This is a genomic window from Aliiglaciecola sp. 3_MG-2023 (assembly GCF_030548205.1).
In the GTDB taxonomy this organism is placed as follows: domain Bacteria; phylum Pseudomonadota; class Gammaproteobacteria; order Enterobacterales; family Alteromonadaceae; genus Aliiglaciecola.
On record NZ_JAUORV010000023.1, the window covers coordinates 1 to 50343 of the forward strand.

General features: G+C 40.0%; 46 protein-coding genes. 22 read left to right on the top strand and 24 right to left on the bottom strand.

The genetic code is table 11. The features are described 5' to 3' along the window. The first annotated feature begins 710 nt into the window (after positions 1-710). A complete protein-coding gene (locus Q4574_RS19980) occupies positions 711-1250 on the top strand; it encodes a gamma carbonic anhydrase family protein (RefSeq protein WP_303477066.1) in 540 nt (179 codons plus the stop codon). A gap of 37 nt (positions 1251-1287) precedes the next feature. Here the strand turns inward: Q4574_RS19980 and Q4574_RS19985 are convergent, their stop codons facing one another. From Q4574_RS19985 to Q4574_RS20020, 8 genes are all read right to left on the bottom strand, one after another. Next, the gene (locus Q4574_RS19985) at positions 1288-1536 is read right to left on the bottom strand and encodes a hypothetical protein (protein WP_303477069.1); all 249 of its coding nucleotides are present in this window, start codon (positions 1534-1536) and stop codon (positions 1288-1290) included. Beyond that, a complete protein-coding gene (gene aroE / locus Q4574_RS19990) occupies positions 1533-2363 on the bottom strand; it encodes a shikimate dehydrogenase (protein WP_303477072.1) in 831 nt (276 codons plus the stop codon). The genes Q4574_RS19985 and aroE overlap by 4 nt, the downstream gene beginning before the upstream one ends. A 3-nt stretch (positions 2364-2366) precedes the next feature. After that, a complete protein-coding gene (gene hemF / locus Q4574_RS19995) occupies positions 2367-3308 on the bottom strand; it encodes an oxygen-dependent coproporphyrinogen oxidase (RefSeq protein ID WP_303477075.1) in 942 nt (313 codons plus the stop codon). Positions 3309-3310: 2 nt separating this feature from the next. Continuing rightward, complete coding sequence (locus Q4574_RS20000) at positions 3311-3874, bottom strand: Sua5/YciO/YrdC/YwlC family protein (protein ID WP_303477077.1); 564 nt, start codon at positions 3872-3874, stop codon at positions 3311-3313. A gap of 80 nt (positions 3875-3954) precedes the next feature. Beyond that, a complete protein-coding gene (locus tag Q4574_RS20005; protein WP_303477079.1) occupies positions 3955-4524 on the bottom strand; it encodes a type I DNA topoisomerase in 570 nt (189 codons plus the stop codon). A 64-nt stretch (positions 4525-4588) separates the two neighbouring features. After that, entirely contained in the window at positions 4589-5065 is a 477-nt protein-coding gene (locus Q4574_RS20010; RefSeq protein ID WP_303477080.1) for a DUF494 family protein, read from the bottom strand. A gap of 1 nt (position 5066) precedes the next feature. Next, positions 5067-6236, bottom strand: coding sequence for a DNA-processing protein DprA (gene dprA, locus Q4574_RS20015; RefSeq protein WP_303477082.1), 1170 nt, complete (start codon positions 6234-6236; stop codon positions 5067-5069). Positions 6237-6256: 20 nt separating this feature from the next. Further along, positions 6257-7318 (bottom strand): LysM peptidoglycan-binding domain-containing protein, encoded by a 1062-nt coding sequence (locus tag Q4574_RS20020; RefSeq protein ID WP_303477084.1) that lies wholly within the window; start codon positions 7316-7318, stop codon positions 6257-6259. Positions 7319-7544: 226 nt separating this feature from the next. Here Q4574_RS20020 and def point away from each other — a divergent pair, with 226 nt between their 5' ends. The 5 genes from def (at position 7545) to Q4574_RS20045 (ending at position 12419) form a co-directional block, all read left to right on the top strand. After that, the gene (gene def / locus Q4574_RS20025) at positions 7545-8057 is read left to right on the top strand and encodes a peptide deformylase (RefSeq protein WP_303477087.1); all 513 of its coding nucleotides are present in this window, start codon (positions 7545-7547) and stop codon (positions 8055-8057) included. A 16-nt stretch (positions 8058-8073) separates the two neighbouring features. After that, positions 8074-9039 (top strand): methionyl-tRNA formyltransferase, encoded by a 966-nt coding sequence (gene fmt / locus Q4574_RS20030; RefSeq protein ID WP_303477089.1) that lies wholly within the window; start codon positions 8074-8076, stop codon positions 9037-9039. A 23-nt stretch (positions 9040-9062) separates the two neighbouring features. Beyond that, positions 9063-10376 carry a 16S rRNA (cytosine(967)-C(5))-methyltransferase RsmB gene (rsmB, locus tag Q4574_RS20035; RefSeq protein WP_303477170.1) on the top strand — a complete coding sequence of 438 codons (1314 nt, stop codon included), beginning with the start codon at positions 9063-9065 and terminating at the stop codon, positions 10374-10376. Between the two features lie 22 nt (positions 10377-10398). Next, positions 10399-11778 carry a Trk system potassium transporter TrkA gene (gene trkA / locus Q4574_RS20040; RefSeq protein WP_303477091.1) on the top strand — a complete coding sequence of 460 codons (1380 nt, stop codon included), beginning with the start codon at positions 10399-10401 and terminating at the stop codon, positions 11776-11778. 104 nt (positions 11779-11882) lie between these two features. Continuing rightward, positions 11883-12419 (top strand): DUF2780 domain-containing protein, encoded by a 537-nt coding sequence (locus tag Q4574_RS20045; RefSeq protein ID WP_303477094.1) that lies wholly within the window; start codon positions 11883-11885, stop codon positions 12417-12419. A gap of 43 nt (positions 12420-12462) precedes the next feature. Here the strand turns inward: Q4574_RS20045 and Q4574_RS20050 are convergent, their stop codons facing one another. After that, complete coding sequence (locus tag Q4574_RS20050; RefSeq protein ID WP_303477172.1) at positions 12463-13914, bottom strand: TrkH family potassium uptake protein; 1452 nt, start codon at positions 13912-13914, stop codon at positions 12463-12465. A gap of 949 nt (positions 13915-14863) precedes the next feature. Here Q4574_RS20050 and polA point away from each other — a divergent pair. Continuing rightward, positions 14864-17644: a DNA polymerase I gene (gene polA, locus Q4574_RS20055; protein ID WP_303477096.1), complete on the top strand. Its 2781-nt coding sequence runs from the start codon at positions 14864-14866 to the stop codon at positions 17642-17644. Positions 17645-18163: 519 nt separating this feature from the next. Here polA and yihA read toward each other — a convergent pair. Further along, positions 18164-18781, bottom strand: coding sequence for a ribosome biogenesis GTP-binding protein YihA/YsxC (gene yihA / locus Q4574_RS20060; RefSeq protein WP_303477097.1), 618 nt, complete (start codon positions 18779-18781; stop codon positions 18164-18166). A gap of 187 nt (positions 18782-18968) precedes the next feature. Between yihA and Q4574_RS20065 the strand changes: the two genes are divergently transcribed. The 3 genes from Q4574_RS20065 (at position 18969) to Q4574_RS20075 (ending at position 21190) form a co-directional block, all read left to right on the top strand. Beyond that, positions 18969-19598, top strand: coding sequence for a cytochrome c (locus Q4574_RS20065; protein WP_303477099.1), 630 nt, complete (start codon positions 18969-18971; stop codon positions 19596-19598). A 600-nt stretch (positions 19599-20198) separates the two neighbouring features. Beyond that, the gene (gene yihI, locus Q4574_RS20070; protein ID WP_303477102.1) at positions 20199-20726 is read left to right on the top strand and encodes a Der GTPase-activating protein YihI; all 528 of its coding nucleotides are present in this window, start codon (positions 20199-20201) and stop codon (positions 20724-20726) included. Positions 20727-20737: 11 nt separating this feature from the next. Next, entirely contained in the window at positions 20738-21190 is a 453-nt protein-coding gene (locus tag Q4574_RS20075; protein ID WP_303477105.1) for a DUF2489 domain-containing protein, read from the top strand. 364 nt (positions 21191-21554) lie between these two features. On the opposite strand, the gene Q4574_RS20080 is transcribed toward Q4574_RS20075, so the two are convergent. Beyond that, a complete protein-coding gene (locus Q4574_RS20080; RefSeq protein ID WP_303477108.1) occupies positions 21555-22118 on the bottom strand; it encodes a DNA-3-methyladenine glycosylase I in 564 nt (187 codons plus the stop codon). 150 nt (positions 22119-22268) lie between these two features. On the opposite strand from Q4574_RS20080, the gene glyQ reads away from it, so the two are divergent. From glyQ to Q4574_RS20095, 3 genes are read left to right on the top strand one after another with little or no spacing between them, the layout of a single operon-like run. Further along, on the top strand, positions 22269-23198 hold the full coding sequence (glyQ, locus tag Q4574_RS20085) for a glycine--tRNA ligase subunit alpha (protein WP_303477111.1): 930 nt from the start codon (positions 22269-22271) through the stop codon (positions 23196-23198). After that, positions 23191-25263: a glycine--tRNA ligase subunit beta gene (glyS, locus tag Q4574_RS20090; RefSeq protein ID WP_303477113.1), complete on the top strand. Its 2073-nt coding sequence runs from the start codon at positions 23191-23193 to the stop codon at positions 25261-25263. The genes glyQ and glyS overlap by 8 nt, the downstream gene beginning before the upstream one ends. 28 nt (positions 25264-25291) lie before the next feature. Further along, positions 25292-25726 (top strand): hypothetical protein, encoded by a 435-nt coding sequence (locus Q4574_RS20095; protein WP_303477115.1) that lies wholly within the window; start codon positions 25292-25294, stop codon positions 25724-25726. A 245-nt stretch (positions 25727-25971) separates the two neighbouring features. Here Q4574_RS20095 and Q4574_RS20100 read toward each other — a convergent pair whose 3' ends face one another. From Q4574_RS20100 to dnaA, 5 genes are all read right to left on the bottom strand, one after another. Further along, positions 25972-26610 carry a PEP-CTERM sorting domain-containing protein gene (locus Q4574_RS20100; protein ID WP_303477118.1) on the bottom strand — a complete coding sequence of 213 codons (639 nt, stop codon included), beginning with the start codon at positions 26608-26610 and terminating at the stop codon, positions 25972-25974. A gap of 765 nt (positions 26611-27375) precedes the next feature. After that, complete coding sequence (gyrB, locus tag Q4574_RS20105) at positions 27376-29796, bottom strand: DNA topoisomerase (ATP-hydrolyzing) subunit B (RefSeq protein ID WP_303477120.1); 2421 nt, start codon at positions 29794-29796, stop codon at positions 27376-27378. Between the two features lie 4 nt (positions 29797-29800). Continuing rightward, a complete protein-coding gene (gene recF, locus Q4574_RS20110; RefSeq protein WP_303477122.1) occupies positions 29801-30901 on the bottom strand; it encodes a DNA replication/repair protein RecF in 1101 nt (366 codons plus the stop codon). A gap of 24 nt (positions 30902-30925) precedes the next feature. Then, the gene (dnaN, locus tag Q4574_RS20115) at positions 30926-32032 is read right to left on the bottom strand and encodes a DNA polymerase III subunit beta (protein ID WP_303477123.1); all 1107 of its coding nucleotides are present in this window, start codon (positions 32030-32032) and stop codon (positions 30926-30928) included. Positions 32033-32052: 20 nt separating this feature from the next. Then, positions 32053-33492 carry a chromosomal replication initiator protein DnaA gene (gene dnaA / locus Q4574_RS20120; protein WP_303477126.1) on the bottom strand — a complete coding sequence of 480 codons (1440 nt, stop codon included), beginning with the start codon at positions 33490-33492 and terminating at the stop codon, positions 32053-32055. A 545-nt stretch (positions 33493-34037) separates the two neighbouring features. On the opposite strand from dnaA, the gene rpmH reads away from it, so the two are divergent. The 9 genes from rpmH to Q4574_RS20165 all read left to right on the top strand — a co-directional run bounded on the left by rpmH (position 34038) and on the right by Q4574_RS20165 (position 40488). Then, positions 34038-34172: a 50S ribosomal protein L34 gene (gene rpmH / locus Q4574_RS20125; RefSeq protein ID WP_008842504.1), complete on the top strand. Its 135-nt coding sequence runs from the start codon at positions 34038-34040 to the stop codon at positions 34170-34172. Positions 34173-34181: 9 nt separating this feature from the next. Beyond that, entirely contained in the window at positions 34182-34550 is a 369-nt protein-coding gene (gene rnpA, locus Q4574_RS20130; protein WP_303477132.1) for a ribonuclease P protein component, read from the top strand. After that, positions 34505-34759: a membrane protein insertion efficiency factor YidD gene (yidD, locus tag Q4574_RS20135; RefSeq protein ID WP_303477135.1), complete on the top strand. Its 255-nt coding sequence runs from the start codon at positions 34505-34507 to the stop codon at positions 34757-34759. Before rnpA ends, yidD begins: the two co-directional genes overlap by 46 nt. A 151-nt stretch (positions 34760-34910) precedes the next feature. Further along, the gene (gene yidC, locus Q4574_RS20140; RefSeq protein ID WP_303477137.1) at positions 34911-36569 is read left to right on the top strand and encodes a membrane protein insertase YidC; all 1659 of its coding nucleotides are present in this window, start codon (positions 34911-34913) and stop codon (positions 36567-36569) included. Positions 36570-36671: 102 nt separating this feature from the next. Further along, entirely contained in the window at positions 36672-37154 is a 483-nt protein-coding gene (locus Q4574_RS20145) for a YajQ family cyclic di-GMP-binding protein (RefSeq protein ID WP_303477139.1), read from the top strand. 15 nt (positions 37155-37169) lie between these two features. After that, positions 37170-38537 carry a tRNA uridine-5-carboxymethylaminomethyl(34) synthesis GTPase MnmE gene (gene mnmE, locus Q4574_RS20150; RefSeq protein ID WP_303477140.1) on the top strand — a complete coding sequence of 456 codons (1368 nt, stop codon included), beginning with the start codon at positions 37170-37172 and terminating at the stop codon, positions 38535-38537. Between the two features lie 11 nt (positions 38538-38548). Further along, positions 38549-38983, top strand: coding sequence for an FMN-binding protein MioC (mioC, locus tag Q4574_RS20155; protein ID WP_303477143.1), 435 nt, complete (start codon positions 38549-38551; stop codon positions 38981-38983). A gap of 10 nt (positions 38984-38993) precedes the next feature. Further along, positions 38994-39635, top strand: coding sequence for a DnaT-like ssDNA-binding domain-containing protein (locus tag Q4574_RS20160; RefSeq protein ID WP_303477146.1), 642 nt, complete (start codon positions 38994-38996; stop codon positions 39633-39635). 34 nt (positions 39636-39669) lie between these two features. Further along, positions 39670-40488, top strand: a complete 819-nt coding sequence (locus Q4574_RS20165) for an ATP-binding protein (RefSeq protein ID WP_303477150.1) — start codon at positions 39670-39672, stop codon at positions 40486-40488. A gap of 123 nt (positions 40489-40611) precedes the next feature. On the opposite strand, the gene Q4574_RS20170 is transcribed toward Q4574_RS20165, so the two are convergent. The 8 genes from Q4574_RS20170 to Q4574_RS20205 form a co-directional block, all read right to left on the bottom strand. Continuing rightward, complete coding sequence (locus tag Q4574_RS20170; protein WP_303477151.1) at positions 40612-41565, bottom strand: sugar-binding transcriptional regulator; 954 nt, start codon at positions 41563-41565, stop codon at positions 40612-40614. Between the two features lie 11 nt (positions 41566-41576). Further along, positions 41577-42290 (bottom strand): HAD family phosphatase, encoded by a 714-nt coding sequence (locus Q4574_RS20175; RefSeq protein WP_303477153.1) that lies wholly within the window; start codon positions 42288-42290, stop codon positions 41577-41579. Between the two features lie 23 nt (positions 42291-42313). Further along, a complete protein-coding gene (locus tag Q4574_RS20180; protein WP_303477155.1) occupies positions 42314-43780 on the bottom strand; it encodes a mannitol dehydrogenase family protein in 1467 nt (488 codons plus the stop codon). 62 nt (positions 43781-43842) lie between these two features. Continuing rightward, on the bottom strand, positions 43843-44880 hold the full coding sequence (locus Q4574_RS20185; protein ID WP_303477157.1) for an ABC transporter ATP-binding protein: 1038 nt from the start codon (positions 44878-44880) through the stop codon (positions 43843-43845). A gap of 11 nt (positions 44881-44891) precedes the next feature. After that, on the bottom strand, positions 44892-45722 hold the full coding sequence (locus tag Q4574_RS20190) for a carbohydrate ABC transporter permease (protein ID WP_303477161.1): 831 nt from the start codon (positions 45720-45722) through the stop codon (positions 44892-44894). Positions 45723-45725: 3 nt separating this feature from the next. After that, positions 45726-46598 (bottom strand): carbohydrate ABC transporter permease, encoded by an 873-nt coding sequence (locus Q4574_RS20195; protein WP_303477164.1) that lies wholly within the window; start codon positions 46596-46598, stop codon positions 45726-45728. 68 nt (positions 46599-46666) lie between these two features. Then, the gene (locus Q4574_RS20200; protein ID WP_303477167.1) at positions 46667-47974 is read right to left on the bottom strand and encodes a sugar ABC transporter substrate-binding protein; all 1308 of its coding nucleotides are present in this window, start codon (positions 47972-47974) and stop codon (positions 46667-46669) included. Between the two features lie 98 nt (positions 47975-48072). Further along, positions 48073-49380, bottom strand: coding sequence for a hypothetical protein (locus Q4574_RS20205; RefSeq protein ID WP_303477174.1), 1308 nt, complete (start codon positions 49378-49380; stop codon positions 48073-48075). Between the last annotated feature and the right edge of the window lie 963 nt (positions 49381-50343).

Genomic DNA, 50343 nt, shown 5'->3' on the forward strand with positions numbered 1-50343 from the left:
CTTGTCTGCTTAGTGAGTCCGTTAGGTCTCTCTCAAGCGGGAGGCGTATTCTACACTTCCGTTATTTGATGTCAACATTTTTATTTAGTTTTTTTGAATTTATTTCAAATCGCTAAATTGTCTCCATCCCGCTCCACACTTGCCTTACGGCGTGCTCTTAACTTCCTTATAAAGGTGATTAAGAAGAGACATTCTTTAAAGTTTGTCCCGAAGCGAGGCGCGCATTCTACAGACCATAATCGGAAGATCAAGCGCTATTTTAAAATAAATTGAAAAATCCGTTTGATTGCTGGTTTTTACGCCAAATATGGCACTTTTGCGGGATAAATAAACAATAAATAAGATGTAAGAAAGAGCCACTTATATTAGTAGCTAGAAAGCATTCGTATGTTGTCCATTACTTTCTACTAGTATGCCTTACTGAATGACCTTATTTAAATGACTTAAAACCAAGGGCTTTCAAATCATGCTTTGTTTTTTAGTTCCTACACTACTTATTATCTAGACAACGCCAAACATTAATATCAAAGATTCAATAAGAATCTAATTTGGAAAGCTCTGTAACTTTCACCTGTGTTTACATTATTTATTGAGCTTTAAGGAAATAAAGCCTTTCGAACAAAGTTATGTAAAAACACCTAAAAGTCGATTTTGAAAAACAATGGTAGTATTGTTTATTAAAGAAGAGCAGTTCATAAAGGTAGCAAAACATGCAAAAACCCATTTCGTCCTTTAAAGGCACAACTCCACAATTCGGAAATAAATGTTATGTAGATAATTCCAGTATCATAGTGGGTGATGTAATTTGTGGAGATGAGGTCAGTATATGGCCATTAGTTGCTGCTAGAGGAGATGTAAATACTATCCGAATAGGTAACAGAACAAATGTTCAAGATGGTACCGTACTACATGTCACTCGCTCTAGTGTTAATAATCCACAGGGATATCCGTTGATTATTGGTGACGATGTAACTATTGGTCACAAATGCATGCTCCATGGTTGTACATTGGGAAACCGTATATTAGTTGGTATGGGTGCAATTATAATGGATGGCGTAGTAGTTGAAGACGATGTATTTGTAGGAGCCGGTTGTTTAGTCCCACCGAATAAAACCCTTGAAAGCGGTTATTTATATGTTGGCAGTCCAGCAAAGCAAGCACGAAAACTTAATGATTCAGAGTTAGCATTCTTAAAAATATCGGCTGACAACTACTTAGTCACTAAAGACGAATATTTAGCAGAAGTATAAAGGTCTACCTTTAAGTTACTGTTGATTGTAATAGTGTCTATCCAAGCAGCTCAGATTTAGAAAGCACAATATCGCCATTATGATTAAAACGTTCTTGCTCAATTAAAGAACTCAAATGCTCTTCAGCATCAAATTGATGAAGAGCATAAAACCCTTCCGCTTCATCTTGATTCACTTCAGTAATATAACAATTAATTAGCGCCCCGCTATTGATAGCGAGAATTTTGAGCCCTTCATATTGCAGGTCATATTCAAAACCATCAATTATTTGAATAGCCTGATTCATAACATACGTCTTATCTGTTGCATTACAGGTTCGATGTCTGGCATGTAGCCGCGCCACAATTTGAAACTATGGGCAGCCTGACCAATCAGCATACCTAACCCGTCACTGGTATTGGCAACACCTAAGGTTTTAGCTAGTTGTACAAAAACTGTTGGTTCAGAAAGGTAAACCATATCGTAGACCATATTTGCTCTAGATAAGACATACTCAGATATATCGGGGACTTGGCCGCTTAAACTCGCCGAGGTGCAGTTCACGATTAAGTCAAAAGGTTGTGACAAGCTGGCATTTACTTCAGCAAAATCTGCAGCGCAAACCTGATCATTGGCGAACCAATTAGCGAGTTCAGTGGCTTTCTGTTTAGTACGATTTACAATCGTAATATCTTTAACGCCTTGTTCTAATATGGGAAGAATCACTCCCCTTGCCGCGCCACCAACACCAATCAATAAAATTCTCGCATTCTCAAAATTGAAATTCTGATGTTTTAAATCTAACACCAAACCTGGTCCGTCAGTAGTTTCGCCTCTAAAGCGGTTTTCATCCAAACGAATAATAGTATTGATAGCACCCGCTTTCACCGCTGCGGGAGAAAGCTCGGTAACCCATTTAACGCCATCCTGTTTAAACGGACTAGTTATATTACAACCCTTGGCATTGGGATCGGCGAAAAATTCATCTAGGTTGGCTGAAAAATTACCTTTTTGACCTAAAATCTTTTGGTAATCAATGGTTTCCTGTCGTTGTTTTGCAAATGTTTGATGAATAAGTGGCGAACGACTTTGCTCTATAGGATTACCAAACACAGCATATTTATCGATATTCAAAATCTATAATTTCCCTTTGTCCTGCTCATTTAGCCAATCTCTTGGTTTCAAAAATTCTTCAGTCAGTCGAGCTTCTGGTGTATTTGATTTTGCTTGAAAGTTATATTCCCAGCGCGCTAAAGGAGGCATGGACATCAAAATCGATTCTGTTCTTCCACCAGTTTGCAGACCAAACAACGTCCCTCGGTCATATACCAAATTAAATTCAACATAGCGGCCGCGACGATATAATTGAAATTCTCTTTCACGTTCCGAATAGGAGGTCTCTTTGCGTCGCTCAACGATTGGGATATAGGCATCTAGAAAACCATTACCAATGGATTTCATAAATTCAAACGATTGCTCAAATCCTAACTCGTTAAGATCATCGAAAAACAGACCACCAACCCCTCTAGTTTCATCACGGTGTTTAATATAAAAATATTTGTCACACCAGTCTTTATACTTTTCATACATACCTTCGCCGAATGGCAGGCATGCTTGCTTGGCAACACTATGCCAATGTTGTACATCTTCCATATAAGGATAAAAAGGGGTTAAGTCAAAACCACCACCAAACCACCAAACCGGATCTTCCCCTTCTTTCTCGGCTAAAAAGAATCGAACGTTAGCGTGAGAGGTGGGAACGTACGGATTTTTGGGGTGAATGACTAGGGACACACCCATTGCTTGGAAACTACGACCAACTAATTCAGGTCTGGCTGCAGTAGCGGAATCGGGTAATTGAGTGCCGAACACGTGGGAAAAGTTAACCCCTCCCTGCTCAATGACATGGCCATTGGTTAACACTCGAGTGCGACCACCACCACCCTCTTCACGCTGCCAATTATCCTGTTTAAACTGCTTTTTGCCATCCACCAACTCCAGTGTATGACAAATATCGTCTTGTAATTTTAGTAAAAATTGCTTTACCAAATCTATGTCGGGAGTACTAACTGAGTTCATATTTAACTTGCTCTTACGGTTTCACCGGTTATGCCATTGCGAATTTGACTCGGATTCTTTTGATTACCTAAAGCTCCATCTAAACACAAAAATGTTTTGCCAAATTGCCCGTAAACTTGTTCACTTGTTTTAGCCGGCTGCTCACCATTTAAATTAGCACTTGTTGAGACGATTGCACTGTCGACTAGTTCACACATTTTATTCACCAAAGGATGGTCACTTACCCGAACCGCAACTAAATCTGAACCACCCGTAATAAAATCAGGTGTTCCTGACTTTTTAGGCAGCAACCAAGTGTTTGGTCCTGGCCAAGAATCATCGACTTCAGAAAGTATCATAGGCTCAATTGCAGAAAAGTTTACAAATTTAGCTAGTTGCTGTTTATTACTGGCAATTAAAATCAGACCTTTTTCCATAGGCCTATTTTTTAGCGCCAACAACTTCATTACAGCAGCTTCATTAGTTGGGTCACAACCTAAGCCAAAAACGGCTTCAGTGGGATACGCAAAAATAGCGCCGCCCAAAAATTGTTGATTAAAATAGTGTGGGTTTTGACTTATGTCCATTTGATTAGGAATACTTAAAATTGAGACGTGGAGTGTAATGCAAATGGGGTAATGAAGAAAGTCGTCAGATAGAAATGAAGTTAATTGCTTTCAGCTGCAACCTTAGTACCACATTCTTTTTGCGGACATTGGTAATAAACCTTACCATCCCCTTTCTTTTCTATTAATACCGACCAATGACATTTAGGACAGGCTTTATCTACAGGCTGCGAATTTAAAATATATTTACACTTTGGGTAGCCATCACAGGCATAAAAACTTTTACCATATTTATTCGTACGTTTGATTAGTTTGCCTGTTTTACACGATGGACAGGCGATGTGGATGTCCTTTTGCTGTTTGACAGCTTCGATATGGTGGCAATCGGGATATCCGGTACAACCAATAAATAAACCAAATCGGCCTTTTTTAATCGCTAACGTTAAGCCACATTCAGGACATTCAGATCCATCAATTTGTTTGAGTTCGACGGTACTGTTGTCATGTAAGGGTTTGGCAAAATCACAGGATGGGTACTGACTACACCCCAGAAAAGCGCCGTTTTTACCTCGTTTAATTTGAAGTTTTGCGCCGCAGTCTGGACACACACCAAAGTCTCCATCGAGTGCGTGTTCATGAGCGGCAAAAAGAGTGTGATCGATTTTAGACATAATTGATCATGCCATTTGCTTCTCTTCGCAGTGGCCTATCGCCACAAATTTGACTACCTGAAATTTAATGCAAGGGGCCTTCTGGCTCTTCAAATAAAAGATCTTCCATTTGTGCATAGGCATTTTCTTTACCAGGCACATTAAACAGCACCATGAGCACAACCCACTTCAGATCTTCGAGACAAAATTCTTTAGAATCTATCTCCATCACTCTATCAACAACCATTTCTCTTGTTACTGAGTCTAAAACATTAATTTGCTCTAGAAACATCAAGAAACCACGGCATTGCACATCCAAACGCATTTCTTCTTCTTGCGTATAAATGCGGTTGACTAAAGCTCCACCAGACTTCACAAAATACGGATTAATGTCCGTTTCTTGCAAAGCAGCTAACTTTTCTAACCACGACAACGCTTTATAGATTTCATCATGATGAAATCCAGCGCGCACAAGTTCGTCTGTCAATTCATCTTGATCAACACGAATTTCAGTTTCGCTATGAATGAAATTTTCAAACAGATACATGAGGATATCGAACATATTATTTACCCCTCAATTTGATGTAGCCCCCAGATACAGAGGCTACTAAACCACGCAACTCATATTCTAATAATTGCGCCAATACGACTTTAATCGGCATATCGCTACGTTGTACAACGACGTCTAACGCAGTAACGTCATAGTCTACACTATCTAACAATTTGTCGGTTGCCAAGCTTTCAATTGGACTTTTTTTGCTGTTTTTCGAATAATCCTTTAGAACACAAGAATTAAGGTTCTGAAACTCCTCTATAATGTCTTCTATGCTTGATACGAGTTTAGCGCCTTCTTTGATCAATAAATGAGCACCCTCACTGAGCGGGTTATTTATATTACCGGGTATAGCAAAAACGTCACGGTTTTGTTCAATAGCATATTTTGCAGTAATGAGAGAGCCGCTGCGAATAGCAGCTTCGATAACCAATACACCCAGAGATAGTCCACTGACGATCCGATTTCTGCGGGGAAAGTTATGGGGCGTAGGTTTAGTATTCGCCCTAAACTCCGACAAAATCAACCCTCGATTCTCAACGATTTCTTCTGCTAGGCGAACATTTCGTTTAGGGTAAAGGTTATCTATCCCACTTCCTAACACTGCCAAAGTATTGCCGCCAACGCTCAATGCCCCTTGATGCGCGCAGGTATCAATCCCCATCGCCAAGCCACTGGTTACAGTAAACCCTTGTTGCGCGAGCCCTTGGGCAAAATCAAATCCACAACCTTTGCCATAGTGACTCGGATTGCGGCTTCCCACCATAGCAACCTGATTAGAATCGAGTAGCTTTTTGTTTCCCCAACCAAAAAGTACGAAAGGGGGACGAGGAGTTTCAGCCAACAATTTTGGATAATCAGGGTGATTAGGATGAACAGCAAATCGCCAGGGATCTGCTGCAAGCCAATTGAGCTCTCTATCAATTGCTCGCCAGTCGGGAGAGCTAATAGCCTTTGCTTGTGCAGCATTAAAACCCAATTCAGTGAGTTGAGAGGATGAATACGCCAGCAAAGAATGAGCTGGTAATTTGTAGACGCTCTGAAACTTTTTTAACTTCCCCATACCAAAATGAGGAATCTGGTCCAAAGCCAACCAACAACGTAGTGCTTCTTCGGGATTGTGTGGCCCTGTTAATTGAGTATGCTTTTTTTGTTCACTTTGACGCACTTCCTGTGCCATGAGCTGTCCTTTGAATTATTTTATGGTTTCGCGACTATTGCTCCTTCACGAATAATTTTAGTGGAACGGGTAACCAATGCATAACTTGCTTTTTGGAATACTTTGAACACCACAACCTCCCCGACTTTTATTGCAGGTTGTTGCAACTCATCACTTCCATCAAAAAGGTTATCAACAAAATTACTTTCACCATCGTACTTGGGATTACTGCTTACTTGAATATTAGGCCCTTGAACATACACACCTAACACCGTCCCTGGTTTTACCTTACGGCGCCCTAAATCAAGAATCACCACATCATATTTACCCAGCAACTTATGCTGTTCTAAACTACTTATTATTTGCCCTTTTTGCCTGGTTGCAGCCTTTAACTTCATACTACCAACTTGCATTCGTGCGCGAGGAAGTAACTTGTCTCCTCGTCGAGCTTCGAAATTTGCATCTTCTACAGTAACTAGATGTTGGCCAGCCACTTCACTTTCTAATGGGGTTGCATCTGCAACATGACGAATTTGAAACCCCAGTAGGTTGCCATATTGGTCACGGAGTTCATTTTGTTTTCTCACCACATTGTATTGTTCAGGGGTATCGGAGTCGGCTTTACTTAACACTAAGTCTCCAGACGCAAATGCCGTATTGCCATCTTGGTTACCTAACAAATATGGAAGCTGTTCGTACTCGTCTTCTTCCATAATAGTACTACTTTCGATATAGGGTTGAATAATCGTCCAAGGCAAAACATTAATTGGATGGACTGATTTTAATTCTTTGAGTCCCTCAGGCGAGAGCTTGATTTGCGGCTTAGGATCATCGCGAACGAGATCCAAAATAGGTTCACCTTGATCGTTATATCTTAGCCTTAGTTCGTCTCCAGGATAGATTAAATGGGGGTTATTAATATGTACATTATTGCGCCATAACTCTGGCCACAACCAAGGCTTGCTTAAGTACATATTGGAGATGTCCCAAAGGGTATCCCCTTTTTTAACCACATAAACTTGTGGAGCAGTTTGTTTAATATTAATTACGTCTGCAATTGTCGCCAATGGTAAAAACAATAGAATTACCAGAAGTTTACTCAATCTTTTGCCCATACCAACCTCATAATGCAGCGAACCTTGTTGTTAAGTATCGACCTAAACACTGATTTGCTTGATCGAACTTTCATTCTTTTTAGGCTAGAATAGCGCCTTAAATGATTCAATAGTGTATTTTATTGAACCGTATAGTAATTAATACTGACCCTGGGTACAGTTTTACAAAAAATGTACCTTAATTCACCAAAGTATAGTGTAGCTGAAGATCAAGATGGCCATTTTAAATGTATTAAAATTTCCCGACGAAAGGCTCAGAACAGTCGCTAAGCCTGTAGAGAAAGTCGACGGAGAAATTACAAAGTTAGTTGAAGACATGTTCGAAACCATGCGCGAAGAAAATGGTATTGGACTTGCTGCAACCCAGGTAAATGTGCATAAACGTGTTGTTGTTATGGACATTTCTGAAGACCAAAATACGCCTCGCGTATTTATTAATCCAGAAATTATAGAAATGGATGGTGAAGCTATCAGTGAAGAAGGCTGTCTATCTGTTCCTAACAATTACGCAAAAGTAGAACGTGCAGAACATGTTATTGTTAAAGCGCTCGATGCTGAAGGAAAAGAATTCACATTGGAAGCAGACGGCTTATTAGCTATCTGTATACAACATGAACTCGATCACCTGAAAGGCAAGTTATTTGTGGATTACCTGTCTCCCCTCAAGCGCAAACGTATCCGCAGTAAACTAGAGAAAGAAGCGCGCCTCGCCGCCCGAGCATCTTAATGTCTGGAGTGATACATTGAGCAAAAAATTGAATATCGTGTTTGCCGGTACACCGGACTTTGCAGCACAACATCTACAAGCACTGATTGAATCTGAACATAATATTATCGCAGTATACAGTCAACCAGATCGCCCTGCGGGACGGGGGAAAAAGCTACAAGCCAGTGCAGTTAAGCAATTAGCGCTGGAACACGACATTCATGTTGAACAACCGCTATCATTAAAAACCCCTGAAGCACAGCAACAATTAGCTGAACTTAATCCTGATATTATGATCGTTGTAGCCTATGGTTTGATACTGCCGCAAGTCGTTTTAGATACCCCTCGATTAGGCTGCCTAAATGTTCACGGTTCTTTATTACCCCGTTGGCGCGGTGCAGCCCCTATCCAACGCGCCATTTGGGCGGGTGACGAGCAAACGGGCGTCACTATCATGCAAATGGATAAAGGGTTAGACACAGGAGCAATGTTGCTTAAAAAAGCGATTCCCATAGAAATAACCGATACCAGTGCCAGTTTATATAGTAAATTAGCAGAAATCGGCCCGGATGCATTACTAGAATGCTTAGATAGCATTGAGTCTACTAAACCGGAAATTCAAGACGACACACTTGCAAATTACGCGCAGAAACTAAGTAAACAAGAAGCTCTTATTGATTGGACAATGTCTGCGGAGCAAATCGAACGTAACGTTCGAGCTTTCAATCCTTGGCCGGTAGCTTACTTCGAGCTAACCCCAGAGGGGAACGAACAAGCTATTGCAATCAAACTTTGGGAGGCTAGTATTGTTGATACTGGAACCACAAACTCCGAATCGCCAGGGAAAATTATTTCAGTTAGCAAAAAAGGCATTGAAGTAGCCACTGGAGAAAACAATTTATTGCTCACCAAATTACAAATACCCGGTAAAAAACCGATGCTGGTAACAGACTTAATCAATGCAAGAAAAAATTGGTTCGTTACGGGTCAATCCCTTCCGTGAATTCTTCTTCTGATAAACAACGAATGAAAAAAACCAGTAAAACCTTGCGCGCTGATGCCGCTAAGGTACTTTATCAAATATTAGAAAATGGTCAGTCTTCACGCGAGTCCCTGCCAAAAATTCAAGAATTATATTCAGATAAAGATAAAGCTTGGTTGCAAGAGATGGTATTTGGCGTATTGCGCCAACTTCCTGTATTGCAGAGCTGGTTAAGACAACTATTAGATAAACCCCTTAAAAACAAATACAAAGTAGCTGAACACCTGATTATGTTGGGCTTTTACCAACTGGCGTTCACCCGAGTGTCGACTCACGCGGCAGTTTCTGAAACCGTGGCCGCCGCTCGACAACTTAAAGTAGAGCCACTTAAAGGTTTGATCAACGCATTACTACGTAACTTTATACGACAAGAATTAGCCCAACAAACTATTAATGATCCACAAGTAAGTTCTGGCTTGCCCAAATGGCTATTCAAACGACTTCAAGTGGCTTATCCCGAGCAACTTGAGGAACTCTGTGTATCAATGCAGCAAAAGCCGCCAATTTGGTTGCGGATAAATACCCGACAAACCAATGTCGAATCGTTTAAAAAGCGGTTAGATGAACAAGGGGTTGAATATAGTCAAAGCGAAGAACACCTCGATGGTCTTATTCTCAGCAAAGGGCAAGACATCACTCAGCTGCCCGGTTATCAACAAGGTTTATTTGCAGTTCAAGATGGAGCAGCCCAATTGGCTGCTGGTTATTTAGACACTCAGGAGAATGATTTAGTATTAGATTGTTGTGCAGCGCCTGGTGGTAAAACCTGCCACATTCTGGAACGTCAGCCAAACTTACAGAAGTGTATAGCTCTCGATATTGATGATTCGCGATTGGATAGAGTGCGAGAAAATTTAACTCGATTAAATTTAGATGCAGAATTGGTAGCTGCAGACGCCCTGGATACAAGCAGTTGGTGGGATGGACAATTGTTCGACCGTATTTTACTTGATGCCCCCTGTTCCGCAACCGGAGTAATAAGGCGTCACCCAGATATTAAATGGCTTCGTAAAAACGCGGATATAGAAGCGCTAGTTGATTTACAAAAACAAATACTCGCAACCATGTGGCAATTATTAAAGCCAGGCGGAACATTAGTTTATGCAACCTGCTCGATTTTACCTGAAGAGAATCATCTACAAATTACTGAGTTTTTAAACAACAATGGGGATGCGACTCTTAGCAAATTAAGTGAACATGACAAAATCTCGCCACCGGGCAGGCAAATTCTTCCCGGCGAAAAACAAATGGATGGTTTCTATTATGCGAGGCTGCTAAAGTCCTCTAATGCAACATAAATTGTTTCGAATTTAACACATCATGAAAATTATAATACTAGGCGCGGGTCAAGTAGGAGGCACATTAGCCGAGAACTTGGTTGGTGAGAAGAACGAAATTACCATTATCGATTCAGATTTAGATACTTTGCGGTCGTTACAAGACCGGCTAGATCTGAGAGTGGTACACGGGGTGGGTTCTCATCCAGATATTTTAGAAAAAGCCGGTGCCGAAGACGCTGATATGCTGATTGCTGTGACTAATAGTGATGAAAGTAACATGATGGCCTGTCAGGTTGCCCACTCCTTGTTTAATACACCGACTAAAATCGCTCGAGTACGCTCGGAACAATATATTATTCATCAAGACAAACTGTTTCATCATCAAGATATTCCTGTCGATCACTTAATCGCACCAGAACAGTTAGTTACCAAAGCCATTAAACGCTTAATTGATTATCCAGGCGCATTGCAGGTTGTAGAATTTGCAGATGGAAAAGCCAGCCTAGTGGCAGTAAAAGCCTATTATGGTGGTCTGTTAGTTGGTCATGCGTTGTCAACTTTGCGCGATCATATGCCCAATGTTGAGACACGAGTAGCAGCTATTTATCGACGCGGCAGGCCCATAAGACCCTTAGCTTCAACGGTAATAGAAGCCGATGACGAAGTGTTTTTTATTGCTGCAACTAAACATATTAGAGCGGTGATGAGCGAACTTCAGAAACTCGAATCTAGCTACAAACGAATTATGATTGCAGGTGGTGGCCTGATAGGAGCAGGACTGGCAAAGCGCTTAGAGCACAATCATAACGTCAAGTTAATTGAATATTCTCAAGAACGAGCCAAATACCTATCAGCACATTTAGATAAAACCATCGTTTTTTGTGGCGATGCATCCGACCATGAATTATTAACCGAAGAAAATGTGCGGCAAGTTGACGCTTTCATTGCTGTCACCAATGACGATGAAGCAAACATTATGTCGGCCATGTTAGCCAAACGACTGGGCGCACAAAAAGCAATGGTTCTAATCCAGAGAAGCGCCTATGTTGATTTGGTACAAGGCGGCGAAATTGATATTGCCTTTTCTCCTCAGCAAGCCACGATTTCTGCCCTACTCACTCATATTCGACGTGGCGATATCGTCAATGTTTATTCATTGCGCAGAGGCGCGGCGGAAGCCATAGAAGCCATCGCCCATGGTGACCAGAGTACCTCAAAAGTTATTGGCAAAAATATTAGGGACATAAAGTTACCACCGGGAACAACCATAGGTGCAATAGTGCGTCAGGATGAAGTAATCATTGCCCATAGCACCACATCAATTGAAGCAAATGATCACGTTATTTTATTTTTAGTTGATAAAAAATTCATTTCAGACGTTGAAAAACTATTCCAACCAAGTGCTTTCTTTTTAGGCTAGTTAAACAAAAGTTGTATATTCGCAATAGCGTAAAATATGCTAAATTACAGCACTATTGCAGTTAAACCCGTTGATTAATCTTCAACTTTTTACAGAGACAAAAAATGAAACATATCGCTATTCTACTTACTGTTGCTACATTGACTTTTTCAGCCCAATCCCATGCCGAAGGCTGGTTTGATTCATTAAAAAGCATGTTTGGCTTCAGTGAAGAAGCTGAAGAAAATACCCCTACATCAAGTGCGATGGTGGGCAGTTTAATTGAAAACTTAAACGTTGATCCGTCACAAGCTGAAGGTGGCCTGGGCTCGCTGTTCAATTACGTTAAAGGCAATTTAAGCGCAGACAAATTTAACCAACTATCAGAAACCTTGCCAGGCATTAATGAACTCATTAATGCTGCACCTGATGTCAGTGAACTCAAAAGCACTGATGGTTTAGGTTCACTCTTAGACAAAGCATCTGAATACAGTGACTCAGTTAAAGCCATTAACGAAGTGAAAAAACAATTTGAAGCATTGGGCCTTAACCCCGAAATGATTATGCAATATGTAGAACAAGCCAAAAGCTATTTAGACACAGAAGAAGGCAAACAAGCGAAAGATCTGCTTATGCAAGGTTTTCAAGGGTTACTAAACTAAGTATTTTATAAAGACAAACCTCTATAGCACAGGCGCAGCTATCTTAGCTGCGCCAAAATGTTGGAGAAAATAGCACTAACAACGAAAAGACTTCAAGACGCCCAAACAGCATCGCCACAATTAACAACCATTTCCCAGAATCTGAGACATCGGCGAAAGTACCTGCTACCGTGCCCAAACCAGGACCTAAATTATTAAGTGTTGCCGCCGTCGCTGAAAACGCGGTTAAATTGTCCATACCTGTCGCTATCAAGCCAATCATAATCACCACAAATATCATGGCATATGCCGAAAAGAAGCCCCATACCGCTTCTACAACTCGCTCAGGCATGAGACGATCGCCTAACTTAACTGAGTATACCGCTTTAGGGTGGATAAGCCGCTCTACTTCTCGTTTACCTTGCAAGTAAAGAAGAAATACCCGAATTACCTTTAACCCGCCACCCGTAGAACCCGCGCAGCCACCAATAAAGCTGGCGAAGATTAATAGTATTGGCAGGAAGACTGGCCAACTGGAAAAGTCCGTAGTAACAAACCCAGCCGTGGTGCTAATAGACACGGCTTGAAATATTGCCTGATTAAAAGCAGTTTCTGCGCTGCCAAAAATCTGATGATTTACCAACACTAAAAAGCAAATCAAAATCAATACAAATTGAATAAAAAAGAACGCTTTAAATTCTGGATCGTAAATATAACCTCGTAAGGTTCGTCCACTCGCCGCAGCATAATGCAGCGCAAAATTTAATGCCGCTATCCACAAAAACACGACGCAAATAAGGTTAATTACTGGGCTATTAAAGTGCCCTATGCTAGCGTCATAAGTGGAAAATCCACCAATAGCGATGGTCGAAAATGAATGGCAGACCGCGTCAAACCAATCCATGCCAGCAGCCCAATAAGCAATTGAGCAGGTAACCGTAAGCGTAAGGTAGATATACCATAGGTGTTTTGCTGTATCTGCGATCCGCGGAGTCATTTTAGAATCTTTGACCGGACCCGGGGTTTCGGCACGGTACAACTGCATACCACCTACGCCTAAAATAGGCAGGATAGCAACGGCTAAAACAATAATCCCCATGCCCCCCAACCATTGTAGTTGTTGGCGGTAAAACTGTACCGATTTGGGAAGGTACTCGATACCTTCGATTACAGTTGCCCCCGTAGTGGTGAGAGCCGAGAAGGATTCAAAAAAAGCATCAGTTACCGTCATTCTGGGTTGATCAAGTAACAAAAATGGAAATGCACCAAAGCTTGCTAACACCACCCAAAATAAAACAACTATTAGAAACCCTTCTTTAGCGCGCAAATCATTTCGGTGACGTCGGTTTGGATACCAAATGGCTAAACCGGTAAACAAGATCAAAAAGAAAGCCAGAATGAAGGGTAAACCACTGCCGTCTTCAAATATCAATGAGATTATTGCAGGAAACAACATTGTTGAGCTAAATAATGCAACCAACAACCCCAAAATACGAATGATAGTGCGGTATTGCATCATTGGGAGTACAGCCTATTTAGTCGTTGCTGTTCCCATGGGGAGTTTAGGTTCATATTAGTTGCATCTCTAACAAGACGGAATCTTGTATCTTTTAAGGTTTTTATTTTATGCAATTATTATCTGCAAAGGCTCAAGGCTCAAATCTAAAGTACTAATTGCAAATAATCTAGGTTTAAAATCTTGTTTTTTCTTAACGTGTACAATTCGCGGCTTTTTATCCACAATAAAAAATGCTTTTTCGTTAGCCGTTTAACCATGAGGCAAAGGGAATTGCAATCCGTTTAATAAAGTTTTTTCTTCGTGTTAGTTCCATCAATTGCAATATGGAACTCGTTATGATTAAAGAAATCGAAAAGTAAGTAAGCACCAACAAACAACCTATAAGTTAAAATTTTTTCGCTTAATGAATACGCTTTCATTTGTATATTATCTAACCTACAGCCCTTTATTTATATGGCTTATGCAAATGGGTATTTTAACCACTGTGTTTTGATTCAAAAATAGTTTAAGCCTGAGCCTTCATTAATATTTTTAATGTGGTACATTACTGCCCTGCTCGATTTTCAGCTAATCAGAATCTGTCGATTTGCCAAGATAAATGGAACTTAGATGAGCAGTTCGGTTTTATAATTCTATTAGTTTTAGAATGGTAGAACTGCTAGACAAAGTTGGGACGACAAGCTAAGTCAAAATCTAGTATAAACGTCTAGTTTAAAATGTTATCCACAAGATAATAAAAAAAATAAGTTAAAGGATATTCTCTCTTCCTAATAACGAAAAGTACAGCCTGTAAGGCTTTGAGAACATTAAAAAGATTTATTTTTGATGCGCGCAGTGCTGCCTGAAACTTTTTGTCTACAAAGTTATCCACAACTTTGAAGGTAGATGATTCGCAGTTTATGTGGCATTCTGACGCCTTTTCCAGCTTAATCAATATGGATCTTCTATGGCTTCAGTTCCAAATAATCCCTTTATCCTAGTAGACGGCTCATCCTATCTATTTAGAGCCTTCCACGGTATGCCTCCGTTAACCAATTCTAAGGGGCAGGACACGGGAGCGATTTACGGCGTAGTAAACATGCTTCGTAGTCTAATACAACAGTACTCTCCCACCCACATGGCCGTTATTTTTGATGCTAAAGGCAAAACCTTTAGAGATGATATTTATCCTGAATACAAAGCTAACCGTCCTCCCATGCCCGATGAACTTAGAAGTCAGATTGCACCTTTACATGCAATCATCAAAGCAATGGGGTTACCCTTGATTGTAGAAGATGGGGTCGAAGCCGACGACGTCATAGGGACACTCGCACAACAAGCGACTGAGCAAGGAATTCCTACCTTAATCAGTACCGGCGATAAAGATATGGCGCAACTGGTTAATGAGCATGTCACTTTGATCAATACCATGAATAATCACATAATGGATACACAAGGAGTTATTGAAAAATTTGGTATACCCGCAAATTTAATCATCGACTTCTTAGCCCTTAAGGGAGACAAAGTCGATAATATTCCAGGGGTGCCAGGTGTTGGTGATAAGAGCGCTTTGGGTCTATTACAAGGTATTGGCAGCATTGACGAAATCTATAAAAACCTAGATAAAATTGCCGACCTCGAATTCAGAGGGGCCAAAAAAATGGCCGATAAAATGCGAGAATTCGAAACACAAGCACGATTGTCATACGAACTAGCGACCATTAAGCTTGATGTGAAACTTGAGTTTGGACCAACCGAGCTAAGCCCTACTCCACCCGTTCATGAAGAACTCGTAGAATTGTTCAAAGAGTATGAATTTAAGCGCTGGTTGGCCGAAGCAACTGATGGCCGCAGTATTCTCAGCTCTGCCAGTAAAACGAAAAACAACACCGCAAAAATAGATGAAACTGATGTTACTACGCCGCCAAAAGTAACAGAAACAGCCTACATTACAATTCTTACGGAAGCCGAATTAGACGAATGGCTAGTTCGCTTGGAACAGGCGGAATTGTTCGCTTTTGATACCGAAACTACGAGCTTGAACTACATGCAAGCAGAACTGGTTGGCATGTCTTTCTCGATTAAAGAAGGCGAAGCCGCTTATTTACCGTTGGCACATGATTATGCAGATGCGCCCGAGCAACTTGATCGCGCCATGGTGTTAGAAAAATTCAAACCTTTGTTGGAAAGCGAATCCCACAAGAAGGTTGGTCAGCACCTTAAGTATGACAAAAATGTACTGGCAAACTATGATATTGAATTGCGCGGTATTCAATTCGACACCATGTTAGAGTCATACGTTCTCAATAGTGTTGCTTCGCGTCACGACATGGACAGCCTATCAAAATACTACCTAGAACATAACACTATTAGTTTCGAGGAAATTGCCGGTAAAGGTGCCAAGCAATTAACCTTTAATCAAATTCCCTTAGAGCAAGCTTCCCCATATGCCGCAGAAGACGCAGATATCACCTTGCGTTTGCACCAAGAATTATGGCCAAAGTTGTGCGAACACGAATCCCTTAAAAACGTATTGCTCAATATTGAAGTGCCATTAGCATCGGTGTTATCGAAGATGGAACAAAGAGGCGTTTTAATAGACAGTCAAACACTATTACAACAAAGCCAAAATCTTGCATCGCGGATAATCCAACTAGAAAAAGAAGTCCATGAAATGGCTGGCGAAGAGTTTAATCTGGGCTCAACCAAACAATTACAAGAAATTTTATTTAAAAAACTAGACTTACCTGTTTTGAAAAAAACCCCCAAAGGCGCTCCATCAACGGCCGAAGAAGTCTTGCAAGAGCTCGCGTTAAACTACCCCGTTCCAAAATTAATAATGGAATATAGAGGGTTAACAAAACTCAAGAATACCTACACGGATAAACTGCCGAAAATGATAAACCCTAGAACTGGCAGAGTTCATACTAGTTATCATCAAGCAATTGCGGCCACAGGACGATTATCATCCACTGAACCGAATTTACAAAACATTCCAATTAGAACGGAAGAAGGTAGAAAAGTTAGGCAAGCCTTTATTGCAAGGAAAGGCTACAAAGTAGTTGCCGCCGATTATTCTCAAATTGAATTACGAATAATGGCTCACCTTTCAGAAGATAAGGGGCTATTGGAAGCCTTTTCTTCTGGTAAAGATGTGCATAAAGCCACTGCAGCAGAAGTATTTGGTGTTGAATTGGAAAAGGTAACAACTGACCAAAGGCGCAGCGCTAAAGCAATTAATTTCGGGTTAATTTATGGCATGTCGGCATTTGGCTTAGCCAAACAGTTAAATATTCCAAGGCAAGATGCCCAGAAATACATGAACTTGTACTTTGAGCGATACCCTGGCGTACTAAAATATATGGAACAAACTCGTGTCGCCGCAAAAGAAGATGGCTATGTTTCTACTGTATTTGGCCGCCGTTTGTATCTGCCAGACATCAATGCTAGTAACGGTATGAGACGTCAAGGTGCAGAACGGGCAGCAATCAATGCGCCCATGCAAGGCACCGCTGCAGATATCATTAAAATGGCCATGTTAAAGGTAGATGATTGGATAGAAAGCCTGAAAAATGATGATGTTCAAATGATCATGCAAGTTCATGATGAACTGGTTTTTGAAATAAAAGAACAAAAAATTAAAGAATATACCGAATCCATTATTTCTCTAATGGAAAATGCATGCAACCTCTCAGTCCCTTTGATAGTAGAGGCTGGAGAAGGTAAAAACTGGGATGAAGCTCATTAAAAAACTAAATATCCGATACGTTCCTTTGCTATTTTTGTAATAATATTACGAAAAAATTTGATTTTTTCAATTCGATAGCTAGAATGAGCTTTGTAGGGTACAGAGGTTAACTTATTTTAAGTTAGATATACCTTTGCTTTCGACCCCAGCAATTTGCTGGGGTTTTTTTATGCGTTTTGAAAAGAAAAACCGTTCATTTTTGTCCACACCAACCCGCTAACGTTTTTATATACCCCGTCGCCCGAAGTAAATTCATAAGCCAGACTTTTCGTTTATGACGTCGTCAAACTTGGGTCGAGTAGCCGAGTTTTGGCAATGTAAAATCGAATAATATCGAAAAAAATGAATTTTTATTGCTAAGAGATGAACTTTATTGAAATTAGCGACTCTGAATATACGGTTTTTATGTGTTTTCTCTCTATCCTATGCCCCTTCCTGTGAAGGGGCTTTTTTATTTCATAAGGGTAAATTAAAGTTTCTAGGGAATAAAAATCACGCTTAACTTTAAGTAGGGGGGTATTATTCAATAACCTCTTCATTATCTGTATAGCCCAACCATCTATCTAACTCTCTTTCGACGTTATCTAGCCCTAACCCACTTAATGAAGAAAAAGCATGCACAGTTACATCACCACAAAAAGCCATCGAGGCTTCCCTTGCCATTAGCAGTTGAGCCTTGCGTTTACCCGATTTTAATTTATCCGCTTTGGTTAATAGTGCTAACACCGGCAAGTCTCGCTCTACTGCCCAATAAATTAACTGTTGGTCTAAGTCTTTGAATGGGTGACGGATATCCATTAACACCACTAACCCCTTTAGGCTTTTACGCACTTGTAAATATTCCCCCAGAGATTTTTGCCATTTCAATTTCATTTCCAATGGCACTTTTGCATAACCATAACCAGGCAAATCTACTAATCTTCGCCCCTCTTCGATCTCAAATACGTTGATTAGCTGGGTCCTACCTGGTGTTTTACTCGTTCTGGCGAGGTTTTTTTGACGTGTAAGACGATTCAATGCGCTGGATTTTCCAGCATTCGAGCGACCAGCAAAAGCGATTTCAACTCCCTCATCATTTTCTAGATGACGGATATCTGGAGCACTGGTAATAAATTTGGCGTGACTGTAATGACTCACTCTAACTCTCTTTTGAAAACTGTAATTAGGGGTGTATTTCAGGCATAGTATACCAGTTAACTGCATTTATTAGGCTAAAACACTGAAATATCCACACAATTATTCGGGAAATGATTTTATCGCGCCGTTAAATGTGTAAAATACTGGTATTCTATTAACCAATGCATAAGATGTTTTGAGAGTCACTATGAAAAGATTGGGTTTGTTGGTGTGTTTGACCGTCGGTTTTTCAGCTTCGGTTTTTGCCAAGGGCGACGCACAAGCGGGTGAAGGGTTAGTTACAAGCAAAGGCTGTATAGCCTGTCATGGTGCCGATGGAAATAGCCCATTGGATATTTATCCATCCATTGCCGGCCAACACGCTGAATATATTGCAAAGCAGCTCAGAGAATTAAAATTAGGTGGAGAGACCGCCGGTGCAGAAGGTCGCTACGACCCTGTAATGAGTTCGCAAGCAGCGCTACTGAATGAGCAAGAAATGTTAGATCTTGCAGCATTTTTAGCAAGTCAGGAAGCAAAGCCAGGAACCACTCCTGAAGATGTGGTAGAAAAAGGCGGTCAACTTTATCGTGGTGGTGACTTAGATCGCGGTATTACAGCATGTATCGCATGTCACGGCCCTAGAGGAAATGGCTTAGGTCTAGCTGGATTTCCAGATATTAGCGGACAAAAAGCGGCTTACTTAAAATCTCAGTTAGAAAAATTCAAAGCTGGGACCCGAGCGAATGACTTAAACGGAATGATGCGAGATATCGCAGCTAAATTGACTGATGAAGATATCGAGACTCTTTCTCAGTACTTAGGTGGCCTCCACTAAATCAATCTGTTAAGCAATGAACAAAGTGAAAAGTGAACCTTTAGACCAAAAGGTTCACTTTTTTTGTTTATTGTATGTAAATAAGTTGTAAAATTAATTTTTTGGTGTATTCTTTTTCACAAATAAAAAGAAGGATAAGCAAATCTTATAAGATTTGTCAGGGAAGTTAGAACAGTTAATAACAATAATAAACAGCTGTTCATTGAGGTTCCATTTTGGAAATTATGGATTAACTATAAAGTGTCAGGAAGACCCAAAACAATATAAAAGCTTCGTGAAAAAAAATAAAAAGTGAAGTGTAAGACAAGGATAGCGATAACGGTTTAGGATGAACACGTAACGGGAGAAGTGTCATACGACACTCTATATCTAAAAGGCAACAGGCTTCTGTTGCCTTTTTTCTTATCTATCAGTTCTTTATGCCTTCACGTCTAGTCTCTTTCTAAGCTCGGTTATCTACTTTTGATGCTACCTTTTCAAGGTCGTATTCATTAATCTCGTTAGTCAATCCAAGTGACTGCATTTATCTGAACATTAAATCTGTATAACTGGGTTTAAAATGCGTTAAAATAGCGAATTAATTTAATATGGCAATCAATTATGGCTAGAATAAAGAAATCACGTAAAGTTGGACGCATAGGTGTTCCAAAAGAAAGTTGGGCGCCACGGAAACCGAAAGATCCGAACAACACTAAACCCAAAAAGCATAAAGGCAATCCATCAGGAAGTCGTCATAGTGCGGTGGAGTTAAATAAACAAACTCCTCAGCAGCCTAAACAAAATGATCCAAGAGTTGGCAGTAAAAAACCGATTCCATTGATTGCAGAGCCAAAAGAATTCATATCGAAACCGAAACCAAGCAAGCCGAAATATTTCTCCCCTGCCCAAGAATTAGCAGAGCTGGAAAATAACGACCGTTTAAATGATCTACTCGACCAAATGGATAGCGGTGCAACATTAAGGGCTGAAGACAAAAGTTACGTTGAGAAAAAACTAGCAAGGCATAGAGAATTATGTGAATTGTTAGGTATCAACTTGGAATCTGAAGCCAACCTTGGTCAAGAGGAAAGCAATGAAGACGATCCTTTTGCTCGTTTTGAGTCTATCAATATCGATGAATATAAGTAGGAGATAAGTTTTTGTCGATTTTAGAGTACACGTTAATAGCAATAGCAATTTTGATCATTAGCGCACTTAGTTTTTATGCAGGTAAATTACTGTTTCAGTTAAAGCGTCAGAACCAGGTACAGCGAAAAGCCAGACAAGAACGCGTGGTCAGAATTATGGAAAGTGTTCACACTATCGCTTGGGCCGTTGAACAACAGCAATGCAACTTATCTGAAGGAGCCATTAGATTGGTTAATTTGTTAGATAGTGTGCCGGTAGAGTCACCTCCGAACTGCAAACGAGATTACCCTAATTTATACAGCCTCTTTCTAGCGGTTAGGGAATTACCAACCCATCAGCAGCGTAAGGATTTACCTGCAGAAATAAGAGCTCAACAAGACCAAAACAGAGAAGAACAAGAAGCAAAACTTGAGTCCGGCATTCTAAAAGAAATGGTAATGATACGGTCTTTAAGTTTTAACTAGCTCAGGTTAAACGCCTGTAAAGTGGTTGAAATCTACTCTGCCCTCTAGCCTTGGAGGTTTTCAATCAGTCTATCGGGCAGCCTTAAGGAAATGACTGGCACAGCTAATTTAAATACTGTGTATAGCGTTCATGTGGCTTCATGTAATTGGTTTTGAAAGTTCAGCCTATAATAACCACACTTGACTGAGCTCAACGAACCACCATTTCGCCGAATCACTCCCCGCATATTGAATCGTCTGGTTACAACATCCAGCAAAAATTGATGGTAAAGTAAATCAGGTTTAGTGCTGAAACATCTCAAGTGGGACGGGTTTTAATTTAATGATAGATAAGGGCCAGATAAACGATATTCTGTATTCCACCTTATACCCGTTTATAACAATGACAATCTGTGGTGTGGTCATTAACCAGTCCAACGGCTTGCATGAACGCATAGCAAATCGTTGTACCAACAAAACTAAAACCTTTTTTCTTTAAGGCTTTCGCCATTTGGTCAGACTCTGGAGTTGAAGTGGGCACTTCATTAGGGTTACGCCAATGATTTTTTATCACGCGATGATCCACAAAGCTCCAAATAAAATCCGCGAACTCAATGCCCTCTTCCTGCATTTTCAAGAAAGCATGAGCGTTGTTAATAATAGATTTTATTTTTAAACGATTTCTGACAATACCTTTGTTTAACATTAAACGTTCAACATCTTCATCACCCATCAAAACAATTTTAGTCGGTTCAAAATTATGAAACGCAGCCTCGTAGTTTTGTTGTTTTTTAAGGATGGTTATCCAGCTTAACCCTGCTTGCTGCCCATCTAGGCACAATTTAGCGAACAATTCTTTGGGATCGTATACGGGTATGCCCCATACTTTATCGTGGTATTCTTGATAGATGGGGTCTTTCCCCGCCCAACTGCAGCGCTTTAAATCCACTCTCTTTCCTTATTTTTGGTAAAATTCTCGATAACTTGGGTTCAACATGCATGTTTATTACAATATTCGTTGATTTAGCCTACATTCAAAGCAAGACAAAAGGTATACTGGCGGGCATTTTTTTAGTAACCGTTAATGTAGTGATTGTTCATGCAAAAGTTTGACATAAAGACGTTTCAGGGTCTCATCCTTGCTTTACAGGATTTTTGGGCCCGTCAAGGCTGCGTAATTATCCAGCCATTAGACATGGAAGTGGGTGCAGGTACCTTCCACCCTATGACATTTTTAAGGTCTTTAGGACCTGAGCCGATAAGCAGTGCCTATGTGCAACCTTGTCGTCGTCCTACCGATGGCCGTTATGGTGAGAATCCCAATCGCCTGCAGCACTACTATCAGTTCCAGGTTATGCTAAAGCCATCCCCTGATAATATTCAAGAGCTTTATCTAGACTCCCTTAGAGAGTTAGGTTTTGATCCTCTAGTACATGATATTCGCTTTGTGGAAGACAACTGGGAATCCCCTACTTTGGGTGCTTGGGGTCTAGGCTGGGAAATATGGTTAAACGGTATGGAAGTCACGCAGTTTACTTATTTCCAACAAGTTGGTGGACTTGAATGCGCGCCAGTAACAGGTGAAATTACCTATGGTTTAGAGCGTCTAGCCATGTACATCCAAGGCGTAGATAGTATCTACGACCTAGTCTGGACAGATGGCCCTATGGGTAAAGTGACTTATGGTGATGTTTTTCATCAAAATGAAGTCGAACAATCTGCCTATAATTTTGAACATGCCGATGTTAAAGCCTTATTTGGAACCTTTGATCAATGCGAAAAGGACAGCCAACGAATGATAGAAGCCGGATTACCCTTACCAGCTTATGAGCAAGTTATGAAAGCATCCCATGCATTCAATATGCTAGATGCACGTCATGCAATTTCCGTAACCGAACGTCAACGTTACATACTGCGCGTGCGCACGCTAGCCAAAGCCGTTGCAGAGACCTATTACCAAAGTCGAGAAAAACTCGGTTTCCCCATGTGTAAAGACGAAGTAACCAAGGGAGATAAAGGTAATGCGTAAAGACAATCTGTTAGTTGAACTTGGTACAGAAGAGCTACCTCCAAAAGCACTAAAAAATCTAGCTCAGGCTTTTTGTGAGAATATTAAATTAGGCCTACAGGCAGCAGATTTAAGTTTTGATGAGATTGAAAGCTTCGCTTCACCAAGACGTTTAGCGGTAAAAGTTATCGCTCTGGCTGAAAAGCAGCTTGATAAAGAAGTCGAAAAGCGCGGACCTGCAGTGAGCGCAGCATTTGATGACCAAGGCAACCCTACAAAGGCTGCCGAAGGTTGGGCGCGCTCAAACGGCATTAGTGTTGACCAGGCACAACGCTTAAAGACTGACAAAGGTGAATGGTTATTGCACGTAGCGAGCGTCGCTGGACAGTCACTGTCTTCATTATTAGAAGATATAGTGGCAACGGCACTGAAAAAATTGCCAATACCTAAAGCCATGCGCTGGGGCGATAAGAAAATCCAGTTTATACGACCTGTACATACCCTGTGTATGCTTTACGGCGATACTCTGGTTGCGGGCTCAGTTTTAGGTTTAGAGTCTGCTAGAACCATTAATGGACACAGATTTCACGGCGAGCCCAGTTTTGAGCTAACTCACGCTGATGACTATCAAAGCCAATTGAAAAATCATTATGTCATCGCCGATTATCAAACGCGCCAGGATATCATCAAACAGCAACTTCAAGAAGCAGCGGCTAAAGAAAGTGGTGTAGTTGAGCTAGAACAAGATTTATTGGATGAGGTAACAGCTTTGGTTGAATGGCCAGTTGTGCTGGTGGCCAATTTTGAAGATGAATTCTTACAAGTACCCAAAGAAGCGTTAATCTATACCATGAAAGGCGACCAAAAGTACTTCCCTATGTTAGACGAAAATGGCCAACTTAAATCGCGATTTTTGTTTGTGAGTAACATTGAAAGTAAAGACCCAGCGCAGGTTATCCACGGCAACGAGAAAGTTATTCGTCCACGTTTATCCGATGCACGCTTTTTCTTTGAAACTGATAAAAAGCGCACTTTGGAAAGCCGACTGGATAGTTTGGAAACGGTTTTATTCCAAAAACAATTAGGCACCCTAGCAGATAAATCTCGTAGAATTTCGGAATTAGCGGCAAAGATTGCCAAGCATATCGGTGCTGATGAAAGCCAAGCAGCCCGCGCTGGTTTATTATCAAAAACCGATTTGATGACTGAAATGGTTATGGAGTTCCCAGATGTACAAGGTATTATGGGAATGCATTACGCCAATCATGATGGCGAAGATGAAGTGGTAGCAAACGCCCTAAACGAGCAATATATGCCACGTTTTGCTGGTGATGACCTACCCCAATCCAAAGTCAGTTGTGCAGTCGCTCTTGCCGATAAATTAGATACCCTAGTAGGTATATTCGGAATAGGGCAATTACCTAAAGGTGACAAAGACCCCTTTGCCCTAAGACGTGCCGCCATTGGTATACTTAGAATTGCCGTAGAGCTTAAGCTTCCCATTGATTTGGCTGATCTTGTTGCTGATGCTTACCTATTATTGAAAGAAAAAGTGAGTAACGATGAGTCCCAAGAACAAGTTGTTGATTTTATTTTAGGAAGATTTAGAACCTGGTATCAGGAACAAGGCATTGAAGTTGATGTCATACAAGCAGTACTCTCTAGACGCCCTACTTCACCAGCGGATTTCGATGCTCGCATCAACGGTGTGAAGCAATTTAAGTTGCTGCCTAGTGCCCAAGCATTAGCTGCTGCAAACAAACGCGTAGCGAATATTTTGGATAAGAATAAGGTGTCGGATGAATACAAACTGGATAGCAGTTTGTTAATCGAAGCCGAGGAGAAGCACTTAGCCGATGAAATAGCCCGCATTCAAGAAGAAGTTTCGCCGCTACTTGCAAAGGGTGATTACGAAGCTGTGTTACAGGTTCTATCACAACTAGCAAGCAGTATCGACGCGTTCTTTGATAATGTAATGGTTATGGCAGACGATCAATCCATTAAAAATAATCGTCTAGCACTGCTATTGCAATTACGTCAGTTGTTCTTAAAGTGTGCTGACATATCCTTATTAAGACACGAATAGAACAGTATCGAGGTTTTAAAATAAGTCTATGAAAAATAAAATTGCCTTAATTTTCTTAATCAGTACCTTTGTTTCGGGTTGCTCAACAACCTTTGTTGAGCAAATTATGGAAAAAGACTACCAAAGCTTTTATCTGCGTGGTGTGTTTACATGGTGGGAAGCTGATGAAAATTATCGAATTGAACAGGTAAACGGGAATTTATATAAGGCGACTGTAAAGTTAATTGCAGACGGCCAACCTTATGATTTTAAGTTTGCCGACGAAAATTATACACCGGGCTACGATTGTGGGAGTCCTACAGGTACAGCAGGTAAAGTATTAACGGTAGGAAAAGCCGCTAAATCTTCTTGTGAAAATCCCGGCGGTAACTTTCAGTTCACACCTAATGAAACAGGTGCCTATGACTTTTTCATCGATTTTACAAATGAACTTGCTCCCGTTGTATACATCGAAAAGGCTTAACCGCTAACAATTGTTCAAGCACCACCTCTTTATTAATTTAAAGAGGTGGAAATTCGTTTACCCCATTTCCCAACAATTATCTTTCTATAGCTAAATATTACCTATCCTACTAAGAATTAAATCCAGCAAACAAAGAATATATATTCTGGTTAACCTTTCATTGCTAAACCTGGATTCTGTCTATTTGAGGATCGTCAAAATAAAAAAGGTGCGTGTAAACGCACCTTTGCTACAACAATTCTTTTTTATAATATTTTCTTGAACAGTCTTTTTTTGCCTCTGCGATGAGCCATCAAACCTAAGATTCCCAGTGACAACATACTCAGCATCGCTGGCTCTGAAACGGCTTCCGCGTTTGCTCTAATCAAAAAGTTTCCAGCAAGCCCAAAATTATCTATTTTATCCCACCCTATTCCCGCACTAGGTGCTGAAACCCAGCTTTGGCCATTGAAACTACTTTGATCAAATGCCGCTGGGTAATAGTTAGCTTCGTGGGTGATGGTTACAGAAACAAAAAATGATTCGGAAACATTGGTATCCATAATATCAAACATATTAAAGATATTTGTATTTTGATTACTAACGACTCCTGCAATACTAGTGAGTAAAGACAAATCATCAGGCGTACCATCATTGTTAACGTCGTCATATAAACTAACAGTTACTGCCGTACCATCTTCTATTTGGCCAAATGCGACTTCGACAGAGGTGATCATTTCTCCACCTGAAATAGCATTGAATTGATTCGCCCATTCCATTGTTCCCCCAGAAGTAATACCCATAGAGTTGTCAGCGATACCATCATCCACAGAATAAATAATCGATGCATTCGTCGATAATGTAAGCAGTGAAAGTAAGAGGCCAGAAAATAATGCTTTTTTCATTTAAATACCCTTTAATGTTTTTAGTTATTATAGCAATGCAAATAAACAGCAATTATCAAGCCAGAAGTAAAAATACCATAATTTCAAACACTTATAATTCGTTAAAACAAAAGATAGAAAAACTGTAAATTTATTGGACAGTCTTACGAGTGTTGGTGTTTTGGTCATCTTCTATTTGTTTTAGCACTGTATTTATTAATTTGAGTTTACTTTTAACAAATAAAACAATATTTATCAGTTTGTCGTAAGTTTTAGTACTGTTGAATATATATTAGTTAGGTGCTGGCGGTGAATGATAATGAAAATGACTGAGGCATATGTAATAGTCTAGATATCTTGAGCACATTTGTTAGGCTTTTTTTAAAACCATATTAGTTTGATTCAACCTCCCATCGTTTTTTGATATACGGGTTTATGATTTTTTATTTAATTTAGGAGGGAAGCTGTCAAGGTTATTGCCGGGCCATCAATTTAATAGTAGTTATTGCATTACTGAAATTGTGCGCAAAAATATTAAGATGCCCTCAATCAGTTACATGTGGTTTCCTCTGCAGAAGAGCCTTAGCTTATTTACAACGAGAATAATTACGACATGCTTTATCCCTTTAGTAACCTTTTATAAGCTCTTCAAGGTCTAATTTTGGCTGTTTTCTCATACAACAAAATAAAAAAAGGTGTTCGTTGAGAACACCTTTTTGAAATATACCCTAAGGTTAAATAATCAAAACATGATAGGGCTTCAAGCCGCCCCACACAATTAACCGATTAAACGTCTAGGTTTGCCACTCTTAACGCATTTTCTTCAATGAAGTTACGTCTAGGCTCTACTTGGTCGCCCATTAGTGTAGTAAACAGTAGATCTGCACCAATAGCGTCTTCGATGGTTACCTGTAACATTCTGCGATTATCTGGATCCATTGTAGTTTCCCACAACTGTCCTGGGTTCATCTCACCTAACCCCTTGTATCGCTGAATGTATTGTCCACGTTTTGACTCTGACATTAGCCACTCTAATGCACTGACAAAATCTGACACTGGCTTAGTTTTCTCACCACGCTTGACGTAAGCGCCCTCTTCCATGATGCCGTTAATTGCTGCATTGAGTTCTTTAATTTTTGTATATTCAGTTGAATCTACAAAGTCATGATCAAATTTATATTCAGTATCAATACCGTGTTGGCGTAAAATAATGGATATGTAATGACTGCTGCGTTCAACATCTTCTTTGATTTCAAAACTGTAAGTTGCACCATCTGATTCATCATCAGCTAATGAGGCAATGTAAGTTTTACCAAAGGCTTCAAGCTTAGCCTTGTCATTTAAGTCTGATATTTCTAAAACATCACTGTAAATTAGCTGATTAACAAGAACTTTAGGGTACAACCTACTGATTCTATTAATCATTTTCACAGCAAGATGATACTGATTTACTAAGTTTTCTAAGGCGACTCCGGATATACCAGGAGCGTCAGAATTAACATGAATAGATGCATCAGCGAGTGCTATAGACGTTAGGTAGTTGGTTAGAGCATCATCATCTTTCAGATACTGCTCTTGCTTGCCTTTCTTAGCTTTATAAAGCGGAGGCTGAGCAATATAAATATAACCGCGCTCTAGTATTTCAGGCATTTGACGATAGAAAAATGTCAGTAATAAGGTACGAATGTGACTACCATCAACATCAGCATCTGTCATGATAATGATTTTATGATAACGAAGCTTTTCAGGGTCATATTCATCTCGACCAATCCCACAGCCTAATGCCGTGATTAAGGTAGCGACTTCTTGAGAAGAAAGCATTTTGTCAAAGCGCGCTTTCTCAACGTTAAGTATTTTACCTTTGAGTGGCAATATTGCTTGGTTCTTACGGTTACGACCTTGTTTCGCAGATCCGCCCGCAGAGTCCCCTTCCACTATGTATAGTTCAGAGTTAGCAGGATCTTTTTCCTGACAATCAGCTAATTTACCAGGCAAACCAGCTAAGTCTAGTGCTCCTTTGCGACGGGTCATTTCTCTAGCTTTTCGAGCAGCTTCTCGAGCACGCGCTGCATCAATGATCTTACCAATGATGATTTTACTTTCAGATGGATTCTCTAAAAGGAAATCCGTTAGCGCTTCACCCATTGCCGTTTCAACAGCAGGTTTCACTTCCGAGGAAACCAATTTGTCTTTGGTTTGTGAAGAAAATTTAGGATCAGGTACTTTAACTGAAATTACTGCAGTTAGCCCTTCTCTTGCATCATCACCACTTGCATTCGTTTTAGCCTTTTTATTCAGGCCTTCTTTTTCCATGTAGTTATTTAACGTACGAGTTAAAGCTGCACGGAATCCAGCGAGGTGACTACCACCATCTCGCTGAGGAATATTATTGGTAAAACAAAATACATTTTCGTTAAAGCTATCATTCCATTGCATCGCAACTTCAACTGATATGCCATCATCCCTTTCAGTGGTGAAATTGAAAATCTTTGAATGCACTGATGTTTTAGCTCTATTTAAGTATTCTACGAAAGCTAAAATACCACCGTCATACTTAAAGTGGTCTTTTTTGCCATCTCTGTCATCACTCAAAACGATGGAAACACCTGAGTTAAGGAAACTTAATTCTCTTAACCGCTTGGCTAAAATATCATAATGATATTCAACATTAGTAAACGTATCTTCACTTGGCCAAAAGCGAATTGTAGTACCTGTGGTTTCAGATTCACCAACTGCCTTCAAAGGTTCTTGTGGCACACCGTGAATATACTCTTGCTCAAAGACTTTCCCTAAACGGCGGATTTTCATCGTTAGTCTTTTAGACAATGCGTTTACAACAGAAATACCAACCCCGTGTAATCCACCGGAAACTTTATAAGAGTTGTCATCAAATTTACCACCGGCATGAAGTACTGTCATAATAACTTCAGCTGCTGAGACACCCTCTTCTTCATGTATTTCTGTAGGAATACCACGACCATCATCCGATACAGAGATAGAACCATCAGTATGAATCTTGACGTTAATTTCCGAACAGTGACCAGCAAGTGCTTCATCGATTGAATTATCAACCACCTCGAATACCATGTGGTGCAAACCTGTACCATCGTCTGTATCACCAATATACATACCAGGACGTTTTCTTACTGCATCTAATCCTTTAAGTACCTTAATACTCGAAGAATCGTAGTTATTCTCTTCTGCCATTTGATTAGTTCTCCTCTCTCATATGGCCATGTTCCACGTGAAACATTTTCTTGTTTTTGTATTTCTCTATAAACAGCAATTGAGACTTTTCAATTGCTGTAATAAAAAGCTGTGTTTCATTTTCTAGCAGTTTATCAATAAAAGATTCTCGCTTAGTCTCATCAAGCTCAGCACCAATATCATCCAGTAGAAATACACATGACTTTTTTGTCTGACCACTTAAGTGCTGTATTTGAGCTAGTTGCAATGCCGCTACTAACATTCGTAATTGTCCACGAGATAACGTTTCTGAAACATCAACACCATTGCACTTCAGTTTTAGATCAGCTTTGTGTGGGCCAACACTCAAGTATCCATTGCGACAATCTCTTTCGTATTTTTTGTTAATAGACTCTTCAAATGAAGCGTCCTTTTCCCACCCCCTATGATACGAGATTTCTACCGAAAACTCAGGTAGAAATTGCAATAAATTGCTATTTATATGGGCCAAAATGCTATCTAGATAAGCTTTTCTTAATTCTGTTAGGTGGTTTCCTACCTTTATAATTTGTTTGTCCCAGAATTGCATCTGAGTGCTATATTCGTATCTATTGGTTACGGTGTTTTTTCGTAGAAGCGCGTTCTTCTGTTTGACTAACTTTTGATATTCTTGCGACGTTTGAATAAAAGATGGTTCCACGTGGAACAACCCCCAATCCAAAAACCGACGTCGTAAAGATGGACTACCAATAATTAAATCTGAACTTTGTGGCGTAAATATCTGAATCGGAACGTGGCTTACTAATTCAGACATTTTATTCGATTTGTTTCCGTTAACGCTAACCAATAACGAATCGTCATTTTTACGTGACATACCAAGTTTTAAGGAATTATTTTCATCGGATACCACACTAAAAATACTGAATTCAATCGAGTTATACTGAATTACATTTTTATGTTTAAGGGTCCGGAAAGAGCGGCCAAAACCTAAGTAGTGGAGAGCCTCTAAGAAAGAAGACTTGCCACTACCGTTTTGACCAAATATAAAATTCAACGAAGGTGAAGGTAAAATATCAACATTTTGAAGATTTCGAAAATGTTGGATCTGGACTTTGTCCAGCTTCATAAAAAGAAGATTCCTTAATGACTATTAAAGTCTCATTGGCATAATGACATAAAGAGCTGAGTCGTCTGCAGCATCCTCAATTAACGCACTACTATTTGAATCAGCTAATGATATTTTAACGTTCTCAGACCCTAATGAATTAAAAACATCGATCAAATAAGCCACATTAAAACCAATTTCTAATTCCCCGTCCCCTTCATAAGAAACATCTACAATTTCTTCTGCTTCTTCTTGCTCAGGATTATTAGCCGTTATCTTTAATTCGTTTTTAGAAAGGTTTAAGCGAACACCTCTAAATTTTTCATTAGATAAAATAGACGCCCTTGAAAACGCATTTTTCAATACATCTTTACTGGCTTCAATTATTTTGTCCCCATCTTTAGGCAGGACTCTTCGATAATCTGGGAAACGACCATCAACTAATTTACTGGTAAAGATAAAATCACTAGAAAAGATACGAATATGATTTGAACCTAATTGTATTTTAACGAGATTATCGTCAGCTTCAATAAGGCGACTGATCTCTAACACACCTTTACGAGGGATGATGACTTGGCGACTAGGTAATGGAGAAGCTGTATACTTCAAACGACATAATGCTAATCTGTGTCCATCAGTGGCAACGGTACGAATAATATCTTCTTCGGTCTCTAGACTCATTCCATTTAGATAATAACGGACGTCTTGCTGTGCCATAGAGAATTGAGTGCTTTCAATTAAATGCTTCAGATTCGCCTGGGAAATTTCAAATTCAGTTTCGCCTTCCCAATCTTCTAAGTTTGGATAATCGCTTGCCGACAGCGTTGATAACGAATAGCGGCTACGACCGGAGCGAATCAACGCTTTATTACCATCTACTTCAAATTTAATTTCGCTTTCATCACCTAAACCACGGCAAATATCAAAAAGTTTTTTGGCAGGAACCGTAATTTCGCCTTCTTCAAACTCCCCTGTTAAGGTCACGTTTGAAATTAGCTCCACTTCTAAATCCGTACCCGTTAGCCAAAGTGAACTATCACTGACTTTAATCAGTACATTCGATAATATCGGTAAAGTATGACGTCTCTCTACAGCACCAGAGACTAATTGAAGAGGTTGAAGAAAATTTTCCCGACTGATGGTGAATTTCATTTATAAGCTCGTTTTTTATTTTAAGAAGATAATGTGCGAATAAGGTTCTGATAGTCTTCTTTTATATCATGACTTTCATCTCTTAGCTGTACTATTTTTCTGCAGGCATGCAAAACGGTAGTATGGTCTCTACCACCAAAGGCATCTCCAATTTCAGGAAGGCTATGGTTAGTTAATTCTTTTGCTAACGCCATTGCCATTTGCCTTGGCCTAGCAACACTGCGACTACGCCTTTTTGACAAAATGTCTGCAATTTTTATTTTATAGTACTCTGCCACCGTTTTTTGAATATTATCAATAGTAACTAACTTTTCCTGAAGTGCTAACAAATCTCGCAATGCTTCACGAACAAAATCTATAGTAATTGCGCGGCCAGTAAAATTAGCATTTGCAATGACACGATTGAGAGCCCCTTCCAATTCCCTAACATTAGAACGTAAACGTTTAGCAATGAAAAAAGCCACTTCATCAGGTAGATTAATTTTATTTTCTAGCGCTTTACGATTTAGAATCGCCACGCGAGTTTCAAGTTCTGGAGGCTCAATAGCTATAGTTAAACCCCAACCGAAACGAGACTTTAAGCGATCTTCTACCCCATCAATTTCTTTAGGGTAACGGTCAGAGGTTAAGATAATTTGTTGATTACCTTCTAATAAAGCATTAAAGGTATGAAAAAACTCTTCTTGAGAACGTTCTTTATTAGCAAAAAACTGAATATCATCTATCAGTAATGCATCTACAGAGCGGTAATAACGTTTAAAAGATTCTATAGCATTGTTTTGTAATGCTTTTACCATATCTTGAACAAATCGCTCAGAATGCATGTACACCACAGTGGCATTTTTCTTTTTAGCTATAATGCCATTACCTACAGCGTGCAATAAGTGTGTTTTACCTAACCCAGTACCACCGTAAATAAATAACGGGTTATAGGCCCCACCCGGATTATCCGCCACCTGAGTCGCTGCCGCTCTGGCTAGTTGGTTTGACTTACCTTCAACAAAATTATCAAACTTGTAAGTGACATTAATATTACTTTTATGCCCTTGACTAGATACTGAGGCTTTTTGGTTAAAGTCTTTACTATCTGGTTTTACAGGTGAGACATTTTTTTCGGTTACAGGAAGTTGCGAAGCATTTTCTCTTGACGTATTAGTTGCAGTATTAGTAGCAGGTTGATTGTTCCCACTGTGGTTATTGTTAGCTGCAAAATTAGCACCTTGTCTAGCTGTTACTTCCAACAACAAACTAGGCGCTTCTGAGCCACAAAATTCTTCTAACAGTTGGGTAATACGACTGTGGTATTTGTCTCGTACCCAATCGAGTACAAATCGGTTAGGAGCAGACAAAGTAACATAAAGATTATCTTCTGAAACTTTTAGCGGTCTTATCCACATACTAAATTCTTGTGTAGAAAGATCGTGCTGAAGACGATCAAGGCATCTATTCCATAAAGACATTAAAAAAAGTCCGTCACGAGGCCATTACAGCCCGTTAAAAGTTAAAATAACTCGATAATTGAATGCACTCGCCTAAGTGTAAATTGTCCAATTATTGTTCTTGTTTTACCCCTTTTCTGTAGAGGGTTGTGAATTATCTCGCATTCCCCCTACCAAGTGCAATACTGAATTGAACTTAATTTAAAGAACACGCCAAAAAACACCATAACCAATTGTATTTACAATATATTTTAATTAATTATAAAAACAATTAGCGACTCTGGTTTATATTATTTCAAATTTAAGGTGAATAAAAATAGCCCTAAAAAATCGCTATTTAGGAAATCACAATAATGAGTTTGTGGATAACATCAACTAAATAAACATAGTTATCAACAGTTAATAAATTTTCAATAAAAATAAAAGCAATTAATTTAGGGATCTGTGCGATCAATGATTGACAAGCTGCGTAAATATCTCTAGTATTCCGCATCCTTTTTGAGCGCAATGGTTAAACGTCTATTGAAGTTCATTTTATATTAACCTTTATGTATCGGGACTAGGTCATGAAAAGAACATTTCAACCAAGTAACTTAAAGCGTAAGCGTTCACACGGTTTTCGTGCCCGTATGGCGACAAAGAATGGACGTAAAGTCCTTGCTAATCGTCGTGCTAAAGGCCGTGCTCGTTTATCAGCCTAATTTCTCAAAGTGAGTGAAAATTCGTTTTCTCGGGAGCTAAGACTTTTAACTCCCACTCACTTTGAAAAAGTCTTTCAAAAAGCAATTCCCTCAGTTTCACCTCAACTCACTGTATTAGGCCGTTTTAATCAGCTAGATCATCCTAGGCTGGGTATTACCATATCTAAAAAACGTGTCAAGAAAGCACACGATAGAAATCGTATTAAACGCCTTATCAGAGAAAGTTTCCGCCTGAATCAACACCAATTGCCAAACACTGATATAGTTGTGGTTGGTAAAAGTGGCTTAGACACAATGACGAATCAACAAATCACATTGTTGTTAGGAAAATTATGGAAAAAGCTATCAAAGCGTTGCGCGCAATCCCAATCTGGTTGATACGTCAATATCAGCTATGGATTTCTCCTATGTTGGGACAAAATTGCCGTTTCCACCCAAGTTGTTCTCAATACGGTATAGAAGCGATTTCTAAACATGGGTTTTGGCAAGGAAGTTGGCTAACAATAAAGAGAATCAGTAGATGTCACCCCTTACATCCGGGTGGAATTGACCATGTACCAGAAAATAAGGCGAAAAAGCACGAATGAACTTATCATTTGCCTCATTTGCCTATACTATTTCGCCCTGTAAAAAAACAGATGTAATAAATACGTTCACAAATAGACTAATCTACTTGTGAAAAGCTAAATGCGGTGGTTAGACATCGTAAAATTGAACACGTAGTTTAAAGAGTATTATATGGAATCCCAACGCAGTTTTTTGATAATTGGCCTAGCATTGGTCAGTTTTCTATTATGGCAAGAATGGCAAAACGACTATGGTCCCCAGCCAGTTCAACCAACGCAGGTAGTTGACCCCACTCCTTTGTCCACTCCAAGTGCTGATTTGCCCCCTTCGACTATTACGGACGATAGCGGCGACGTACCAGAATCAACTATAGTTGAAAGTGCGAATCCAACAACCCCAACTAATTCTGTAGTACATGTGGTTTCGGATACGTTAGATGTATTGATTGATACTCGTGGTGGTGATGTAGTTTCAGCCAATCTTCGTAAGTTCCCTATCACTCAAGGTTCTAATGACTCATATAGCTTGTTACGCCCGGATGCAGTTAACTTGTATATTGCGCAAAGCGGTTTAGTGGGTAGAGATGCAATAGATACTAAAAAAGGGCGTCCAGCTTACGTAGTGAGTCAACAAGAATACGTAATGGAAAATGCAGAATTGGTGGTGCCATTGAAGTGGACATCTGCTGATGGCGTAGTCGTAACCAAACGATTCATCTTCACTCCAGGTCACCATGAAGTAAAAGTTGAATACGAAGTTGTTAATGGTAGTTCGCAACCAAAACAATACCAGCAGTACGGTCAATTAAAACAGGCCATTGAAGGTGCTGAAAGCAGTATGTTTATGCCAACCTATCGTGGTGGTGCGTTTTCAACCCAAGACGATCGTTATTCAAAGTTCTCCTTTGATGACATGGAAGATGAAAAGCTGAATGAAACAACCGTGGGTGGTTGGGCTGGTATGTTGGAACATTACTTTGTTTCAGCGTGGGTACCTCCCCAAGAAGACACTAACCAGCTATATAGTACAGTGGTTCAAGCCAGATACGCTGCAATTGGCTTCAAAGGCGCACCTGTTGAGGTAGCCCCTGGCGATTCAGTAACGATTACAAGCACTTTATATATGGGTCCTAAAGACCAGGATTCATTGGCTAAAATAGCTCGTGGTTTAGATCTGACAGTGGATTACGGAATACTTTGGTGGATTTCCCAACCACTATTCTCACTATTGCAGTTCATTCAAAGTATTGTGATTAACTGGGGCCTCGCTATCATCATCATTACTATTATTGTAAAAGGGGCAATGTACCCACTTACCAAAAAGCAATATGAGTCAATGGCTAAGATGCGTAACTTAGCACCTAAGATGGCACAACTAAAAGAACGCTTTGGTGATGACAGACAAAAAATGTCTCAAGCCATGATGGAAATGTATAAGAAAGAGAAAGTTAACCCCATGGGTGGCTGTTTCCCTCTACTTCTACAAATGCCTATTTTCTTAGCACTTTATTGGGTACTGCTGGAAAGTGTAGAACTCAGACACGCTGATTTTATATTTTGGATCACTGATTTATCTGTAAAAGACCCTTACTTTGTATTACCCGTACTAACAGGCTTGAGTATGTTTTTGTTGCAAAAACTGCAACCTATGACGATTCAAGATCCTATGCAGCAAAAAATCATGCAATGGATGCCAGTGGCAATGAGTTTATTCTTCTTCATTTTCCCTGCAGGTTTGGTTTTATATTGGCTGATCAGTAACGTAATTACGTTAGTGCAGGCTAAAATTATTTACTCGTCCATGGAAAAGCGTGGATTAAAAGCCAAATAAAAAGTGAATGGCGATAAATAAAAGTGAAAGCCCGCCATTGCGGGCTTTTTTGTCTATGTTTACAGGTTTACAATATACCCAAAATTCCCACAGGAGAAATAAATGCCCTCTTTTGACATTGTTTCAGAAATCGACATGAACGAAGTCCGCAATTCAGTCGACAACGCTAACCGTGAACTAAGTACACGCTTTGATTTTAGAGGGGTTGAAGCCTCAATAGAATTCAAAGATGAATCTGTAGTATTAACTGCTGAAGGCGACTTTCAACTTCAACAACTAACAGACATGCTGCGTAATGCCTGTTCTAAGCGTAAATTAGACACCAATGCAATGGACCCTCAAGACACAGTACGAAGTGGTAAAACCCACCGTCGTACCGTTAAGTTCAAGCAAGGTATTGAGCAACCCATTGCGAAAAAAATCGTAAAGTTGATTAAAGACAAAAAAATGAAGGTGCAAGCTAGCATTCAAGGCGACCAACTTCGTGTAAATGGTAAAAAACGCGACGATTTGCAAGCCGTGATGGCACTACTTAAAAGTGAAGACTTAGGTCAACCATTGCAATTTAATAACTTCCGCGACTAAGCAGGCAACACGATTTTGGAATTACCAACTGATACTATTGTTGCTCAAGCCACGGCACCAGGTCGTGGCGGTGTGGGTATTGTTAGGGTTTCCGGACCTTTAGCATCAACTGTAGCCTTAGAATTATTAGGCAAAACCTTAAGCCCCAGAAAAGCAGAGTATTTAGCGTTTTTAGATGAAGACAAACAAACCCTAGACCAGGGTATTGCGTTGTTCTTTAACAATCCCCATTCCTTTACGGGTGAAGACGTCTTAGAACTGCAAGGTCATGGCGGTCAAATTATTTTAGATTTGTTGATAAAACGAATACTAAAAATAGCCAACATACGCATGGCAAGACCGGGGGAATTCAGTGAACGGGCTTTTTTGAATGACAAGCTCGACCTAGCTCAAGCTGAGGCCATAGCAGACTTAATTGATGCAAGTTCAGTCCAAGCGGCGAAAAGCGCTATGCGGTCGTTACAGGGCGAATTTTCAGCACATATCCACCAGCTGGTAGAGAAAGTCATCCACCTAAGAATGTACGTGGAAGCGGCCATAGATTTTCCAGAAGAAGAAATTGATTTTTTGAGTGATGGCAAAGTTGCTAACGATCTGAACGATATCATTACCCAAATGCAGAATGTGAAACAACAAGCCAAACAAGGTAGTTTGTTAAGAGAAGGCATGCAAGTGGTGATTGCAGGTAAGCCCAATGCGGGTAAATCAAGTCTACTCAATGCTTTGGCCGGACGTGATGCCGCCATAGTAACGGATATTGCCGGTACCACTCGAGATGTATTAAAAGAGCACATACATTTAGATGGCATGCCGCTGCATATTATTGATACAGCAGGCCTAAGAGAAAGCGCAGACAAAGTGGAACAAATTGGTATCCAGCGAGCTTGGCAGGAAATTCAAAAGGCCGACAGAGTGTTGTTTATGCTAGATAGCTGCGAAAGTGCCGAAAATGATCCCCACAAAATCTGGCCTGAGTTCATGCAGAAACTGCCGAAAAATATGGGCCTCACACTAGTCAGAAACAAAGTCGACTTATCAGGCGAGTCTGTAGGCTTTGAACAACATGGCGACACCCCTGTCTATCGGCTGTCTGCCAGCTTAAACCAAGGTGTTGATGCCTTAGCTGAACATCTAAAACAATGCATGGGATTTGACCAAAGTTCTGAAGGTCAATTCATTGCCAGACGACGACATTTAGATGCCATAGAACGCGCAGCAGAGCACTTAGAGATAGGACAACAACAACTGCATGATCATATCGCTGGTGAAATTTTGGCTGAAGAGTTACGTTTAACCCAGCAAGCACTAAATGAGATTACCGGTGAATTCAGTTCAGATGATTTACTCGGACGTATTTTTTCTTCTTTTTGTATCGGCAAATAAAAGGCAATTAGATGGCAAGTTATGAAATTATTGTTGGCACAATGTTGGGAGCGAGCGAATATGTTGCCGATGCCTTATTAGAGACATTGCAAGCCAACGGACACAGTGCAAACATTCATTTATCTCCAGATATCAAAGATATTCCCTGTACAGGAAATTGGTTGATATGTACCAGCACCCATGGTGCCGGTGAGTTACCCGATAATATCCAAGGATTTGCTAAACAAATTGAAAATAAAGCATTAGATGATGTGGCATTTTTAGTGGTTGGATTAGGCGATAGTAGTTATGACACCTACTGTTACGGGTCTAAAACAATGCAGCAACTGCTGCAAAATAGTGGTGCAAAATTACTCTCTCCGGCGATACATATTGACGTACTCAACCACCCTATCCCTGAAGAGCCAGCGGTAGAATGGTTAACCTCTTACTTGCAACAGATTTAGTTTAAACATTATGAATTCATCGGAACAGGCAGCACTCACCCAAGGGCTTAGCAACGACGCCAGAGTTTTGTATATGCTTGGACTGCGTCCTATTGCTGATGAACAAACAGGTCTTACTGGGCCCCTGAATTACAAACAGTTAATTGCACTTCTAAATGGTAAAAGCAAAGAGTTTACCTTGGGAAGGCAGATTAATGGCCTGATAAAAGAGCTCGTCAAACATCAACTGGTTGAAATTGAGCCTGAAGCGTCACTAGATAAAAGTTTTAATCAACAACGAGTGCGATTACCCCTGCTAAATATTAAACAAGACGACTACCCTAGCCTTCATTTACAATGGAGCAAAATGACAGCAAATTGGAAACCCCATCAAGCTGCATTTGAAGATTTAGCATCGTTAATAGGGATTATAGATAAAGACTACAGCCAGCACGAATTAGGTGAATTTATTGCCTACTGGATGGGTCGGCCTGAACTACAATTTAGTCAATATCAATGGACTCAAAAATTTGTTTTTCAGATTAAACAAAGACGAGTTGCCAGTGGTGTTAAGAATGTGCAGAAAGTAGGAAATCAATGGGTCACGCCTAAAGCAGGTGTTGAAGCTGACGATAATGCCAAACAACTGGTTGCTAAGTATAGTAAGAAATAGCACAGTAAATACAACCATAAAAGAGCAAAAATACGTGGACAGTATCAAACAAAAATTAGATCAATTAGCTAAAGCTTTGGGTAAAACCAATGTTCCTGATACCTATACTGACTACAAAGAGGTGCGAGCCCAATATGAACGCTTAGCCAACGAAGACGTCAAAAAAATGCAGCAAGAAGCCAAACTAAGACGTATTCAAGAAATTCATGGGCGCTCCGACCTCAATCCCAAATGGAATTTTCAAACCCTCATAGAAGACAGTGATGATGTCATTGAAGCAGTCAGTATTGCCCAGTCATTTATTGCTGCCCATGATGATCCCATTTGGCGATCAAGTGGCTCCCACATGATGATTTTTTATGGGGATTATGGCCGTGGAAAGTCACATATAGCAGGGGCAATCGCCCACCAGCTCATTGACCAATATGAAATTTCAGTACTGTATAGACAGCTTTCAAGCTTATTGGAAATGCGCTTCTTTTCTTATGATTACAACGCAACAGATAACGTCGCTGAACAGTTTAGAGAAATTCAAAAAGAATTATTGGATGTGGATTTATTAATTCTCGATGAAGTCTGTGTTAACGAAACTATGTTAAAAAAGAATACTCAAAGTTGGCTTGGGAATTTGTTACGTCAAAGATTAGTAAATCATAAAAATTGTATATTGATCACCAATCACAATTTAGCCGAATTGGAAAATGCGTTAGGCAAGTATTGTTTTGAATCCATCAAAGAATACGATACCTACAAGGTTAAATTTTCCGGTCCTAGCCGTCGTAGAGAGATTATCCCGCAAGCACCTGAACCCATGAATGTCAGTAGTGGATATCAACCCAATCAGGTGAAATAACGCGCTGTAATAGGCTTTAACAGCTCATCTTGCTAGAAAAAAACACTGACAACCAACAAGAGCCGTTAACCTAACCGTCGGTCATCCGTGGTCATATGGGTTGGTCTTCCATGTTCTTCTTGTTTAGTCGAGACTCAGCACTTTTTCTGCAGTGTATTCATTGGTGATCAACCCGTTTATCATCTTTGATCTAAGGGCGCCCAAGATAGCATCAACTTTATCTTGACCGGCAGCAATACCAATTACCGGTTTATCAGAGCTTACAGCCAAAGGTGTACTGGCGACCCTATCATTCACTGCACAGTCTAATAACTTGCCATTTCGGTCAAACACCCAACTAATGATCTCCCCCACCGCACCTTTTTTCTGCAAATCTTTGAGTTCATCTTTAGTTATAAAACCGTCTAACATCAATGGCGAATTAATACCAAGATTACCAATCCCCACAAAAGTGACATCGGCACTAGCAGCCAAAGCCAAATTACTGGCTATATTGTGCTGGGAGTGTAATTGCTCTTTCTCTTCTTTGCTGCGAGGTAACACAGGCAATGGCATTGGATAATGTTTCGCTTTGATATGCTCCGCCATGCGCACCACAACATCGTAAGGGGACGCTGAACCGTCTAACGCCATATTCCCCAATAAGGCGACTATTTTGTGTTGTTCGCAGTCCAATGATGACAGTTCATCCACACAAGCCCGTAGTACGCGTCCCGTTCCCATGGCGAGAACTTTAGGTTGACTGGATTTTAAGAACTTTTCAATTTCATCAGCGCCCGCTTGGGCTAATCCTAAAGTTGAATCAGAATCATCACTAGGCACCACTTCACAACTAATTAATCCGAAGCGATCTTTGAGTTTAACCGCCAAGTCCATACACTTAGCAATGGGATGGTCTAAGCGCACCTTAATTAACCCTTTACTTACAGATAGTGCCACCATACGTTGGGCAGACTGCCGTGAAACATTCAGTTTTTTAGCTATTTCATCTTGGGTTTTACCAGCAACATAATACAACCAACCCGCTCTTGCTGCTTCATCTAGCTTACGCATTTCAGCATTTGTTAACTTAACCACTTTTACCTCTTCTAACTCGCGATTGGTTTGGTTGAATTAAGTGAAGGAATCAATTCAAATAATTGCTGCCAATCAAATATTGTTGCTACGTTATTTTCCACATCCACATCGAGTAAGCCTTTATCTTTCAGATGACTAGCACCGGCATACTTTACCACCTGCATATTTGCCGCTAGCGCGCCTTGAATTCCCGCCTGGGAATCTTCAATCACTAAACAGTTTTCTGGATCAACCGCAAACTTGGATGCAGCATGTAAGAATATATCGGGAGCAGGCTTACCGTTTTTCACTTCTGAGGACGTCGTTACTCTTTCAGCAAAATAGTCCGTCAGGCCTATGGTTTTTAATGCAAACTTTACCCGCTGTGGGCTACTACTGGTGGCAACACAATTGGTAATATTCAACTGCGATAACATCTCTTTAAGGCCATCAGTAGGAACTAACTCTTCAGCAAACACCTGTAACAAGGCCTCTAAATAATTAGCCCTAAACTGCTCTGTTAACTGCACAGAATAATCAATTAGCACCCTTTCAGTAACAGACTTAAAGCTTTGCCCCAAAAAATAAGAATCGAAGTAATTATCTGAAATACTCACACCAAGATCATCAAGCATTTTAAGCAACACCCGTTTACTTAAAATTTCACTATCGATCAATACTCCATCGCAATCGAAAATAACCAAATCTATTGAAGAGTGTGAAAGCGACGTGTTGATTTGAGACATGACAGTATTACCATTTAAGAAGATTACGACAAATAATGCTTTAGCGTACTAGAAGTACCGACATCCCATAATAGGTTCAACCAATTTGAAAAATGTTGAACGAAGATATCTTGGTCAGCAAGTGTCCCAAATATATCATGCATTTGCAAAAATATAGATGGATTATCTTTCGCTAATATTGCCCGATTTATCAATCTGTTAGCTTGTTGATCTTGAAGTGTGATAGAACTTTGAGGATCAGCTGCCTTTGCGCATAAACGACACCACAGAGCAATCACTAAGGCTAGACCTTTGCAATCATTTCCTTGGCTTAAATTGGCCTGGATAATAGGTAAAATAAATTTGGGTAAACGATTGGAGGCATCCTGGCATAATCTTGGTACTGTATCTCGTACTTCTGGATTCGAAAAGCGCGATTCAATTAACGAAAAATACTGATTAAAATTCACCCCAGGTACGTCATTTAAAGTTGGAATAATCTCTTCAATAACTAATTTTTTAAGGTAGTTACTGATCAACTTGTTTGCCATCACTTCATGGACAAACGTAATATTTAACAAGGCTGCAGGGTACGCTATTGCCGCATGCCCCCCATTGAGTATGCGTAATTTCATTAACTCAAAGGGCTCAACATCGTCAACAAATTCTACCCCAACCTCTTCCAACGGTGGTCGGCCATTAACAAAGTCATCTTCCATTACCCACTGACGAAAAGGTTCACAAAAAACCGGAGCATTGTCATTAATAGTAAACAAACTAGTTAATTTTTCGCGTTCCAGATTGGATGTGGCAGGGGTAATGCAATCTACCATTGAATTAGGAAAAGAGACATTTTTCTCAATCCAATCTGCCAATTGTTGATCAATTTTATCGGCCATTTGGGAAACAACCCGTTTGGTCACCAGACCATTGTGGGGAATATTGTCGCAGGACATAACCGTAAACGGTGGAATATGATTGTCTCGACGATACTGCAATGCTTTAATAATGATACCAAACACTGTTTTTGGATGACTAAAATTGTTGATATCTTGCTGAATTTCCGGATGACTAATATTGAAGCCACCGGTTTTGTCATCCATAAAATAACCGCCTTCAGTAATGGTTAACGACACTATGCGTATTTCACTGCTACATAAGGCTTGAATGACACTTTGTTCATCATTCTCAATAAAATCAATCATCGAGCCACAAACTTGTGCGGTTAACCCATCGCTATCTAATTCTACAACGGTTGTTAACCAATCTTGCGGCTCGAGTTTATCACGCATAATTGCATCATAAGATTTAGTTCCAGCTCCTCGAATTGCCCAATCTAATGCTTCACCTTTGTTGAACAACTGATGTAAATACATAGCTTGATGAGCGCGATGAAAGTTGCCAACACCAATATGCACAATCCCTGCTGACAAGGAATCCCTAGAGTAATTGGGTTTACCTATATTTTTTGGTAGTTCAGCAAGTGTTTGATAACTCAGTTGAATTGCCATAAGAATTTATCCGTTAAAATGCGAGTTTAGCAGTCAATAATGGCCGCTAAACTCGCTAACTATTATTGAGCAACCACAGCATTGTCGCCCCACGATAATGACGCTAAGGTCACACCCTCTTTATCAAAATGCATAATTTTATTTTGTGACGCAGTAAGATTGACCTGATCGCCATATTGTAATGGACACTCTCCATCATCCTTAATGGTTAAAGTACCCACACCATCTACGTGAACATGCAAAAACGTCTCAGAACCAAGGTGTTCTATCACCCCCACTTTTCCTGTCCATAAGCCCTGCTCTTGGGTCACTTTTAAATGTTCTGGACGCACACCTATACTTCGAGTGGGATCGCCATCAACGGGTTTAACATCGATAAAATTCATTTTTGGTGAGCCGATAAACCCAGCGACAAAACGGTTAACTGGGTTTCGATATAACTCCATAGGAGTACCAACTTGTTCGATAACACCACCGTTGAATACGGCTATACGATCAGCCATGGTCATGGCTTCAACCTGATCATGGGTCACATAAATCATGGTTGTTGCTAAACTTTTATGTAACTCAGAAATTTCAAGACGCATGTTGACTCTTAAAGACGCATCTAAATTTGATAGAGGTTCATCAAATAAAAACGCAGAGGGTTGACGAACAATCGCGCGGCCAATTGCCACCCGTTGACGCTGACCCCCAGAGAGTTGACCAGGTTTACGATCTAAATAGTCACCCAGATTAAGAATCTTTGCTGCAGATGCAATTTTTGCTTCAATTTCAGCAGGTGCAACCTTAGCCCGTTTCAACGGGAAAGCTATATTGTTGCGAACCGACATATGCGGATACAAGGCATAAGATTGAAATACCATTGCCAAACCGCGTTTCGCTGGTGGCGTTTTTGTTGCATCATTTCCATCAATTTCAATGTTGCCACTACTGGTATCTTCTAAGCCCGCAATCATTCGCAGTAATGTGGATTTACCACAACCAGAGGGACCCACAAAAACGATAAATTCACCGTCTTTTATTTCTAAGTCCAACGGCTTAATTACATTCACGTCGCCGAAGCTTTTCGTCACTTGTTTTAAAGTAATGCTGCCCATTTCTAAATCTCCTATTTAACCGCGCCGAAACTTAATCCGCGCACTAATTGTTTCTGACTAAACCATCCCAAAATAAGAATGGGGACAATGGCCATCGCTGATGCAGCTGATAACTTGGCGTAAAATAATCCTTCTGGACTAGAGTAGCTTGCGATAAAAGCAGTTAAAGGTGCAGCATTGGCGGCAGTTAAAATGAGCGTCCAAAAGGCCTCATTCCACGCTAAAATCACGTTGAGTAATAATGTTGATGCAATACCAGGCAAGGCGATTGGCAAAAGTACATGGAATATCTCTTCTACAATACCAGCGCCATCCATACGAGAAGCTTCGAGGATCTCATGGGGGATTTCTTTGAAGTAGGTATAAAGCATCCATACCATAATAGGTAAATTAATTAACGTCATTACAATCACTAAACCCAATTTAGTGTCTAACAGGGAAAAGTCCCGAAACAACAAATAAATTGGAATTAATACTCCCACCGGGGGTAGCATTTTGGTTGATAACATCCACATCAATAAATTTTTAGTACGTTTATTTTGTACAAAGGCCATTGACCAAGCGGCTGGAATTGCAATTAGCAGTCCCAACAAACTAGAACCAACAGAGATAACAACTGAGTTCCAGAAATGGTCGAAGTACGGAGAACGATTTAAAACATCGGAATAATTCACAAGTGTCCAATCAAACATGAATAAACTTGGACTAGCGGAAATCGCTTCAGCTTCTGTTTTAAAACTCGTAATTAAGGTCCACAAAATGGGGAAAAATATCATTCCACTTATGGTCCACGCTAAAAGGGTATAAATTATTTTTGATTTATTACTGTTTTTGTTAGCCATCACTTAATCCTCCAAGTTCTTGCCGATTAGACGCATAAGGAAGATAGCGACTATATTGGCGATAATTACCGCTACAATACCTCCCGCAGAGCCTCCTCCAACATCAAATTGAAGTAATGATTGGGTGTAAATCAAATAGGTAATATTGGTTGACGCATACCCTGGACCACCGCTGGTGGTAACCAGTATTTCCGCAAATATTGATAATAAAAAGATTGTTTCGATTAAAATAACTGCGGTGATTGCGCGTGATAAATGGGGTAAAACAATATAGTAAAATTTACTAAAGGGCCCTGCACCATCAAGATCAGCGGCTTCTAATTGCTCACGATCTAAAGACTGAATTGCTGTTAGCAAAATTAATGCAGCGAAGGGTAACCATTGCCATGAAACAATAATAATGATTGATAACAATGGAATTTGTGCAAAGAAGTCAACCGGCGCAAAGCCTAACCAATTTGCAAAGTGTGCAAACAATCCGTTGACCGGATTCATAAACATATTTTTCCACACCAAAGCGGAAACCGTAGGCATAACAAAAAACGGTGCCAAAACCATTATGCGTACATAGTTGCGACCCCAAATAGCTTGGTCTAGTAATATGGCTAAACCTATTCCGCCACAGATGGTAATTAATAACACACCACCAACTAACCAAAGGGTATTAAAAAAAGACTCGATAAATGCGGGATCAGTAAGGAAAAATTCGTAGTTGAGAAAACCAACGAAATCATTATTTCCGGGAATGAGAAGATTGTAATCCAAAAAAGAGAAATATAACGTCATGCACAGGGGCACTATCATCCACGCCAACAACAAAATGACTGATGGAAATAGCATTATTCTAGCCAAAGTACGAGATTGTGTTGTTGCCATAACCTAGACCTCTTACAAGCAAAAAATATGGGTAAGCGATTCACACTTACCCGCGTAACTAAATAAACTTACTTTGGATAACGCGCTTTGCGCATAGCACGTTCAACTAAGCGTTGTGCACTTGCTAAAGCTTGTTTTACGGTCATTTGACCAGTAAGCGCTGCCGTAAACTGTTGACCTACCGCCGTACCTATTCCTTGAAATTCAGGAATGGCAACAAACTGCACACCAACATAAGGAACAGGATCTACTGTCGGATTTTTCGGATCAGCAGACTGTATTGAATCCAAGGTAATTTGAGCAAAAGGCGCTTCACTCATATATTGAGGATTGTTGTATAAAGAGGCGCGTGTGCCTGGAGGTACTTTCGCCCATCCTTTTTTGTCAGCCACCAAAGCTGAGTAGTCTTTGGATGTGGCCCAACTGATAAACTTCATAGCCGCGTCAGATTTTTTACTGCTTGAGGGTATAGCTAATGTCCAAGCCCATAACCAATTGCCGCGTTTACCTAGGCCCATATCAGGCGCAAGAGCAAAACCGACCTTATCAGCAACTTCTGAATCAGTTTCATTTGTGACAAATGCACCGGCTACAGTGGCATCTATCCAAATTCCACATTTACCTGTTTGAAATAATGCTAAATTTTCATTGAACCCGTTGGCAGACGATCCCGGAGGACCAAACTCTTGCATCACATCGACATAGTATTGCAGGGTGTCGTGCCAGGCTTTGGTATTAAATTGAGGTTTCCAGTTTTCATCAAACCAGCGCGCGCCAAATGAGTTAGACATAGCAGTGATGAGTGCAATGTTTTCTCCCCATCCAGCTTTACCACGTAAACAAAGCCCATACACGCCCCCTTGTTTATCGGTCATTGCTTTTGCTGCTTTGCGAATAAATTCCCAAGTAGGCTTTTTCGGCATGCTAAGACCGGCTTTTTCCATTAGATCAGTTCGATACATCACCATTGAACTTTCACCATAAAAAGGCGCTGCGAACAATTTATCGTCTACCGATAAACCACTTCTTATGGCAGGCAGCAGATCTTCAACATCATAATCTTCACCAAGGTTATCTAACTCTTTAAGCCAACCCTGCTTTCCCCAAATGGGTACTTCATATGTACCTATGGTCATCACATCATATTGCCCACCGCTTGTGGCAACGTCTGTGGTCACTCGTTGGCGGAGAATATTTTCTTCCAGTGTGACCCACTTCAAGTTGATACCAGGATTTTTACTTTCGAAATCACTACTTAATTCTTTCATAGTGATCATGTCACCGTTATTAACAGTAGCAATGGTAATAGTTTCAGCACTTACCACTGTGCTAAGTGTCATACAGACAGAAGCTAATATAGATAGTTTTTTTAACATCGGGTATACCCCTTATTTTGAATACTTGTTGCCCCATTTAAGTTAACTAAACGAGGCCCTTCTATTTTTACGTTAATGACTCTTCTTAGGTTAAAGACCTAGAACTTAATTGAAATTTCAGAAGTGAAACCGTCAAAGCCAGTGCCAATTTGACCACCTGAATTTGCGCCTTCATCTTGGTCTACATATTCAACTTTTAACAAAGTTCTATCGTTGAACCAATAACCAGCTGCAACTTGTAAACGTTCAACGGTGTTGTCTGTTTGCTCGATAAGATCTGAGGTATTCTCAGCTTCTGCATAGCGAGCAGCGACATAGAATTTTTTAGGTATAAAATAGTGTTGTGCTTCAAAAGTGTAGTACTTAACCGAAGATTCACCTTTAATTACACTAACTGAATCAAAAGTCGTTCCAGAAGGATCTGCTACACCATCGACACCAAAGTAGGTAATGCCTGGCACTGCGTTACCTGCAGAATCAGCAAATGTATAGTCATCTTTCGCTTTACCGAGCATGAAAATTACGCTGGTTTCTGGTGATGGCTGATAAGCCAAGTTTATTTGCATTATTGACTGATCAAGGCCCGGCATTACACCAACATGGGTGTCGCGTTCGCTAGATGGAGAAGCAGAGAAATTGTAGTTTTCACCATCACCGAAGCGATAGTTAGTTGTAGTTAACCCATCCAGGCTAGCAACACCATTTTCAAAACGTAGTTGGTCTCCTTGATTAGCCTGTAGAAAATTCAAACCGGCTTTAAAGCCACCAGCAAACTCTAAGGTACCTTGCAGACGATAGTTAAAACCTCTGTCTTCTTGGAAAGCTTCACCGAAACTAGACGTGGTTATGTGACCCGTTACGTTGTACGCGCGGATCATGCCGCTATCTAAGGTTTTGCTATAACTCAATTGCGCGCCATTTTCTGCAGTAGCGTAATCAGTTATTCCGTTACCAATTAAAGCATTTCCTTGGTTATCAGCACCGTCTTGGAAACCTTTGAATTGAAACGGAGAACCACCAATATTACCTACACGAAGGGTTAGGTTAGAATCTTCACTTGCCATACCGGAAAGTCCGAGAAGTTCAAATTCGATACCCGCATAATCTTGGTGGAAAGAAAAATCTCTGTCGCCGTTATTACCAAAATCATTAGGTTCTTCGGCAATATCTACATCAGCAGTAATATATTCATTAACGTGAAATTTAAACATCAAGTTAACTCTGAGACGGCCAAATCCTGAAGATTGCTCTTCATCAACGGGTCGGAAAGCCCCTTCTTTTGCCTGAATAGCTTGATAGTTTTGCATCGCTAAGAAATTTACTTCCGCTAAACCATCCAGAAATTCCGCGGCATTTACCTGAGCAGGAATAGAGGCTGTCATTATTGCTGCAGTGAGCAGACTCATTTTGCCAAATGTTAAAGTTCGTGATTTAGATTCGAAAAAGCGCTCAGTTCCATTGATATTCGAATTGGTCGAATTAGATTCCTTCGTGTTGGCTAACAAAACTGGTGTTTTATGAATTTTTTTAAACATTGTGAACTCTCTAATTTAGTTACAGATTGGTTTTTAATTATTAAAATTTTTGAATGTTTTTGTTTCCAAATCACATTCGTTTTTCGCCAAAACATATGGGCATTAAAAATAACAAATGAGCCAATGAATACTCTTGGTCATATGCTCACTGTTTGAGCATATTCTTAAATAAGAGTAATTTAGTCAACCTTTAATTAACAATTAATTTTCATTAGTTAATTAATATGGCGATTAAAACCAACAAGAAACCAAATTAAATTATTGTTTTTAAAGTAAATATTATAAATATCGTTATCACGATGTTAATTTAATATTTGTTAAAAGAGTTTAGGTACAAAAGTAAAAAGTAGGATGATTTTTTACAATTTTGATTAGACCATTTAGCTATAAAGGTTAATAATTTAACCAATAAAGTTTGGTGGGGTTTAATATTGGGAATACCTAGATGAAGATCCATCTGTAGGTTGGGGCTTTAACCCCGATATTGGCTTTGATGGAATTTCATGGACTAAAGTCCATGCTACAGATCTAGAATATATCTGTAGGTTGGGGCTTTAGCCCCGATATCTGCCTTAATAGAATTTCATGGACTAAAGTCCATGCTACAAATCCAGAATATATCTGTAGGTTGGGGCTTTAGCCCCAATATCTGCCTTAATAGAATTCCATGGACTAAAGTCCATGCTACAAATCCAGAATATATCTGTAGGTTGGGGCTTTAACCCCGATATTGGCCTTAATGGAATTTCATGGACTGAAGTCCATGCTACAAATCCAGAATATATCTGTAGGTTGGGGCTTTAGCCCCAATATCTGCCTTAATAGAATTCCATG

Bases quoted from the DNA above. Each gene is read 5' to 3' on its own strand.
- Q4574_RS20190 (WP_303477161.1), bottom strand. From the start codon at position 45,722: ATGGCTAACAAAAACAGTAATAAATCAAAAATAATTTATACCCTTTTA.
- Q4574_RS20010 (WP_303477080.1), bottom strand. From the start codon at position 5,065: ATGTTCGATATCCTCATGTATCTGTTTGAAAATTTCATTCATAGCGAA.
- polA (WP_303477096.1), top strand. From the start codon at position 14,864: ATGGCTTCAGTTCCAAATAATCCCTTTATCCTAGTAGACGGCTCATCC.
- yidD (WP_303477135.1), top strand. From the start codon at position 34,505: ATGGAAAAAGCTATCAAAGCGTTGCGCGCAATCCCAATCTGGTTGATA.
- recF (WP_303477122.1), bottom strand. From the start codon at position 30,901: ATGAAGCTGGACAAAGTCCAGATCCAACATTTTCGAAATCTTCAAAAT.
- glyQ (WP_303477111.1), top strand. From the start codon at position 22,269: ATGCAAAAGTTTGACATAAAGACGTTTCAGGGTCTCATCCTTGCTTTA.
- Q4574_RS20005 (WP_303477079.1), bottom strand. From the start codon at position 4,524: ATGTCTAAAATCGATCACACTCTTTTTGCCGCTCATGAACACGCACTC.
- Q4574_RS20095 (WP_303477115.1), top strand. From the start codon at position 25,292: ATGAAAAATAAAATTGCCTTAATTTTCTTAATCAGTACCTTTGTTTCG.
- gyrB (WP_303477120.1), bottom strand. From the start codon at position 29,796: ATGGCAGAAGAGAATAACTACGATTCTTCGAGTATTAAGGTACTTAAA.
- rpmH (WP_008842504.1), top strand. From the start codon at position 34,038: ATGAAAAGAACATTTCAACCAAGTAACTTAAAGCGTAAGCGTTCACAC.
- yidC (WP_303477137.1), top strand. From the start codon at position 34,911: ATGGAATCCCAACGCAGTTTTTTGATAATTGGCCTAGCATTGGTCAGT.
- Q4574_RS20000 (WP_303477077.1), bottom strand. From the start codon at position 3,874: ATGGACATAAGTCAAAACCCACACTATTTTAATCAACAATTTTTGGGC.
- Q4574_RS20145 (WP_303477139.1), top strand. From the start codon at position 36,672: ATGCCCTCTTTTGACATTGTTTCAGAAATCGACATGAACGAAGTCCGC.
- dprA (WP_303477082.1), bottom strand. From the start codon at position 6,236: ATGGCACAGGAAGTGCGTCAAAGTGAACAAAAAAAGCATACTCAATTA.
- dnaA (WP_303477126.1), bottom strand. From the start codon at position 33,492: ATGTCTTTATGGAATAGATGCCTTGATCGTCTTCAGCACGATCTTTCT.
- Q4574_RS20045 (WP_303477094.1), top strand. From the start codon at position 11,883: ATGAAACATATCGCTATTCTACTTACTGTTGCTACATTGACTTTTTCA.
- trkA (WP_303477091.1), top strand. From the start codon at position 10,399: ATGAAAATTATAATACTAGGCGCGGGTCAAGTAGGAGGCACATTAGCC.
- Q4574_RS20065 (WP_303477099.1), top strand. From the start codon at position 18,969: ATGAAAAGATTGGGTTTGTTGGTGTGTTTGACCGTCGGTTTTTCAGCT.
- Q4574_RS20200 (WP_303477167.1), bottom strand. From the start codon at position 47,974: ATGTTAAAAAAACTATCTATATTAGCTTCTGTCTGTATGACACTTAGC.
- Q4574_RS20180 (WP_303477155.1), bottom strand. From the start codon at position 43,780: ATGGCAATTCAACTGAGTTATCAAACACTTGCTGAACTACCAAAAAAT.
- Q4574_RS19985 (WP_303477069.1), bottom strand. From the start codon at position 1,536: ATGAATCAGGCTATTCAAATAATTGATGGTTTTGAATATGACCTGCAA.
- def (WP_303477087.1), top strand. From the start codon at position 7,545: ATGGCCATTTTAAATGTATTAAAATTTCCCGACGAAAGGCTCAGAACA.
- Q4574_RS20175 (WP_303477153.1), bottom strand. From the start codon at position 42,290: ATGTCTCAAATCAACACGTCGCTTTCACACTCTTCAATAGATTTGGTT.
- Q4574_RS20185 (WP_303477157.1), bottom strand. From the start codon at position 44,880: ATGGGCAGCATTACTTTAAAACAAGTGACGAAAAGCTTCGGCGACGTG.
- mioC (WP_303477143.1), top strand. From the start codon at position 38,549: ATGGCAAGTTATGAAATTATTGTTGGCACAATGTTGGGAGCGAGCGAA.
- hemF (WP_303477075.1), bottom strand. From the start codon at position 3,308: ATGAACTCAGTTAGTACTCCCGACATAGATTTGGTAAAGCAATTTTTA.
- Q4574_RS20195 (WP_303477164.1), bottom strand. From the start codon at position 46,598: ATGGCAACAACACAATCTCGTACTTTGGCTAGAATAATGCTATTTCCA.
- Q4574_RS19980 (WP_303477066.1), top strand. From the start codon at position 711: ATGCAAAAACCCATTTCGTCCTTTAAAGGCACAACTCCACAATTCGGA.
- Q4574_RS20160 (WP_303477146.1), top strand. From the start codon at position 38,994: ATGAATTCATCGGAACAGGCAGCACTCACCCAAGGGCTTAGCAACGAC.
- yihI (WP_303477102.1), top strand. From the start codon at position 20,199: ATGGCTAGAATAAAGAAATCACGTAAAGTTGGACGCATAGGTGTTCCA.
- Q4574_RS20050 (WP_303477172.1), bottom strand. From the start codon at position 13,914: ATGCAATACCGCACTATCATTCGTATTTTGGGGTTGTTGGTTGCATTA.
- rsmB (WP_303477170.1), top strand. From the start codon at position 9,063: ATGAAAAAAACCAGTAAAACCTTGCGCGCTGATGCCGCTAAGGTACTT.
- dnaN (WP_303477123.1), bottom strand. From the start codon at position 32,032: ATGAAATTCACCATCAGTCGGGAAAATTTTCTTCAACCTCTTCAATTA.
- Q4574_RS20205 (WP_303477174.1), bottom strand. From the start codon at position 49,380: ATGAGTCTGCTCACTGCAGCAATAATGACAGCCTCTATTCCTGCTCAG.
- Q4574_RS20100 (WP_303477118.1), bottom strand. From the start codon at position 26,610: ATGAAAAAAGCATTATTTTCTGGCCTCTTACTTTCACTGCTTACATTA.
- glyS (WP_303477113.1), top strand. From the start codon at position 23,191: ATGCGTAAAGACAATCTGTTAGTTGAACTTGGTACAGAAGAGCTACCT.